Raw genomic sequence first — 43,545 nt, forward strand, 5'->3', positions numbered from 1 at the left:
CCGATCCACCGAAGGGCTGCCCGTTTGTCACCCGTTGCCCCTATGCCATGAAGGTATGTGAAGACCATATGCCGGCCTATACGGAACTGTCCGGTACCCAAAAGACAGCGTGCTGGCTGCTGGATGAGCGTGCGCCAAACGTGGAACCGCCGGAATCCGCAGTGACAGGAGGTTCGAAAGTACATGGCTGAGACGAGAGAAAAATTACTGGAAATCAAAGCGTTGAAAAAACATTTCAAACTGGATCGGACGAGCACGTTAAAAGCGGTGGACGGTATTTCCTTTGATATTTATAAAGGAGAAACATTCGGTTTAGTAGGAGAATCCGGCTGTGGAAAGTCCACAGCAGGACGGACAATCATGCGTTTATATGAAGCAACCGGAGGAGAAGTCGATTTTAACGGTGATAATGTCCATGCGAAAAAGTCGAAAAAAGAATTGAAGAAATTCAACCGGGAGATGCAGATGATCTTCCAGGATCCATATGCATCCTTGAATCCGCGGATGACTGTCAAAGATATCATCGCGGAAGGGATCGATATCCATGGTCTGGTGAACACAAAACAAGAGCGCCTGGACCGTGTGAATGAATTATTAAAAACGGTAGGACTGAATGAGGATCACGGGAATCGGTATCCACATGAATTCAGTGGGGGACAGCGGCAGCGTATCGGAATTGCCCGTGCGCTTGCGGTGGATCCGTCGTTTATCGTTGCCGATGAACCGATTTCAGCATTGGATGTATCGATCCAGGCACAGGTCGTTAACCTATTAAAACGGCTGCAGAAGGAACGCGGGCTGACCTATTTATTTATTGCCCATGATTTGTCCATGGTGAAGCACATCAGTGACCGGGTCGGGGTGATGTATTTGGGGAATATGGCAGAAATCGCGACAAGCGATGATTTATATGCCGAGCCATTACACCCGTACACCCAAGCACTGATCAGTGCGATCCCTATATCTGATCCGGAAGTGGAACGCACGAGAGAGCGAATTATCGTTGAAGGGGATGTGCCAAGTCCGGTGAACCCGCCAAGTGGCTGTCGTTTCCGTACGAGATGTCCATTTGCGATGGATGTATGTGCCAAAGTGGTGCCGGAATTTCTGGAACATAAAAAGGATCATTGGGTTGCCTGTCACCTGTATGATGAGCGATATAATGATGAACATCAGGCAAGACAGCGATAATTGTAAGCAGTAAAGGTCTGTCTTTCTCCACCAACCAGTGGGGAAGGACAGTTCCTTTTTCTATAAGCTATGATGAATAAATGTTGTTGATTTTATTTCAATAAAGAGGGAACCTCGCAATTAGTGAGGGTTCCCTCTATTATTATACTAAAGGTTCCGTTGCCTGAAGATGAATTATAGGTATTTTACTTTGTAAGCACACTTCAATTCAATAATTCATCTATTATCTTTAATTGGCTCTTCCTCTCCCGTTGAGGCATCTAATTTTGATGTCCAATTTCAATGTATTACAATATCTCCCATTCTATGACTCTAAGAATACAAATTACAAAAAGAATAGGGTTTTATATCAAAATGATTACAATTGTAATACTAATTATCGAATAAAGTATTTTTTGTAAACGACTCTTAAACCTCCTGTAACTGCACTGCCCAAACCTATGTGATAGTATAGGCAATGTTAGAAATTTAAGGAGGGACTACTTATGAAAAAAATAGTAGCCGCAATTGCTACAGGTTTTATCATCACAGGAGCAGCTGCAATAAACGTCTCTGCAGAGGATTATGAAGTACAGCAAGGAGACAATTTATGGGATATTGCAGACGAATATAATACTAGCGTTGAAGAATTAGTTGATATAAATGAGTTAAAATCTACAGTCATTCATCCAAAACAAACACTATTTATTAATGAAAAGTATGTAGTGCAACAAGGTGATACGCTTATCAGTATTGCAGATGATTATGATGTGACTGCAGAAGAATTAACCGAATGGAATAACCTTTCATCTTCTGTTATTACTATTGGACAAGAATTAGAGATTAAAGGTGTAAATGTAGCACAAGAAGATAATCCTGCTCCAAAAGCTGCAAAGAAAGCATCTGGTGAGGAAGAGCAAAATACACAGAACACAGCTGCTGCTGACGAATCAAATAAGAAAGAAGCTGAAACGGCTGCAAAAGCTGAGCAAGAACAAACAGCAGAAGGTAAAACAGTTTCTGTAACAGCGACTGCTTATACTGCAGGCTGTGCTGGATGCTCCGGCATTACTTCAACTGGAATTGATCTAAATGCAAATCCAAATGCAAAAGTTATTGCAGTAGATCCAAACGTTATTCCGCTAGGCTCCGAAGTATATGTTGAAGGTTACGGTTATGCTGTTGCTGGTGACATCGGCAGTGCAATTAAAGGTAATAAAATTGATATTCATGTTCCAACTAAAGACGATGCTTATAGCTGGGGCGTTAAAACAGTTGATGTAACTATTGTTGAATAATAAATAACCAGTTTAATAGAAAACTTAATAGCAAAAAAGGAAAGCATCTATATTACAATGCTTTCCTTTTTTTATTTTAATTAAACGTAAACCAAAAAAATAGTTAAATTTCTGTTCTGATAGTGGTAGAGTGATTGTCTTCATCTACAATCTCGTTTGGAACATCATTCATTTGTGAATAACCAATAAAGCCAAAGCCTATTATAAATATCGCAAAAAGAGCGACTAATATTTTCTTCATTATTACTTCCTCCAACATCTGATTCTAGTAATAGTATAATAAAAATAGCAGTAAATCACCATTGTTTTTTATGACATTTCATAAGGAAATTCTTACAAAAATGAAAGGTTGAATTAACTAATAAAACGAAATAGTTCCATTATTAATCGCCAGCCTTATTTGATTAAACATTTATTAAGGTTTATGTTAAACTTGACTTAAATTAAGTGCTCACCGCATAGAGGCATTTATGACCTTTTCAAATGAAATAATATGAAGCGCTTACATAACAAGGAGGATAATTTAAAACATGACTAGTAAAGCATTAGACAATTTTTTAAATGAAAATATTGCTGATTTAAAGGAACGTGGACTATATAATGAAATTGATCCTGTTCAGGGTGCAAATGGGGCAAAGATCACTATTAACGGTAAGAAGTTAATAAACCTTTCATCCAATAATTATTTAGGACTTGCCACAGATGAACGTTTAAAAGAGGTGGCAAAACAAGCAGTAGATTCACACGGTGTTGGGGCAGGTGCTGTTCGTACAATTAATGGTACACTCGATCTTCATATTGAACTTGAGAAGAAGCTTGCTGCATTTAAGGGGACAGAAGCTGCAATTTCTTTCCAATCCGGATTCAATTGCAATATGGCTGCTATTTCAGCTGTAATGGATAAAAATGATGCTATTCTTTCCGATGAATTGAATCACGCATCCATTATAGATGGCTGCCGCTTGTCGAAAGCTAAAATTATTCGTGTCAATCACTCGGATATGGAAGATCTCCGTCAAAAAGCGAAGGAAGCTGTCGAATCCGGACAGTATAATAAAATAATGGTAATTACAGATGGCGTTTTCTCTATGGATGGCGATATTGCAAATCTTCCTGGGATTGTTGAAATTGCTGAAGAGTTTGATTTGATCACATATGTGGATGATGCACATGGCTCTGGTGTTCTCGGTAAAGGCGCAGGAACGGTCAAACATTTTGGTTTGCAGGATAAAGTAGATTTTCAAATGGGGACATTATCAAAAGCTATTGGTGTAATCGGGGGTTACGTTGCAGGGAAAGCGAACCTGATTGACTGGCTGAAAGTTCGTTCTCGTCCGTTTCTATTTTCAACTGCGGTATCTCCGGCAGATGCTGTGGCAAGTACGAAGGCAATTGAGCTGTTAATGGAAAGCACGGAACTGAATGAAAAGCTTTGGGAAAATGGTGATTATCTAAAAGAGGGGTTAAAGAGGTTAGGATTCGATATTGGCAATAGTGAAACCCCTATTACACCATGTATTATCGGGGATGAAAAAGAAGCACAAAAGTTCAGTAAACGTTTGTACGAAGAAGGCGTTTATGCAAAATCCATCGTATTTCCAACTGTGCCAAGAGGAACTGGACGAGTCAGAAATATGCCAACTGCAGCACATACAAAGGAAATGCTTGATGAGGCAATAGCAGTATACGAAAAAGTTGGCAAAGAGATGGGTATTATCTAAATAGATTCGGATAAGAAAGGGCTTATGCAATGAAAAAGATTTTAGTTACTGGAGCTCTCGGCCAAATTGGATCAGAGCTTGTTGATAAATTACGTGAAATATATGGTTCATCAAATGTAATTGGTACAGATATACGAAAAAAGGAAGAGGCAGCAGAGGAAGGTCCTTTTGAAATTGTTGATGTAATGGATGGCAAACATCTGAATTCTGTTGCAAAAGAATACCAGGTAGATACGATTATGCATTTAGCTGCATTGCTATCCGCAAAGGCAGAATCCTTTCCAAGAGTAGCCTGGGATTTGAACATGGGTGGGTTGATTAATGCACTAGAAGTAGCTAAAGAGCTCAACCTGCAATTTTTCACACCAAGTTCCATTGGCGCATTTGGACCGTCAACACCAAAGGATAATACACCGCAGGATACACTGCAGCGTCCAACGACGATGTATGGTGTTAACAAAGTGGCAGGTGAGCTGCTGGCAGATTATTATTTTCAGCGTTTTGATGTGGATACTCGCGGGGTACGCTATCCTGGATTAATTTCTTATGTTGCACCACCTGGTGGCGGAACAACTGATTATGCCGTGGAAATTTATTATGAAGCATTAAAAAATAAAGCATATACCTCTTATATACGTGAAGGTACTTATATGGATATGATGTATATGCCGGATGCACTAAATGCTATAATCCAATTGATGGAGGCTGATCCGGACAAACTGACACACCGAAATGCTTTCAATATCTCAGCAATGTCTGCAGCACCAGAGGATTTTGCTAAAGCAATTCAAAAGTATATTCCGGAGTTTGCTTTATCATACAGCATTGATCCTATCAGGCAAAAGATTGCTGACAGCTGGCCGAACAGCCTCGACTCAACTGCTGCAATAGAAGAATGGGGATTTAAGGCAGAATATGATTTGGATAAGATGACGAAGGACATGCTTGAAAAGATAGAAGCAAAGGAAAAATAAAAATTGCTCTCCCATTTTTTGGGGGAGCTTTTTGTATATAAAGTGAATTTGCTGTGTAAAAACTGCTGAGATCGGATGACAGGCTTTTAAGACCGGACGAAAAGCATCAGACTGGACACTAGGAAATAAGACCGAATAAATCGAGTTTAAGACCGAATGCAACGTGAATTATACCGAATCCATCCTTCAACCTAACAATGAAAGTATTATACATTAAAAAGAAGCGTCCTCCAATAAAGGAGAACGCTTTTACTTCATTAACTGGCATACATTCCAGCAATTTGTTTCTGTAATTTTTGATCCTGTACATACTCGTCATAGCTCATTTCTTTATCGATAATGCCGTTTGGCGTAATTTCGATAAGGCGATTAGCAATACTGTTAATAAATTGATGATCATGTGATGTAAACAGAATGGAACCTTTGAATTTAATCAATCCATTATTTAAAGAAGTAATGGATTCCAAGTCCAGATGGTTTGTCGGCTCATCAAGAAGTAAAACATTGGCATTGCTCAGCATCATTTTGGAGAGCATGCACCGTACTTTTTCTCCACCAGATAAAACATTTGCCTTCTTTAAGGCTTCTTCTCCAGAGAAGAGCATTCTTCCCAGGAAGCCGCGAAGGAAGGTTTCTGTTTCATCCTCTGGTGAATACTGACGCAGCCAGTCGACCAATGGCAAGTCATTATTTTCGAAATAAGCTGCATTATCTTTAGGGAAGTAGGACTGTGATGTTGTTACACCCCAAGTGTACGTTCCCGCATCTGGCTCCATTTCTCCCATTAATATTTTAAACAGGGTTGTTTTGGCAATATCGTTTTTTCCGACAAGGGCAATTTTGTCATCCTTGTTCATAATAAAGCTGACATTGTCTAAAACTTTTTTACCGCCAATTGTCTTGGTCAGACCTTCTACACGCAGCAAATCATTTCCGATTTCGCGCTCTGGTGTGAAAGCAATATATGGATATTTTCTGGATGATGGTTTAATGTCATCCAATGTAATATTATCAAGCAGTTTTTTTCGTGAAGTTGCCTGCTTGGATTTTGAGGCATTTGCACTAAAACGGGCGATAAATGCCTGCAGGTCCTTAATTTTTTCTTCTTTCTTTTTATTAGCTTCCTGTGCCATTTTTGATGCGAGCTGGCTTGATTCATACCAGAAATCATAATTCCCGATATAAATTTGGATTTTTCCATAGTCAACATCTGCAATGTGTGTGCATACTTTATTTAAAAAGTGGCGGTCATGGGAAACGACAATGACTGTATTCTCAAAGTTTATCAGGAATTCTTCCAGCCACTGAATAGCCTGAATATCCAGTCCGTTGGTAGGCTCATCCAGCAGTAAAATATCCGGGTTGCCAAATAACGCCTGGGCAAGCAAAACCTTCACTTTTTGATCTCCAGTAAGGTCTGCCATGTTCAGCAAATGAAGTGATTCATCAATGCCTAAGCCTTTCAGCAGGACAGCTGCATCTGATTCAGCTTCCCACCCGTTCATTTCAGCAAATTCGCCTTCCAGCTCAGCAGCACGCATGCCATCTTCCTCCGAAAAATCGGCTTTCATATAAATGGCATCTTTCTCCTGCTTTACTTCATATAATTTTTCATGTCCCATTAAGACAGTGTCAAGCACCTGATTCTCTTCATAAGCAAAGTGATCCTGCTTTAATACAGCAAGACGCTCCCCGGGGGATAATGAAACCGTTCCGGATTGCGCTTCTACTTCACCGGATAAAACCTTTAGGAACGTTGATTTTCCCGCACCATTTGCTCCAATTAAGCCATAGCAGTTGCCGGCAGTGAATTTTATATTAACATCTTCAAATAGCTTTTTATCACCATATCGTAAACTAACATTAGTAACATTTATCATAACGCGTACATTTCCTCCAATAAAAATAAATAGTAATCATGGTAAGCTTAAGGTATTTAGAGGGTTTCGTCAATGCAAAACGGTCATATATATAAATAAGAAGGGAAAAATCAAAATTTAGCTTGTATAATTGAAGTTTTTTTGTAATAGTAGAAAAAAAGAATTCTTTTCTGATACTGAAAATAAAGATTGGGGGGAGGGGAAACCCAATGAGAGAAAGAACCATTTACTTTCTCTTCACAGATACGGGTACTTATTTATCCAGGGCAATCAATTACTGTACCAAACAGTCATTAAATCATGTTTCAATAGGATTTGACCATGAATTAAGTGAGGTATACAGCTTTGGAAGAAAACGCCCGAATAATCCGTTTATAGGCGGGTTTGTGAAAGAAGACATACAGAGTGAATTTATGCGGCATTCAACAAGTGCAATTTACAGCTATCAGGTTTCAGAAATGGAATATGAAGCAATACTTTGCAGGATAAAAGAGATTGAAGCGGTCAAAGACTCTTATAAATATAATTTTATTGGTTTATTAGGTGTATTGTTTCAAATTGAAATAAATCGCAAAGACGCATTCTTTTGTTCCCAGTTTGTGGCTACTGTTTTAAATGATTTGGAAAATTTCAGTCTGCTGAAGCCGCCATGTTTTATCACGCCAGCGGATATCCGCACACATAAAGGGATGCAGCTGATTTACCAGGGAATACTTGGGGAATATCAACCGAAACAAACAAAGACAGAACGAAAACTGGTAACCGCAGAACAAACTATTGAAAAGCAATCATTTATATTTTTCTTATCTTCAAAAGTAAAACGATTTGTCATCAAATAAAAGAACCATACACAATTTTGTAGATGGTTCTTTTTTTATATAAGTTTGAAAAGCCTTAAATAATAGAGAAAGGGGATGCAGCCTATGGAACGCGGAAGCAATTATCGCTTGCTGAAAATAAGGGAAATCCTATTTGACCAGACAGATGAACAGCATGAATTGGGAATTAATGATATCAGCAAAAAATTGCTGCAGATTATTCCCGGCGGAACCTTTGATAACAGAACAATTAAGCGGGACCTGCAAATTCTGGATGAAATGGATTTTGAAATAATGGAGAATAAAGGTAAATTTGGGAAGATCCTGTACAGTCACCAATCCCGATTATTTGAAACATATCAATTACGTCTCATTAATGATGCCATTCTTTCTGCTCGCTTTATTACTACCAATGAAAAGAAAAAGCTGATCAATAAGGTGAAGCGGCTGACAAGTAAAAATATTGCTAAAACATTGCCAGAACCAGTGCTGTTCAGTCAATCAGCCAATATGGACTATGAGCAGGTTAAATTAAACATTGATTTTGTACACCGGGCAATCTCCCAGCGAAATGTTATTACATATCAGTATGGGAAATTTAATGTGGATAAGCAATTTGAATTCAACCGTAATGGGGATCTTTATTATGTGGAGCCATATGCATTAATTTGGCAAAATGATTATTACTATTTAATTGGACGTTTTCAAAAAACAGATGAAATGAGACACTACCGTCTGGATCGGATTCGAAATATAGAAATTACGGATGGACATTTTACACAAACAGATTATGATTTAAAAAGTTATGTGAATCAAAGTTTTCATATGTTTGCAGGGGAAGAAATATGGATAAAAATTCAGTTTCATGAGGATCTGGTGAATGTTGTTCTCGATCGTTTGGGGCATGATGCTGATATTAAAAATACAGGTGACGGGCATTTTGAGCTGAGAACAAAAGCTAAACTATCGGATGGACTGATTAACTGGATTTTGACTTGGGGGAATAAAGCAAAAGTATTGGAACCTGAGCATCTAGTCAACGAGGTGAAGGGAAAAATTGAGCAAATGATGAAGACTTATCAGTAGGCTGGAAAGCCCCCTTGTACCAGGGGGCTTCGCTGAAGTTATTCATTTAGTCTTACTGACCTCTGAATTCTCCGTAATCAATGCCCAATGATTTATAAGGCACTTTGATTTTAAATGCCAGATTATTTGCTTCAAGGTCAATATGCTCTACGCTGACTTCAAAGTTACTTCGGATTTCCATATCTGTTACAGCTACATAAATTTCTTCGTCCTTCGGGTTAACGGTTACCCATTCCGGCATCGGCAAGTATTTTTTCATATATTCCATGATTTTTTGATTTGGCAATTCCAGTAATCCTACAGAAATCGACTTTTGTTCTAAAATAATATCTCCATTATCCTGTACAAATGGTTCAAAATGTACAGAAAGAGGGACCGTTGCAGAAAACACCGGCAATTCTCCGGTCAGGTGAACATCCTCTTCAAGTGAGATGCTGTAATGATGCCTTGTGGTGCTTAAGAGCTGATCAATATAAGCATTTACTAATTCATTTAAATTCTGCTTGGTTGTGCGAACAACAAATTCGGAGCTTTCCTGTTCTGCACGATCTTGATTCTGCGGTCTTTCCGTTTCCGAAACCGGCCAGAATATAAATGAGACAATCACAAGGAAAAAAATGATATTTAAAATCAGCAGCCCGAAAAACAGCCGCTTCCATTTAATCTTTCCTTTTCGATGCTCTTTTCTTAGAGACATGGCGTTCACCCTTATTCATTAGTCAGGTACTCAAGAACTCTTTTGGCCATTCGCTGATAGCCAAGGTCATTCGGATGAAAGTTATCCTCCGCGAATACATCCTCATCCGGGTCAGCAAATAAATCTGCAGTTGGAATAAATGTTTCGTTGTTTTCCTCTGCAACCATTTTTCCTGTGTTATTCCATTCCTCTACAATAATACTGAGTTCCCTGATATCTTCAAAATATTTATCAAAAGGATTATAAAAGCCTAATAAATTTATATCCACATTCGAATTTATATCTTTTATTTTAGCAAATATCTGTCGTAATCGAACCTCATAATTAACTCTTTCATGCTGGAAATCCTCAAGTTTCAGGTTGGTGAAGTTTGATTTAAACACCTGCATGATGTCATTAGCGCCAATTGTTATCAGAACAATGTCAGAGTCATTTACTGAGTCAACAACTTCCGGATCATCCAAATATTCCAGCAGCTGGTCAGACCGGTAGCCACGGATTCCGAAGTTATCAAATTCAACTAGCTCTGATTCTTTGTTTATAGAGCGATCAAGTATTCCTACATACCCGCCTTGCTCTTTGCTGTCACCGACTCCCTGTGTAAGTGAGTCACCGATTGCAACAACTTTGGTTTCACGATTGGAGAAGAAATCAAGCGTACTTTGAACAGCTTCCAATAGAATTTGTGAAATCTGTTTATTTTCTGTTTGCTCAGAGCTTGATGCTTCTTCTGTCTCCTCCTGGTTTTGTTCCTGTTCTTCCACATTTTCATTTTCTTCTTCGTCAGGTTCTGTTATTTCATCTTCTGGGATAGTAACATTCTCAAAATTTGATTTAGGCTGATTGAAAAATACAATCAGTACGATGCCAATGATTAAAATTAAACCACCAGTGATGAACACTCTCTTCTTCATACTTACCACACCTAGGCTGTTATATAATATATATATGGAAATAATGCTAATTGTCTCATGAATCAATAAAAATAAAAAGGATCTAGTACTGATCATACCCGAAACAACACGTCATAAAAATGTTAATTCAGAAATGGTACGAACATTTAACTTAAACGAAACAAAGGCGCAAGCGCCCGTTTAGCGACGTACGGACTGCGCCCCACAGGACGTGGGGTGGTTCGATGTTGCCACGTGATGTGGCGGTTTTAATCGAACTTCCTTTTCTAAGGAGATAAAGGAAACACGGCGACCGTAGGGAGGCGATGTTGACTTATCGTACGGAGGTGAAGGAAGTCCGCTAGTCGCTGGGCGCTGGAGCTGGACGTGGTTGATTATGTCCAAGAGGTATTTGCTGTCAAATATTATACTTTATTTACTAGTAATAAAAGACCGCCTATAAATCAAGGCGGTCTTGAATAATGGTTATATCTAATTTTCCCATTTTCGGCTAAAAGTAAACTAGAAAACTGATTAAATCCTAGAGCAAACTTCAGGAATTCCGTTTTAAATTTCCACAGGTTCCTTAGGTGATTGATTTTCTCTGATTCGTACTGCTTCCTCGTATGGTTTACTATCTGTGATAACAGTAATCCCCGCTGCTTTTGCGTTATCGAGCAGCTGATCATTGCCGGATGGATCTTCAACCCATAAGATTTTCCCCTGTTTATTGATAAATTGTTCTATTAGAGAAGCCTGCAGTTCTTTATTCACTACAACTGCATCCACTTCGGAAGAAATCTCAGCAAGCTGGGATGCATCACTTACTACTGTCACAGTAAAACCAAGCTCTTTTAATTGCTCAGCAGTTTTGCTCTCTCCAGCCACGGCAATTACTTTTTTGCGAACTCCTCCATTGTTTCGGTCAAATGGGGATGATAGCAGCCAGCTGATTGCATCTTCTTCAGTTGCTTCATAAACACCAGTTTCGCCTGTAGCTTTAGAAATAGCCTGATCCAGATCAACTAAAATATCCTTTGTAGATTCCAGTCCGATTGATAATCGTACCAATTCTTCTGTTACACCACTTTTTACAAGATCTTCAGCACTTAATTGCTGGTGTGTGGTTGAAGCAGGATGAATAATGAGTGATTTAGCATCACCGACATTTGCAACATGTGACCATAGAGTGATATTATCAATCAGTTTTCTGCCAGCTTCACGGCCACCTTTGATTCCAAAAGTTATGATGGAACCAAAGCCATTTTTAAAGTATTTTTTTGCCAGCTGATGGGAAGGGTGCTCTGCTATTCCAGGGAAATTCACCCATTCAACTGCAGGGTGTTTCTGCAAGTAGTCGGCAACTACTTTGGCATTTTCATTATGGCGTTCAATACGTAAGTGTAAAGTCTCAAGGCCTTGTAATAATAGAAAAGCATTATGCGGGCTCAAGCATGCTCCAATGTCACGTAATAGCTGTACACGTAATTTTGTTGCAAAAGCTGCTGGGCCGACATCAATAAATCGCAGTCCATTGTAACTATCATCAGGTTCTGTAAACCCTGGGAATTTCTCATTATCCCAATTAAACCTTCCGCCATCTACAACTACACCACCAATTGCTGTACCATGGCCGCCAATCCACTTTGTTGCCGAGTGAACAACTATATCAGCACCCCAAGCTAATGGCTTGGTGAAATATGGTGCAAAGGTGTTATCAATGATTAAAGGGATGTCATTGGTATGTGCGATTTTTGAAACAGCTTCAACATCAAAGACATTTAGGCTAGGATTTGTAATAGTTTCAGCAAAAATTGCTTTCGTTTTATCGGTAATTGCACCTTCAATTGCCTCAATGTCTGTACCATCCACAAATTTTACATTAATTCCATAACGGGGCAATGTATTTGCGAAAAGGTTATAAGTACCACCATATAAATTACTGTCAGTTATAATTTCGTCACCTGCACTGGCTACGTTTAAAATAGCAAACGTAATTGCTGCCATTCCTGATGACGTTGCTACAGCAGCAACACCATCTTCAAGCTGTGCAACGCGCTGTTCGAATGCGTCCACTGTTGGGTTGCCGATTCGAGTGTAAATATTTCCTGGCTCTGCTAAACCGAATAAATTTTGCGCATGTTCGGTGTCCCGAAATACATAGGAAGTAGTTTGATAGACAGGAACAGCTCTCGAACCTGTCGCAGGATCTGCCTGCTGACCTGCATGAAGTAATACTGTGTCTGGATTTTGAAAATGAAAGTTTGACATAAAAGTAATTCCTCCTTAGATAATTGTATTGCCTGAATCTGGCGGTTTAGAAGAGAAATAAAAAATCCCTCTTCCTAAGAAGAGGGCGTGTATACATCGGACCTCCTCTTATCTTCCAGATCATCCGTTGATCTGTAGGATTTAGCACCGTTAAAAGTAAGTCAAATCTCACTTTAAGGTTGCCGGGCTTCACAGGGCCTATTCCCTCCGCCGCTCATGATAAGAGATGTAATTTGTTAAATTACTGAATATTATAGATGCTTGGCTGTTCGTTTGTCAAGCTCATTTCTGAAAATATTAAAATTAGGCTGTTTTCAGTATGTTTTGTTGCACTTGTTCCTCCACAGTTGATGAAAACTGTTACGTAAAATCAGCGATGATAATTCCATCGTCCGCACAGGAAATATAACCACACTTCCATCATCATATCAGCCATCCGCCGAAAATAACTTCTATGTGCCCGATAGCAACTTATTTCAGGTTGTTTGGGCTCAGAGAGGCGCTTTATGTGCCCGGTAGCTATTGTTTTCTAGCTGCTGGGCTCAGAGAAGTACCCAAATCCTGAATCTATTCAACTCATGAAACCTCCGTCCAAATTTAAAATCAACAGAGCAGTTATGTCACAGTCTATAGAAACTGTTATTTAAACTTTTTTATTAAAACCACAAACCTGTAAAATAGCTTTGAATTATTAACTTACCTGACGACGCACAGGCCGTTTGTATGCTGAGCCCATATAGATAATCAATGCTGACCAGATAAATAAAAATGCAACTAGGTGGGCGAATGTAAATGTTTCATTATATAGAAATACACCGAGAATCAGCATGATGGTTGGTGCGAAGTATTGCAGGAACCCTACCATTGCCAGTGGGATCAACTTTGCCCCTGACGCAAACATCAATAAAGGGATTGCTGTAACTATTCCACTTGCCAGCAGGAAAATATTAATGGTGGAGATTGGCTCACTTATTGAAAATGCACCTTCAGAGAGCGCGAGTAAATAGATTGCAGCCACTGGTGTCACGATCATTGTTTCAATTGTTAAGCCAAACATTGCAGGTATATCAACTATCTTTTTAAGTAATCCATAAAAACCAAAGCTTAATGCCAGAACGATGGAGATCCATGGAAAAACACCGAAGCTGATCGTTAAATAAAGTACACCGATTCCTGCCAAAATAAAAGAGAGTACCTGCCTTCTTGTTAAATTCTCTTTTAGTATGATTATACCTAATAAAATACTGATTAATGGATTAATATAATATCCAAGACTGGCCTGTATGACATGCTCACTGTTTACCGCCCAGATAAAGGTAAGCCAGTTCAAACTGATCAATAAGGAAGCGGCTGTAATACCAATCAGTTTTTGTCTGTCCTGCCAAATAATTTTACATTGCTTAATAAAAGGAGACCATTTTCCTAATAGCGTTACGATAAAGATCATAAACACAAATGACCAGACTATACGGTGTGCTAGTATTTCACCTGCAGAAACATCGTCTCCCAGTTTCCAGAAAATCGGGAGGAATCCCCATAAAATATAGGCACCAGCAGTATAAAAGATTCCCAGTTTTTCTTGATTATTGTCCAATTGCAAGGCTCCTATTCCGAGTAAAGTAAGCCAATTTTAGAGTTAAATTCAGGATAAAGCAATTAACCTGCTTGTAACAGCATCTGGAAAACGCTTTCAAAAATGAGGCTAATAGATTATTATAGTAGTAGATATGTACATTATTTTTAGGGGGTAAAATCATGTCTGAAAACCAAAAACATTTTGAAACAACTGTCATTCATAAAGGCTATGATGCTAAAGAAATGCTGGGAAGTTTAGCAACACCATTATTTCAAACATCTACCTATACATTTGATACGGCGGAGCAGGGTGAAAGAAGATTTGCAGGAGAAGAAGAGGGATATATTTATTCAAGGCTCGGAAATCCAACGGTAAAAGTACTTGAGGAGCGAATTGCTGCACTTGAAAGCGGTGAGCGCGGCCTGGCATTTGCTTCAGGAATGGCTGCAGTTTCTGCGATCTTGATTGCTCTGACAAAAGCAAATGATCATATTATTTGTTCCTCAGGTTTATATGGCTGTACATTCGGTTTATTGATGATGATGAAAGATAAATACAATATTACCCATGATTTTTCTGCAATGGAAACCAAAGAAGAGGTACGCAAACTTATCAAGCCGGAGACCGCCTGTATTTATGTGGAAACACCAATTAATCCAACAATGAAACTAATTGATCTGCAAATGGTTGCAGAGGTAGCACATGAATATGATATTCCGGTTGTTGTCGATAATACATTTTCGTCACCATATATACAGCGGCCGATCGAGCTGGGCTGTGATGTTGTTATTCACAGTGCAACAAAATATATCGGCGGGCATGGGGACTTGGTTGCAGGACTTGCTGTTGGAAAGAAAGACTTCCTGGATTCTGTAGCTATGACTACACAAAAGGACATTGGGGGGATTATATCACCATTTGATGCCTGGCTTTTAATAAGAGGCCTGAAAACATTGCCAATTCGGCTTGACCGACATTCAGATAATGCGGAGAAAATATTTGAGAAATTGCGGAGACACTCAAAAGTAAAAAATATTTATTATCCAAATGATGAAACTCACCCTGATTTTTCTATCCGAAAAAAACAAATGAAACGGGGCGGTGGCATCATTTCATTTGAAATCGATGGAACGAAAGAGGATGCCCAGCAACTGCTGAACAACCTTTCCTTTTTAAAAATAGCAGTCAGTCTCGGAGACGCTGAAACATTGATTGAACACCCTGCTACAATGACACATGCCGTCGTTCCGGAAAAATCACGTGAGGAAATGGGCATCACCGATCAGTTGATACGTCTTTCCGTCGGCCTTGAAGCTTGGGAAGACATTTGGAACGACCTGGAGCAAGCACTTAATAAATTATCATAACAATTGTAAACGTCTGTACTGGCAATCAGCCGGAACAGACGTGTTTTTTGTCTTCATTATTATAAAGCTAGTTCACAAACGGGGGTTTTTATTAAGATTCTTGGAAAATAAAATGCAATTTTCAATGTGAAAAATAACCCTGTTGAAGCTTTACTTTTGGGTGAGAGGAGCTTGTGCAGTCACAGATGTCGTACTTGTAGGCGAAAGTGAAAGCGAAGATAGTGTATTGCAGCTGCTTTGACAGAATGCCAACAATATATGCTAAAACTAAAAACTGTTATTTCAGCATAGAATAACACAGGGTCTACCTGATATATCCGACTTGATAGCAAACCATTCAGGTATTCATTAACGGAAAAAGGAATTTTATGCTATATTAGGGTATATGAAAAATGGGTAATTTAGTTAATGGACTTAAGTTTGGAAGGGGAGATACATACTATGGGGATACTGACATTTTTATTAGGCGCTATTATGATTCTAAATATCACCTTGGGTATTTCTATTATCTTCCTGGAGCGTAAAGATGCGAGTTCCACTTGGGCCTGGCTGATGGTATTGCTCTTTATTCCAATTGCAGGTTTCTTTCTCTATCTGATTTTTGGTAAACCTATAAGCAAACGCCGTATATTCACGTGGGATACTAAAGCAAGACTTGGAGTCAAAACTGCTGTACAGTCTCAATTGCGTGCACTGGAAGAAGAACGGTTTGATTTTAAACATGAGGAAATAGCGGAATATGAAGAATTGGTTTATTTGCATTTGAGAAATGATGATGCGATTTTCACCCAGGATAATAAGGTGGAAATTTTTACAGATGGTGAAAAAAAATTTAATGCGCTGATCCAGGATCTGGAAAAAGCTACTGATCATATTCATCTGCTTTATTATATTATCCGGAGTGATCAGCTGGGCAGGCGCATTGCAGAGGTTTTAATCAAAAAGGCAAATGAAGGGGTAGAGGTTCGTATGCTCTACGATGATATGGGGTCTCGTTCATTAAGCCGCAAATACATAAAACGTCTGCGAAATGCAGGTGTCCAGATGGAAGCATTCTTTCCTTCAAGAATTCCAAAGGTAAATTTTAAAATCAATTACCGGAATCATCGTAAATTAGCTATCATCGATGGGAAAGTTGGCTACATCGGTGGCTTTAATATAGGTGATGAATATCTTGGAGGAAATAAAAAATTCGGCTATTGGCGGGATACTCACTTGCGGGTGTACGGAGATTCTGTAAGTCATATGCAAACAAGATTTATACTGGATTGGAACCAGGCTTCACGCAATGATATTTTATATGAAGAACGATATTATGATGCTGTTCCTGCAGGAGACGTGGGTGTGCAGATTGTTTCAAGCGGCCCCGATTCTGATTGGGAACAGATTAAAAACGGTTATATAAAAATGATTATGTCTGCTTCTGAATATGTTTATATTCAGACTCCTTACTATATTCCTGATGAAAGTCTGAGAGATGCCCTTAGGATAGCGGCGTTGTCAGGGGTAGATGTGAAAATAATGATACCGAATAAACCGGATCATCCTTTTGTATATTGGGCAACATTATCAAGTGTAGGTGATTTACTGGAGGCAGGGGCAGAGGTTTATATTTATCAGAATGGGTTTCTGCATGCGAAGACAATTGTAGTAGATGGAAAAATAGCATCTGTCGGTACTGCAAACATCGATGTCCGCAGTTTCCGCCTTAATTTTGAAGTGAATGCTTTTTTATATGACAAGGGTCTTGCAGGAAGGTTGCTGGATGCGTTTAATGAAGATGTTAAGCTGTCCACACAAATGACGAAGAAGCTGTATGATAAACGGTCACTTGGGGTGCGTTTTAAAGAGGCGATTTCCCGGCTGATCTCGCCGGTGTTGTAATTATAACAAGTTAGGGAATTATAGAAAGAAATAGCAGTTTGGAGGAATTTATATGGAGAAAAAACCTTGTTCCTATTCATTGGCAGTAAAAACATCACATGTTCTGCCACCGGATACAAATAATCATGGTACACTTTTCGGAGGGAAGCTGATGGCACATATTGATGACGTTGCTGCAATTGCCGCTGTCAGGCATTCACGAAAACCTGTAGTTACAGCATCAACCGACTCTGTCGACTTTTTGGCCCCAGTGAAGGAAGGGCATTCTGTTTGTGTTGAAGCATTTGTAACATGGACACATAATACTTCCATGGAGGTATTTGTAAAAGCAGTAACGGAGGATTTGTTAACAGGTAATCGCAAAGTATGCACCACAGCTTTTTTAACCTTTGTTGCAATCGATGAGAATGGCAGACCTTCCTCTGTACCGGGTGTTTATCCGGAAACAGATCATGAAAAGCTGCTTCATGAACATGCTGGAGCCCGGGCACAGCAGCGAAAAGAGAGACGTAAACAATCGAAGCAATTTGCTGAAACTTTTGGAACAGATTTTCCGTGGGATAAAGGACATTGATGAATTTTGGTAAAAGGAAAAAGACTGGTAATGTACTGCACTCTAAAAGTTAGAGTGAAACCTAACTTTGGGGATGCAGTACATTAAACCGGTCTTTTTCATTTTTTGGTATAATAATTTCCTGCGGTATTAAGCTAAGAATTGTCCCCCAAAGAGAATCACGTGTATAACCTAAGAAAATTAGAGAAGGTTAATGCGATATAAAAAAGGGTATTCGTAATTAGCTGGTTCAATTGACATCAAGGAGGAATACAGAAGGTGGATATTTTTGAAAGTATTTTAGGGAGCGTCAATGACGCCTTATGGAGCTATGTATTAATTATCGTATTAATTGGGCTGGGACTGTGGTTTACAATTAAAACCGGCTTTGTTCAATTCCGGTATTTGCCAGAAATGTTTCGGGTTTTATTTGATAAACGGACAATAAGTGCCTCCGGGAAAAAAGGAACCTCCGCATTTCAGGCTTTCGCAATTAGTGCAGCGTCACGAGTAGGGACAGGAAACCTGGCTGGTGTTGCCTCTGCGGTGGCATTGGGAGGGCCAGGAGCTCTGTTTTGGATGTGGCTGATCGCATTGCTTGGTGCAGCTTCAGGCTTTGTTGAAAGTACACTTGCTCAAGTGTATAAGGTTCCTGAGAAAAACCAATATCGAGGTGGACCGGCATATTATATGGAAAAAGGACTGAAAAATCGCTGGCTGGCCATCACTTTTGCCATTACGATTACCTTTACATACGGTCTTGTATTTAATTCCGTACAATCAAATACGATTAGCCTGGCTTTTTCCGGGGAATTTGATATTAGTCCAGGTGTAATAGCAGGGATCTTAGTAATCATGACAGCACTTGTTATCTTTGGCGGATTAAAAAGTATCGCAAATGTTGCACAGATTATTGTTCCGGTCATGGCGATTGTTTATATTTTCCTCGCAATATATATATTAATTGTTAATATCACAACAATACCTGACATGATTTCACTTATCTTTGCAAATGCTTTTGGCATTCAGCAAGTAGCCGGCGGCGGGTTTGGTGCAGCAATTATGTATGGAATCAAACGCGGTTTATTTTCCAATGAAGCAGGTATGGGGAGTGCGCCGAATGCTGCAGCAACATCTGAAGTTTCTCACCCGGTGAAACAGGGTTTAATTCAGGCACTTGGTGTATTCTTTGATACGATATTAATTTGTAGTGCAACCGGGTTTATTATCCTGTCGGCAGGAGGATTTGCTGGAAGTGATGCAGACGGAATCCAATTAACACAAGATGCCTTTTCCATTCTTATTGGAGACTGGGGTGGAATCTTTATTGCTGTTGCAATTTTCCTTTTTGCATTCAGCTCCATTTTAGGAAATTACTATTATGGTGAAAGCAATATTGCTTTCATTAAAAATAGCAAAACTTGGTTACTTATATACCGTCTGGCTGTTCTGGCAATGGTTATTTTTGGTGCTATAGCAACCTTTGACATTGTATGGGCACTTGCAGATTTAACCATGGCAATTATGGCATTAATTAACCTGTATGCCATTACCAGGCTATTCAAAATTGCCAATCTTGTTCTTCAGGATTATATGAAACAGCGGAAAGAAGGAAAAGATCCAGTATTTTATCGTGACACCCTGGAAAACCAGGATGGAATTGAATTTTGGGGACGTGACCAAACAACGGAAAAAGAGGATTAATGTTGATCAATCTGCCTGCCTGCCTCAAGATTATTTTGTAAGAGTTGTTGATTTTGGATGAATAGATTGTTATGTGCTGTTCGCAGTTGATTTTAAGTGTGAACTACTTGGTATGGTGGTTAGTCGACCGCTGGGGAAATATAACCACACTTCCAACATCATATCAGCCATCGACCGAAATATTCTCTATGTGACCGGTAGCTACTTAATTCTGTTTGTTTGGGCACAGAGAAGCGCTCTATGTGACCAGCAGCTACTTAATTCTGTTTGTTTGGGCATTGAGAGGTGCTCTATGTGACCGGTAGCTACTTAATTCTGTTTGTTTGGGCATAGAGAGGTGATCTATGTGACCAGCAGCTACTTAATTCTGGATGTATGGGCTTAGAGAAGCGCTCTATGTCCCCGCTGGCTATTATTTTCTAGCTGTTTGGGCTCAGAGAAGTACCCCAAATCTTGATAATCCGTTCAACCCGCGAAACATCCGTCCGAAGTTGAAATCAACAGAGCGGTTATGTCGCAGTCTACGGAGACTGCGGCCTAATTTTCAATAATACATACGAAAGAGCGATCTCAATAAGCGTATTCAGTTTCCTTTTACTCACTCCAAATAACACTTGATATCTCCAGGAAAAACGCTTACAATAAATGTATGAATAGTTAAATAACTGGAGGGCTATCATGTTTTTATTTATAAAACAGTACAGCCAAATAGAATTGGAATGTCCAGGAGGCATGGTTTAAAACCATAGCCTCCTTTTACTTTGCCTGCTTTACCTTGCTAAAGCAGTACCATGGAGGTGCAAAATGATTCGATTAACAGGCAGGAATCTAACCTTTGATGAAGTGAACCGTGTTGTTTTTAAGCAGGAAAACGTTGGGTTATCTGATCAAACACATGCAAGGCTGCAAGCTAACAGGGATACAGTCGAAGCATTGCTTCATGAAAAGAAAACGATGTATGGAATTAATACAGGGTTCGGGAAATTCAGTGATGTCATTATAGAGGATAAGGATCTGGATGATTTGCAGCTTAATCTTATTCATTCACATGCGTGTGGAGTTGGTCGACCCTTTTCTGAAAAAATAAGCCGGACAATGCTGCTGCTGAGAGCAAATGCATTATCACAAGGTTACTCTGGTGTAAGACCACTGTTGGTAAATCAATTAGTAGATTTTATCAATGCAGGAATTCATCCGGTTATACCAGAGAAAGGCTCACTTGGAGCCAGTGGTGATTTAGCACCTTTATCTCATTTAACGCTTGCTTTATTAGGTGAAGAAGAGGTGTTTTATCAGGGAAAACGTGTTACTGCTTCAAATGCACTTAATGAAGCTGGACTTGAGCCTTTGCAGTTAAAAGCAAAAGAAGGCCTTGCACTGATTAACGGCACACAGGCAATGACCGCAGTTGGTGTGGTGAGCTATTTGGAAATGGAAAAGCTGCTGCATCAAAGCGAGCACATTGCTGCAATGACGCTCGAAGGCTTGCAGGGGATCATGGATGCTTTTGATGAAAATTTACATCAGGTTCGTGGACATGTGGAACAAAGTGAAACTGCTGAAAGAATCCGTCATATTTTACAAGACAGCAAGCTTACAACAAAGCAGGGAGAAATACGAGTGCAGGATGCATACTCCCTCCGTTGTATCCCACAGGTTTTTGGTGCCTGCTGGCAAACGGTAAATTATGCAAAAGAGAAACTGGAAACAGAAATAAATGCCGTAACAGATAACCCGCTTATTTTTTCAGAACAGGAAAAGGTGATTTCAGGAGGCAATTTTCATGGTCAGCCAATAGCCTTTGCAATGGACTTTATCAAGCTAGGTATTGCTGAAACAGCGAATATTTCAGAGCGTAGAATCGAACGCCTTGTTAATCCACAGCTGAATGATCTTCCCCCTTTCCTGAGCCCAAATCCGGGACTCGAGTCTGGTGCAATGATTATGCAGTATAGTGCAGCTTCACTGGTTTCAGAAAATAAAACCCTGGCCCATCCGGCGAGTGTTGATTCCATACCATCTTCGGCAAATCAGGAGGATCATGTGAGTATGGGGACAATTGCTGCGCGCCATGCACTCGAAATGCTTCAAAATACGAGAAGGGTTATAGCGATTGAACTAATTTGTGCAATGCAGGCTGTGGAATATCGGGGGGTGGAGCTAATGGCATCATCCACAAGGGAATTGTATGAAAGAGCCCGCAATATTGTGCCGAGTATTACAAAGGATCGGGTGTTTTCAACAGATATTGAGAAACTGGCAGATTGGCTTAAAAATCATGAGGAAAGTGAAGTCCGGCAAATTATATCAGAAGACAGGAGAGAAGTTTATGAACGGTCTTAATGTGAAAGCAAAAAAAGGGATTGACCTGGAATGTAAGGGATGGGAGCAAGAGGCGGCTTTACGAATGCTTTACAATAATCTGGATCCCGAAGTAGCAGAAAATCCAGAGGAGCTAGTAGTTTATGGTGGCATTGGAAAGGCAGCACGGAACAAGGTTGCTTTTCAGGCGATTGTTAAGACTTTACGAAATTTGGAAAATGACGAAACGATGCTTATTCAATCAGGTAAGCCTGTTGGTGTCTTCAAAACACAAATCCAAGCACCGCGAGTTCTTTTGTCGAATTCTGTGCTTGTTCCAAAATGGGCAACCTGGGAGCATTTTCATGAGCTTGATCAAAAAGGGTTAATGATGTACGGACAGATGACTGCGGGCAGCTGGATTTATATTGGAACACAGGGAATTCTCCAGGGAACCTATGAAACCTTTTCAGCCCTTGCGAAAAAGCACTATAATGGCTCATTAAAACATACGATTACACTGACAGCCGGACTTGGTGGAATGGGTGGCGCACAACCGCTTGCTGTGACGATGAATGATGGAGTTGTGATTGCAGTTGAAGTGGATAAAAACCGAATCGAAAAGCGCCTCAAAACAAACTATTGTGATGTAATGACAGAGAATATCGATGAAGCGATTCGATGGGCAGAGGATGCCAGAAAGAAAGGCAAAGCATTATCCATTGCTTTGCTGGGAAATGCAGCTGAAGTGCATCAGGAATTTCTGAAACGGGAGATCGTAATTGATATCGTAACAGACCAGACTTCTGCACATGATCCTTTAAATGGATATATTCCAAGAGGCTATTCGCTGGAAGAAGCAGTGAAATTACGAAAGGCTAATCCGGAAGAATACACAAGGCTATCCAAAAAAAGTATGGCAGAACATGTGGAAGCAATGCTTGCATTTCAAAAAGGAGGTTCCATTGTTTTTGATTATGGCAACAACATCAGACAGGTGGCAAAGGATGAAGGTGTTGAGAATGCATTCGATTTTCCCGGATTCGTGCCCGCCTATATCCGCCCTTTATTTTGCGAAGGGAAGGGGCCATTCCGCTGGGTGGCGCTTTCAGGTGACCCTGAGGATATTTACAGGACAGATCGGTTAATTAAAGAACTTTTTCCGGAGAATGAAGCACTGATGCGCTGGATTGATCTGGCCCAGGACCAAGTGGCATTCCAAGGGCTGCCTGCCAGAATCTGCTGGCTGGGTTATGGGGAACGTGTGAAAATGGGCCTGGCTATTAATGAATTGGTTCGTAAAGGAGAATTAAAAGCACCGATTGTCATTGGGCGTGATCATTTAGACAGTGGTTCTGTTGCTTCCCCTAACCGAGAAACAGAAGGGTTGAAGGATGGCAGTGATGCGGTAGCTGATTGGGCTGTATTAAATGCACTGATCAATACAGCGGCTGGCGGATCATGGATTTCCTTCCACCACGGCGGAGGTGTTGGCATGGGCTATTCCCTTCATGCAGGGATGGTAATCGTTGCAGATGGTACGGATTTGGCTGAGGAACGCTTAAAACGAGTATTAACTACAGATCCAGGCATGGGAGTTATTCGTCATGTAGATGCAGGTTACGAATCTGCGGCTGATTTTGCAGAAAAAAATGATATTGTGATACCGATGAAGGAATAGAGAGGAGCAATGGGAAAATGTTTGTAGATACACTAATTACCAATATTGGACAGCTTTTGACAATGAATAAACAAGGCCCTGTTAAAGGAGTGGAAATGAATGATTTAACAATACTTGAAAATGCCGCAATCGGAATAAAAGATGGAAAGATTGAATGGATTAAAAAGGCAGATGAAATCAGTGCTGTTAAAACAGATAAGCTAATAGATGCAAAAGGAAAACTTGTGACGCCGGGCCTTGTTGAACCGCATACTCATCTTGTTTTTGGTGGATCCCGTGAACAGGAGATGGCCTTAAAGCAGCAGGGAGTGCCATATTTGGAAATACTTAAGCAGGGTGGTGGGATTTTATCAACTGTAAATGCTACAAAGCAAGCATCCTTTGAGGAATTGCTGGAGAAGGCATTATTCCATTTGGACCGGATGGCAATGCATGGCATTACAACAGTTGAAGCAAAAAGCGGGTATGGACTTGATAAAGAAACCGAATTAAAACAGCTGAGAGTTGCAAAAGAAGCTGGAAGTAAGCATCCATTAGATCTAGTTTCTACATTTTTGGGAGCACATGCTGTTCCTCCGGAGTTTAAAGATAATCCAAAAGCTTTTCTCGACCAGATGAGTGGGCTGTTTGATGAAATCAAAAAGGATGATCTTGCTGAGTTCGTTGATATTTTTACAGAAACAGGTGTTTTTTCCGTTGAACAGTCAAGGGGTTATTTGCAAAAAGCAAAGGAAAAGGGATTTGGTTTAAAAATTCATGCAGATGAAATTGATCCCCTTGGCGGCACGGAGCTTGCGGTAGAAATGGGAGCGGTGAGTGGCGATCATCTTGCGGTCACATCTGATGAAGGAATCAAACAGCTAGCAGCATCTGATACGATTGGAGTTATTTTACCTGGAACAAGCTTTTATCTTGGGAAAGATGTCTATGCCAGGGCGAGGGAAATGATTGATGCAGGTGCTGCAATTGCCATTTCGACAGACTTCAATCCAGGCAGTTCAGTAACTGAGAATCTACAGCTGATTATGGCAATTGCTGCATTGAAGCTAAAGCTCTCGCCAGCAGAAATTTGGCATGCTGTGACGATCAATTCAGCATATGCGATTGGACGCGGACATGAAGCGGGGTCACTTGCTGCAGGCAGAAAAGCGGATATCGTTATATGGGATGCACCAAATTACTTGTACCTTCCCTATCACTACGGGGTCAACCATGCAAATACAGTAATTAAAGATGGTGTAACTTTATATGAAAGGCCGGGGATACGATGAGTGAATTCCGCCATATGATGCCTGCTGGAAAAGCGCTATTTAAAGATAGACATACGACAAAAGCAAACGATCTGCTGCAGTCATATACTTCTGGAATGGAAAATGAATTCGGGATGGCTGGAGTTCCTTTATCCAAACCGTCCATCAGCCATTCCGGAGCCTCCTTTGCTCCCAGTGCAATCCGTGAAGCGTTAAAAAGCTTCACGACTTATTCCGGGGAGGAAGGGATGGACCTCACAGAGCGTATCATTGATTTTGGCGATATTTATATGAGTCCGACAGATATCATAGGAAACCAAGAGCGAATCGTTGAAGGGTTAACAGATGTTTTTGCAACGAAAGCGGCAAAAAACTGGCTGGTCCTTGGTGGGGATCACTCGATCAGCTATTCCTCGATAAAAGCTTTTGCTGGAGGAAAAAAAGTCGGTGTGATTCAGTTTGATGCACACCATGATTTGCGAAATACTGAGGATGGCGGTCCGACAAACGGCACTCCGTTTCGCCGTTTGCTGGAAGATAATATCATAAAGGGAGAACATTTATCACAAATTGGAATACGTGATTTTACCAATGCAGCTGCTTACGACCGTTATGCAAGCGAGCAGGGAGTAACAGTCTATACTATGGCAGATGTAGACAGACTTACAATAACAAAAATTCTGGATGAGGAAATACAGCGGCTGGCCGAAATAACGGATGTAATTTATTTATCTGTCGATATGGATGTACTTGATCAGGCATTTGCCCCAGGATGTCCAGCAATCGGACCAGGAGGTATGGACAGCAAGACGTTGCTGAAGGGAATATTATTTGCTTCACATTACGAAAAAATCCAGGCAATGGACATCGTCGAAATCGATCCTTCTATTGACTTTCGGAATATGACTAGCAGACTGGCTGCATATGTAATACTGCAATTTATGAAAGGGAAAAAGAACAGGTAAGAAATTTTTTAAAAAAATAGGAGGCTTCCCCCATTAGGATAGCCTCCAGACATTAAGCTTTCTGTTCATCTGTCTCTTCAATATGCACATGGTCGTCAGCCCAGCATTGAATTTCTTTTATGACTGGCTCTAATGATTTCCCTTTTTCAGATAATGAATACTCAATACGAACAGGGAATTCCGAATATATATTCCGTTCGACAATACCTTCTTTTTCGAGCATTTTTAATCGATCAGAGAGCAATCGTCCGCTTATAGGTAAATCTGCTTCCATCTCTGAAAAACGTTTGGTGCCTTTCAGCAAATCAAATAAAATCAGTCCAACCCAGCGTGTGCTGATAAGTCCCATAGCTTTTTCAAAACGTGGACATAAGTTCTCCATGATCATCACCTCACTCTACTTAAGATTAGTACAACGAATGTTAGATATTATAATCAATGATTACAAAAAGTAACCTATTGATATCATAACATATTACTTGTTTTCCGTAAATAGCTGTAAACCGGACAGACTTTAGGGGGAGGATTTCAAATAGTATAAATTATTTTGGTAATTTTGATGTTTTTGTGAAATAATAACGGTATACGAAATAACAAATTTTTGGAGGTAAAAGAATGGTAAGCAAACAGACACAGGAAAAATATGCTGAATTAGCATTGCGTACAGGGGTTAACCTGCAGAAAAATCAGGCATTGATGATAAATGCACCTATTGAGGGAGCGGATTTCACAAAAATTGTTGTACGAAAAGCATACGAAATGGGTGCGAAAAATGTACATATTAACTGGGGCGATGATGAATTGACATTGCTGAAATACGAAAATGCCCCGGATGAAGTCATTACGGATACTCCGGAATGGAGAGTAAAGATGCTTGAAAGCTTTGCAGAAGATGGTGCTGCAATATTAAATATCCGTTCAACCAATCCTGATTTGTTAAAAGACATTGACCCATCAAGAGTTGCCGCAGCGAACAAATCCGGAGCGGAGGCAATGAAGAATTTCCGCCAATATACAATGAATGATCGGATTCCATGGTCAATCATTTCTATTCCAACAGGTGACTGGTCACAAAAAATATTCCCGGGTAAATCGCGTGAAGATGCGATTGAGAGTCTATGGGAAGCAATCGTGAAGATCGTTCGTGTTGATCAGGAGAATCCAGTGGCAGCATGGGAAGCTCATAATGCTACATTAAAAACTGCCCGTGAGGTTTTAAATGAGAGAAATTATAAAAAGCTTATATTTAAAGCACCAGGAACAGATTTAGAAATGGAGCTTCCAGATGGACATATATGGAAAGGTGGATCTGCAGAAACAGAAGGTGGAGTTACCTTTAATCCGAATATGCCTACGGAGGAAGTATTCTCATTGCCGCATAAATATGGGGTAAATGGAACTGTTTCGAGTACAAAGCCGCTTAATTATGGTGGCAGTCTGATTGATAATTTCAGCCTGACTTTTAAAGATGGGCAAGTTGTCGATTTTAAAGCAGAACAAGGGGAAAATACCTTAAAGCATCTGCTTGATACAGATGAAGGTGCCCGTCGCTTAGGTGAAGTAGCATTGGTACCGCACGAATCACCTGTGTCCCAGTCAGGTTTGATATTCTATAATACATTATTTGATGAAAATGCTTCCTGTCACATTGCATTAGGAAAAGCCTATCCTACCAATTTGGAAGGTGGATCAGCAATGAATGAGGAACAGCTTGATAAGCATGGAGTGAATGACAGCCTGACACATGTTGACTTCATGATCGGGTCAGAGGAATTGGATATCGACGGTGTGAAGGCAGATGGAACAACAGAAGCTGTTTTCCGTAATGGAACATGGGCATTGAATGTAAAGGGAGAATAATATTTAAAATACCGTCAAGGGGTGCTCAGCCCATGGCGGTATTTTAATTTGTGGCGGAAGCAAGTTATAATGGCACCGGATTAGCTTCTACGGGCCATGGGCAGCAGCACGCGTGCATGAAAAGTCACGTAGCCGGGTTCTATGTGCCCAAAGAAGCTGCGAGTTCACTTAAATAGTCCGATAGAAAACCGGTTAATTACATATATCCATTCTTAACTAGGACTGCCTTAATTTTTGTATAATCGAATCCATCGGGCAAAGCTTCTCGTAACGGTTTCAGCCGGGGCTCATCAATTGTTTCACGTGCAGCGAGAACTTTCCTTTCTTCATCCTCCGAAAAAAATATCCCCCATGCAATCGGTTGTCCATCTTGAAAAGCTTTAAAGATGTGATTTTCAATTGTTTGTTTTGTCATTTCCCGAATGGCAGAGATATCTTTTAAAGATTTGCCTGATTGAAACATATGATAGCTTACCAAATGGCTTGGTCGGTCATCTTCTGTTCTTTTCGGTTTACGTCTGACAGATGCAGAATGTTCAGAAATACGTATCTTTTTCTTCACGTCAGGATGTTCCTGCCGCCATTCCTTAATGATAGACAGAAAGACCTCCCCGTATTGTTCGAATTTCTTCTCGCCAACTCCTTTTATCTCAAGCATTTCTTCTCTGGTAACAGGAAAATAGCGGCTCAATTCTTTCAGGGTAGCATCAGAGAACAATACATAAGGCGGAACGTTTTTCTCGTCAGCAATTTGTTTTCGCAATGCCCTTAATGCAGTAAACAAATCTTCATGATAATCGGCATCATCACTTGTTGGGATTGGTGCTGTATACATTTCCACAACCCGGTTGCCTTTTAACACATCGACCGAATTATGATTCAAGCGCAATGTAGGAAATTTGCCTTCCTCTGTTGCCAGAAGCTGCTCTGCAATTAGAAAGTGGATCCATTCCGTGAGTTCTTTTTCGGTATATGCTGACAAAATTCCATATGTTGAAATCTTGTCCAATCGGAAGTCTTTAATTTTCCGATCCCTAGAGCCTTTCAAAACCTTAGCTGTCATTCCAACACCAAATCGTTCACCCATTCGTTTCACACAAGAAAGAATCATTTGTGCTTCTTCGGTAATATCTGTTTTTTCCTGCCGTTCCACACAGTTACTGCAGCGGCCGCAATTATCATGTGCTGTTATATCATCAAAGTACTGCAAAATAAACGAAGTAAGACAGCCATGTGTATGACAATAATTAATGATTGCCTGTAATTTCCGGTATTCATTTTGTTTGGCAGCGTCTTCCATTAAGGATTGCTCAATTAAGAATTTCTGCAATTGAACATCCTGCGGGGAAAATAATAAAATACAATCACTTGGTTCACCGTCACGACCTGCTCTGCCTGCCTCTTGATAATAGGATTCAATATTCATTGGCATTGCATAATGAATAACATACCGGACATTCGATTTATCGATACCCATGCCAAAAGCATTTGTAGCAATCATTACGGACTTTTCATCATGGATGAATGCTGCCTGTGCTTCTTTACGCTCAATCTCGGATAATCCAGCATGATATTTAGCAACTGTTACTCCACGCTTGGAAAGCTGGTCATATAATGCATCTGCCTGTTTCCGGGTTGCGGTATAAATAATGCCCGATTCTTCCTGATGTTCTTCTAAAAAAGAGCGTATATACGATGGTTTGTCTTTTCCTTTCACAATATGAAACGATAAATTTTCACGTTCAAAACCAGTATTTATTACATGGCCATTCGCAATGTGGAGCAATTCCTGAATATCTGAAATAACCTCATCTGTTGCTGTGGCAGTCAGAGCAACATAGACTGGGATATTCGATAGCTTTTTAAGATTGGATACAATGGAACGGTAGCTCGGTCTGAAATCATGTCCCCATTGAGAAATACAATGTGCTTCATCAAAAGCTACCAAAGAAATGGGGATACGTTTAATCACATTAATGAAACTCATTGATTCAAACCGTTCTGGGGCAACATAAACAAATTTATACCGGCTTGCAGCTATGTCGTGCAATCTGTCCTGCTGTTCCCCGGCAGATAATGAGCTATTTATATATGTAGCAGGGATTCCTAATGAATGAAGTGCGTCTACCTGATCTTTCATAAGGGAAATTAGCGGGGAGATTATAATAGCTGTTCCTTTCAATGATAAGCCCGGAATCTGATAGCATAATGACTTTCCGCCACCGGTTGGCATAACAGCAAGTGTATTATTCATCTGTAATATATGATCAATCGTTTCTTCCTGGCCGGGACGAAACGTCTCATAACCAAAATAGGTTTGCAGGATTTTTTCTTCTTTCACAAGCATTCTTGATCCTCCTTTTCCTAGATTTATCCTAACATATTTTTATCACAGATGGTCAGGTTTGTTGAAAATTGAATTTTGGATGTAGAATGCATTGGAAAATGCTTAAATTATTGACTATTATTTTTGGAAAATACATACTATTATAAAAGGGGAGATCATGATGAATTATGACGTAATTGTAGTTGGTGCAGGTCTTGCTGGACTGGTTGCAGCTGCAGAAGTTGCAGATAGTGGCCGAAGGGTGCTGCTTTTAGATCAGGAACCCAAAAGTTCATTTGGCGGACAGGCATGGTGGTCCTTCGGTGGGTTATTTTTAGTAGATTCACCAGAGCAGAAACGTATGGGAATAAAGGATTCCAAAGAACTGGCCCTCCAGGACTGGATGGGTTCAGCAGGATTTGATAGAGAAGATGATGAGGATTATTGGGGGAAGAAGTGGGCAGAAGCCTATGTGAATTTTGCGGCAGGTGAAAAGCGGGAGTGGCTGCACGAAATGGGTGTCCGTTTTTTTTCGGTAATCGGCTGGGCTGAACGGGGCGGATACCTTGCAGAAGGACATGGAAATTCAGTACCTCGGTTTCATATCGTATGGGGAACCGGCCCTGGAATAGTAGAACCATTCGAGCGGCGTATACGAGAGCATATTAAAAATGAATTTGTAGATTATCTGCCACGTCACCGTGTAGATCAGCTTATCAGCGAAAATGGTTCTATTGCTGGTGTCAGGGGAGCAATTTTGAAAGCAAGCACTGCTGAGAGGGGACAGGAAAGTTCTAGAGAAGAAGTAGGAGATTTCGAATATTATGCTGATGCAGTTATTGTTTCCAGTGGTGGAATTGGTGCGAACTTTGAACTAATACGAAAAAATTGGCCACCCCGACTTGGCGAACCTCCTAAAAATATGATTTCCGGTGTTCCTGCACATGTTGATGGGCGGATGCTTGATATTACTGAAGAAGCAGGTGGCAGGATTGTTAATCGGGATCGTATGTGGCATTACACAGAAGGAATTAAAAATTGGAATCCAGTATGGAGGAATCATGGAATACGTATTCTTCCAGGACCTTCTTCTATTTGGCTGGATGCAGAGGGAAACCGTTTCCCAGCACCGAATTTTCCAGGATTTGATACTCTGGGCACACTGCAAGCCATTCAAAAAACGGGATATGACTATTCATGGTTTATTTTGACGCAAAAAATTATAGAGCGTGAATTTGCACTCTCAGGATCTGAGCAAAACCCTGATTTAACTGGCAAAAGTATTAAAAAAATCCTTTCCCGAGTCCTGCCAGGTTCCCCTGCTCCGGTGAAAGCATTTATGGATAAGGGGGAAGATTTTATTGTAGCAGATAATATAGACAATTTAGTTATAGGTATGAATAAACTAACAGGTGAAAAATTAATTAAAACAGAAGATGTCGAGGAGCAAATACGAGCAAGAGATCGAGAAATAGAAAATAAATTCACAAAAGACCTTCAAATTACGGCACTTCGTGGTGCACGTAATTATATTGGTGACAAATTAATTCGGGTTGCAGAACCGCATAAATTACTTGATCCTAAAAATGGTCCACTTATTGCTGTTCGATTACATATTGTCAGCCGGAAAACGTTGGGCGGTTTACAAACCAATTTGGATGCACAAGTGCTAAATGAATCTGGAGAACCAATACCCGGTCTCTACGCTGCAGGAGAAGTTTCCGGTTTTGGAGGTGGAGGAGTTCATGGTTACCGTTCATTAGAAGGTTCCTTTTTGGGAGGATGTCTGTTCACTGGGAGAGTAGCAGGACAGGCTGTTGCAGCAGAATTAGGAAAATAAATAGAGAGCTGACCAATTGTGTCAGCTCTCAACTAATTTATTCTTTGAAAACAACAGTCCAATCAATCCACCAGCGATTGCAGGAGTAACCCATCCTAAGCCCAGAGAGAAGAATGGAAGCTTTTCCATCCACGGTGTGATAGATGATAAGTCAAACCCAAATGCAGCTAATCCATCATACAGACTAACTAAAGCTGTGAGTAATATGGCTCCACGATAGACTCCCCTTGATCCCTTAAATAGTTTATTCATGAATGTAAGCAGAATCAGCACAATTGCAATTGGGTAAATAAATGTAAGTACTGGAACGGAAACACTGATAATAGTGTCAAGACCTTGATTTGCAATTAGATAGCTGACTATCGTTACAATCAAAATAATCCAATGATAAGGGATGCCAGTTATTTTATTGAAAAATTGGCCTGCAGCCACTACTAATCCAACAGATGTTGTGAAACATGCCAATGTGACAATTACACCAAGAAGCAACGCTCCGTAACTGCCAAATAATTCATTTGCAGCACTGGACAGGATTTCTCCGCCATTTGTAAAGGAGCCAAATGCAGCCATTTTTGCACCAATCCAGCCTATAGAAGCATATACAGCGATTAATCCAATGCCTGTGATAAGCCCGGCTTTCAGGGTGGATTTTACAAGTTCTTGTTTTGTTGTAATACCACGTTCCTTAAATGCATTTACTACTATTATTCCAAAAGCTAAAGCTGCGATGGCATCCATTGTTAAATATCCTTCAACGAACCCCGTGAAAAATGGGGAGGAAGTATATTTCTCTGTGGGTGCAGATAAAGGATTATCCAATAATATAAAGCCACCTACAATTAAACCAGCGATTGCAGCCAATAATATTGGTGTAAGATATTGCCCAATCCGATCCACCATTTTTGATGGGTTTAAGCTGACAATAAATACAAAAAAGAAAAAGACAGTTGTAAAGATCAGCAAAGCAATGGTTGAAGTCCCATCCAAAAATGGCTCGACAGACATTTCATGTGCGACAGTAGCCGCGCGTGGGATCCCAAAAAAAGGTCCGATTGCAAGATAAACAATGGAAGTGAAAATTAGTCCAAACATAGGATGCACTCGATCAGCGAGTTCCCTTGCGTCATTTTTTACAAAAGAAATAGCAGTAACCGCCAGTATTGGCAAGCCAACCCCTGTAATGACAAACCCGCTTATAGCTGCCCAAAAAGAAGTTCCTGAGTCAATCCCCAGTGTAGGAGGATAAATTAAATTTCCAGCTCCAAAAAATAATGCAAAAAGCATAAATCCAATGATAAATGTATCTTTATTCATAACTGTTAGTCCCCTTAGTTCAATAATTTAATATTCTGACATATGGAAGATGTATGCAATAATTAGTATGGCAATAAGAATGAGGAATATAATTTTCGTTATTATCAGATAATATTAGCGACATCTATTTGTTAAATTGCTGTTTTTTCGATTAATTTAAAAGCAGAATAATCTTAACAATAACCAATATAGCTGTCAATCCAATTTTTGAAAGACTTCTGACATTTTCATGACAAAACAATATAATAGGATGGAAATTCTTTTCCAATAATAAGGAACACAATTGTTTACATTCTTATCTATCCTATATAGAATATCCATATAAATATTTTGAGTGGGGGGATGAAATGGATCCGAGTTTATTGTTTGAAATAACGCTTATAGGTCTATTAGGGATCGGATCTCAATGGTTGGCGTGGCGTTATCGGATGCCGGCCATTGTAGTAATGTCAGTCACCGGCCTGCTGGTTGGTCCAATTTTCGGTTTGATTAATCCAGGAGAAGACTTTGGCGATATATATAGTCCAATAATTTCAGTTGCAGTAGGAATTATTCTTTTTGAAGGCAGCTTAAATCTAAGCTTTAAAGAACTTCGTGGGATTGGGAAGCCAATCTTCAGAATTTCCACAGTCGGAGCATTTATTGCATGGATTCTCGGATCACTGACAGCGCATTATATTGCAGGTTTGTCATGGGCAGTAGCATTTGTTATTGGAGGCTTGTTTATTGTTACAGGACCAACAGTTATCCTGCCGCTGCTCCGTCAGTCAAAGCTGAAGCCGAGACCTGCCAAGATATTAAAGTGGGAAGGAATTATTGTAGATCCAATTGGGGCATTATTGGCGGTTTTTGCATTTGAAATTATTGCATTTATAACTTCCAGTGATCCGGATGGAACAAAACTGATGCTGTTCTTTGCCGCATCCTTCTTTGCGATTATTCTGGGATGGGCACTTGGGAGAGGACTTGGCTGGATGTTTGAAACCGGTCATGTTCCCGAATTTCTGAAATCACCTGCAGTAATCGTGACGGTAATTATCTGTTTTACAGGTGCAGATATGGTAATGCATGAAACAGGGTTGTTGTCTGTTACGGCAATGGGGATTACCTTAGCCAACATGGGAATCAGCTCCATTTCAGATATGCGTCATTTTAAGGAGAATATATCAGTTCTCCTAATCTCTGCCATTTTTATTATGTTGACCGCTTCCCTGGAAATGGAAATATTGCTGCAAATTTTCAGTCCAAATATAATAGGCTATGTATTATTGATGATGTTTATTGTGCGACCATTTTCTATATTTATATCAACGATGGGCACAAAGCTGTCGTTCAATGAAAAGGTACTGGTTGGCTGGATAGCACCAAGGGGTATTGTTGCATTGACTGTTTCCGGGTACTTTGCATCAATTTTGCTGGATGCAGGTTATGAAGATGCGCAGATTTTAACTACATTAACCTTTGCACTAGTATTTTTTACAGTTGTTGCACATGGCTTCACGATCAGACCATTGGCAAAAAAACTTGGATTATCGATGGAGGACAAACCGGGTACGTTAATAGCTGGCAGCAACCCATTTACAGTTGAATTAGCGAAGTCACTATCAAAAGCTGATATTCCGGTTATTATTGTGGATTCCTCATGGCGGAATTTAAGAAAGGCCCGTGAGGCAAGTATTCCATTTTATCATGGAAATATGCTTTCAGAGCAAACAGAATATAATCTTGATACAATACCATATGAATATTTACTTGCCTTCACGGATGACCATGCATACAACTCACTTATCTGTACTACGTTTATGCCGGAATACGGGCGAACGAATGTGTTTAAGGTAAGTCCATACAATCAGATGAATGGCGATTTCTCCAGTGGGGTTGTATCAAAGGTTGGCGGCAGAATATTATTCGATAAGAAATTCTCCATGGATGACCTTATGGATAAATTGAACAGCGGTTATGTTTTCCGGACAACTAATCTGACACAACAATTTAATTACCAGCAGTATGTTTCCGAAAAAGATGATTCCACCGTATTTCTCTATTTAATAAAACCATCAGGGCAGCTAAAGTTTTATTCAGAAGAAATGAAAACTGTCCCACAAATTGGTGACAAAATCATTAGCCTGACGCCACCAAATAAAGAAAAGGCAAAGATACAGGCAAGGCTGAAAAATCAGCGCAGTAATAATGGAAATTAAAAATGAGCGCTTATTACCAAAGCTATAATATAAAAGCTGAATCCCCTGTTTTAATTGGGGATTCAGCTTTTAATTTTAAAATTATTTTTGTTTTTTGTTGTTTTTATCTCGGGAACGTCTGGTTGATGATTCCATTTCTGTTTCGGTACCAAACTCAGTTTGGAAGTCTCGATTTTGTATTAATTTTGCTTCATTCTCCACATCTGCTATTTCATCATCCAACACCCGATCAAACATGTACCGGTGGAAGAAAAACTCTCCAATTCCAATAACCGCTGCTGAAACCAGTGAAATGGACTCGAGTGGAATCGGCTGTTCAAGAAGTAAAGCACCCAAGATCCAAATCCCTGCCCATGCTATTATAAAATCAATGACTGACGCTACAAAGTTTTCAAGGTGGGGTAAGATAAACACATCGCCAAGATAGGATACAGCTGTTAATATAAAACTAATTGTCAGCATTTCAATGAAGGTTGTATCAAAGAACCAGTTTAAAGCAATCCATAATACTGCCGAGATCATTAGGAATTTGATAAAAAATGCAATTATATACCTCATTTCCGATGCTCCCTTTTAAATTAATTTCTATTCCACTATAGGTTACCCGTGATACAGCCGGCTATTCCTGCCATATGGGCAACTAGTGGAAAGCTATGGAGACATCAGAAATTAATAAAATGACCCCTATAGCCATAGAAGTCATTCAGATCTTACTCTATTTTTTGTTCACTTATCTAGTTCTTCTAATTTACGGTTTACCTCTGCAATTTCATCTTCCAGCCGGATTAACTGTTGTTCAGCAGAAGATACTCGTCCTTTGACATATTCTAATTTATCCATGTCGCCTTGAATGCGTACATAATCTGATTTCAATTCGGTTAACTGTGCTTCCAGTTCTTTTTTGGTCATTTCTGTTCACCTCATTAGTAAGTGTATCTGAATCTGCCTTTACAAAACAAGCATTTCCTATATTATTTTAGTAAAGGGGAGAAAATCAAATGCTTGTTACGTATACATCTTCAGTTAGAGATTATCTGGATAAAGTAGAGGCATTACTTCTAAGGAAAGAGGCATGCAATAACTTAATGCTGGGAATTTTGGACCGTCTTCTGACACATAAAGCCGATTGTCACCTCGGTTTTGTGGAGAAAGATGGACAAATAGTTTATGCATTTATGCAGACACCTCCAAATAATTGGATTTTAGCGGATGCTGATTTGGTAAATGAAGATATTTTAAAAGCTGTTGCTGTATTCCTCCATGAACAGAATATGGATGTTCCTGGTGTACTTGGTCCTGACGGCAGTGTCGAAATATTTGTCGAAAAATGGAAGGAATTAACTCATGCAAATGTATCCATACATATGAAACAGCTCATCTATCAGTTGGATGAGGTACAGATTAAACCATCGGCTGACGGAAATTTAATTCATGCCGCTGAAAAAGACCTCCCGCTGATCGCAAACTGGCTCTATCAGTTTGGCCAGGAGGCAAACGAAAACATAGACCGATCCCAGGCTGAGCAAATGGCTGCAAATTTTATTAAAAACCAAAGTCTTCACTTGTGGGAGGCAAATTCAGAAATTGTTTCCATGGCAAATACGTCCAGGAAAACGAAACATGGAGCCTCTATCAATGCAGTATTTACTCCAGATCAATTCAAAAAGAAAGGCTATGCAACAAATGCTGTTGCGGCTTTAAGCCAAAAACTGCTGGATCAAGGGTTTCAATTTTGCAGTCTGTATACGGATAGAGAAAATCCAACTTCGAATGGGATTTATAAAAGGATTGGATATTATGAAGTTGGCATATCTATTGTTTATAACTTTTAACAAGAAAAGCGGACCAAAGATGGCCCGCTTTTCTTAATTAGATTGTCTGTGTTTGACGCAAAATATATAGATTGCGAACTAACTGCTCTGTTGATTCCAACTTCGGACGGATGTTTCGCGGGTTGAACGAATTATCAGGATTTGGATTACTTCTCTGATCCCAACAGCCAGAAATAATTAGCCACCGGTCACATAGCGCGCCTCTCTAAGCCCCAACAGCCAGAAACAAGTAGCTACCGGTCACATAGAGCGCCTCTCTAAGCCCCAACAGCCAGAAACAAGTAGCCACCGGTCACATAGAGCACCTCTCTAAGCCCCAACAGCCAGAAACAAGTAGCTACCGGTCACATAGAGCGCCTCTCTAAGCCCCAACAACCAGAAACAAGTAGCTACCGGTCACATAGAGCGCCCCTCTAGGCCCAAACAGCCAGAAATAATTAGCCACCGGTCACATAGAGCGCCTCTCTAAGCCCAAACAGCCAGAAACAAGTAGTTACCGGTCACATAGAGCGCCCCTCTAGGCCCAAACAGCCAGAAATAATTAGCCACCGGTCATATAGGGAATGTTTCGGTGGATAGCTGATATGATGGGTGGAACTGTGGTTATATTTCCTTAGCGACCGATGGAATTATCATCGCTGATTTTACTTCGCAGTTTTCATCAACTCAGAAGTATAGAGCAATGAAATTTACGAAAACAGCTATTAAATTAAAGCATCTTCTTTATTCTTTTTAGATTCTTGGTACGTTTTATAAAAATGGATAATGATTGTTTTTAAAACAGAGTAGAATGGTACTGCAAATAAAATTCCCAGGAAGCCGCCAATACTGCCGGCTGCTAAGATTACCGTAATTACTGTCAGTGGGTGCAGATCAAGGGCACGGCCCATAACATTTGGCGAAATTAAATTACTTTCTATCTGCTGTGCTGCAATCATGACAAGGGAAACCCAAACAATCATCATCGGTTCCTGAAAAGCACCGACAATTAATGCTGGAATTACAGCGATGAATGGTCCTGCGAATGGTATGACGTTCATCAGCATGGCGAACAAGGCCAATGTCAGTGAATAATCAAGACCAATAATAAGATATCCGATAAACAGTAATACACCTACAGCAAAACTCACAATCAGCTGCCCCTGAATAAAAGCAGTCAGAGTTTCATCAATTTTTGAAAACAGGCTGCGAATATTGTTTGCCTTTTTCTTTTTAAAAATTTGTGTAATGAAAGGCAAAAATTTCTCTCCGTCCTTCAACATGAAAAATAGGAAAAAAGGAATCAGTACAATTCCGGCAATTATGCTGATAACCTGGCCAATAAACCCACCAATAAATCCAAAAATATTTTTCGATATATTTTCCAGATGGGATGGTATATCAGCAGCAAAATCATTTATAGCTGAAACCACCTGCTCTGGTATAGCTGTGTAATTGGACTGCCAGTAATTAATGAACTTTTCAACACTGGTTATCATCCCCGGAACACTTTCTATGAAGTTGGTAAACTGCTTCTGTGCAATTGGCCAAATATACATGACGAATAAAAAGATAAGCAAAATCAGAAGCAAAAATACAAGGATAATAGATACAATCCGAGGTATTTTAAACCTTTCAAAAAAGTGCATCACCGGCTTTGTCAGGTAAAAAAGAATTCCTGCGCCAATAAGTGGAAAAGCTACTGCCCCTACGTATTGCAGTAGTGGTACAAAAATAAAATCAGTTGCGGAAATTAGCATAATTAGCAGAAATACCAGGATGAAAAAGACAAGAGCTTGAAACCATCGTTTGTTTACCATTAACATCACTACTTTCTTCCGATAAGTATAGTTTCTATTCTAACGGCAATCGATTATAATAGGAAGTTTTTTAACATTTTGCCCCATTGAGTTATAGATATACAAGACTCATAGAATATTCCATGAAAGTATGGTAAAATTCTACCATATATAATCGCTTGGGGGCATGGGAAATGACTAGTTGGGAAAAGGTTTATCAGAAGTGGAATACTTTTCAAAATCTCGAACCATCACTGAAATCAGATTTGGAAAAAATAAAGGGTAATGATGAAGCATTGGAAGATGCCTTTTACAAAGAGCTTACCTTTGGAACAGGCGGCATGAGAGGTGTTCTTGGGCCTGGTATCAACCGAATGAATATATATACGGTAAGAAAAGCTGTAAACGGACTGGCAAACTATTTGCTGGTTAATACAGTTAATGTAAAAGATCGTGGTGTTGTAGTTGCTTATGATTCCAGATACATGTCACAGGAATTTGCAGTAGAGACCGCAAAAGTTCTCGGGGCCTACGGAATAAGAACACATGTCTTTGATACGCTTCGCCCGACACCGCTTCTTTCATTTGCAGTAAGATATTTGGGAACAGTGGCCGGGGTTATGATTACCGCAAGCCATAATCCTCCTGAATACAATGGATTTAAAGTATATAACGAAGACGGCGGTCAAATTATACCCGAAGAGGCTGAGGAGATTATTTCATCGATTCAGCAGACGGGAGACGAGCTGCTTGTTCCAGTTATGGAAAGAGAAGAGCTTGAGAAAAAAGATTTAATTAATTGGATAGGGAAAGAAATTGATAATGCCTATTTGGAACAATTAAATCTGATTTCCAAACTTGAACCAGAAGCAAAACAGAAGGAAAAGGATTTGCAGATTGTGTTTACGCCATTGCATGGAACCGCGTATAACCTGGTTATGGACGGATTGGAACAACTAAACTTTTCACATGTGGATGTTGTGAAGGAACAAGCGAAACCTGATCCAGAATTTTCTACGGTAGAATCCCCAAACCCGGAAGAGCACCAGGCTTTCGAATTGGCGATTACAAAGGGAAAAGAGAACAATGCAGACATTTTACTTGGTACAGATCCAGATGCAGACCGTTTGGGTGTTGCTGTTAAAGATCCATCAGGTGAATATAAAGTTTTAACCGGAAACCAGCTAGGTTCACTGCTGCTGGATTATATCCTTTCACATAGTGATCCAATTGTATTAAAAAGCGCACGTATGCTGAAAACAGTTGTAACCTCAGAGCTTGGCCGAGCTGTGGCGGATGCTTATGGAGTTAAAACAATTGATACATTAACCGGCTTTAAATACATCGGAGAAAAAATTCGCCAATTTGATTCGACTGGTGAAACATTTATTTTTGGCTATGAAGAAAGCTATGGCTATTTAATAAGCAGTTTTGCCCGGGATAAGGATGCAGTCCAGGCAGCAATGATGGCATGCGAAATGGCTTATTACTGGAAAAATCAGGGAAAAACACTGCTTGAGGCATTAGATGTTTTATATGAAGAACATGGTTATTATTTGGAAGGAATGACTTCATTAACATTAAAAGGAAAAGAAGGGTCCCAGCAAATTGCAAAAATCATGGAAGAAATCCGCAATAATCCTTTAACAGAAATTGCAGCGTTTCAGGTGGAGAAAGTTGAGGATTACTTATCCAGTCAACGAACGGTATTGGGAAATGCACCTAAAATAGAAACAATCGAACTGCCAAAAGAAAATATGATGAAATTTATTCTGGAACAAAACAACTGGGTGTGCTTGCGTCCATCAGGTACAGAGCCGAAAATTAAATGCTATTATGGAGTTTCCGGAGATAGCAAACAGGACAGTGAACAAAAGCTTGCATCTTTAAAAGATAAGATGGAAGTTGTAATCAGCCAAATTACCGGATCAAATTAATTATCCTTCTTATAGTTTGATGATATATGGGAATGATAATTAAAAATATAATATTATCTGGTATGGTCTGATTGACATTTTCCACAAAAAAAGGTTTAATAGACTAACATAATATTTCCTAAAGGGGAGTAGCTGTACAGCTTTAGTCGTCATTACGAGATTTTCTATCTCCGGCTTGGCTGGCAACGAACGTTGTTTGCGAGACCTTTACCACTAACAGGTAAGGGTCTTTTCTATGTCCATGGTCTTGCCTGTTGGTAAGACCATTTTAATTTTAAGGAGAGTTTTCATGGGAGCAGAATTATTAGTTGAGTATTTATGGGTATTGGTTGTATTAATCGGTCTCGAAGGTTTATTGGCAGCAGATAATGCATTAGTGCTGGCTATTATGGTAAAACATCTTCCGCCAAAACAGCGGAAAAGGGCATTATTTTATGGATTAGCCGGGGCATTTATCCTGCGTTTTGGATCATTATTTGTTATTTCGTTCCTTGTTGATGTATGGCAGGTACAAGCATTAGGTGCACTATACTTACTAGGTATTTCTGCAAAGAATCTATATGACAGGTTTAAACCTAAGAAAAAGGAAGAAAACGAAGAAGGGGAACTGAAAGAGCAATCTGGAAGCGGTTTTTGGATGACAGTAGTAAAAGTGGAATTTGCCGATTTAGCCTTTGCAGTCGATTCCATTTTAGCAGCGGTTGCTTTGGCGGTAGCCCTTCCTCCTACAGGCCTTGGCAATATTGGAAGCCTGGATACAGGACAATTCTTCGTTGTATTTGCCGGCGGTATGATCGGATTAATTATTATGCGATTTGCTGCAAACATATTTGTTGAACTGCTTCATAAACGTCCAGGCCTGGAAATAGCAGCGTTTGTTATTGTTGGATGGGTTGGTGTAAAGCTGGCATTGATGGTATTTGCACATGATGCGGTTGCCTGGATTCCACATGAATTCCCGCATTCAACATTATGGAAAGTTATTTTCTATGGTGTGCTGGTAGCTGTAGCAGTTATTGGCTGGTTTGCTTCAGGTCGGACAGCAACAAAGGTGAAAAAACAAGAGAATTAATATTAAGATAGCAATCATCACTTTTTCTAGCGATGATTGCTTATTTTTTTCCGAATCGGGTAGGGATAAATAGGAGGAGTGATTTAATATGCCAGTAAATACAAAAAGAATTTATGAATCAACTAATAAAAATGATGGGGTTCGCGTGCTTGTGGATCGTGTGTGGCCTAGAGGTATGTCAAAAGAGGATGCTAAGCTTGATCACTGGATGAAAGAAATTGGACCGTCAAATGAATTAAGAAAATGGTTTGACCATGATCCTGATAAATATGATGATTTTAAGAAAAAATATAAAGACGAGCTGGAGAGCGGGGATCAAAAGGAGGAATTGGAAAAGTTAAAAGAGATTACAAAAAAGCATAATAAAAATGTCACATTATTATATTCTGCAAAAGATGAAGATAATAACCAGGCGAAGGTTTTAAAGGAAATACTGGATCGGCAATAACAGGGGATACCCCTGTTAACTGCCATTATTTGAATTTGCTGCAACAGTGGTTGCTGTGATAGTGGAAACCAAAACTGCCTGCTGTGCCTGAAGAATCATTTCCAGTGTGGTACGAATACTTGCATCTGTAAGGGAGGAATGATCCACTTTGTCATTTACATAAAAACTGACAGCCATAGTTACATTCATATCCTTTTCCCATTTGAAATGTTTTTCACCCATAAGCTGCTGGTACATAGAAGAAACCCCAGAAATATCAATCTCATTTTGGGGCAGTAATGCCAGCATGCCGATAACCGGGTAATATTTTGCCTTTGGTTTAATACTGATCTTCCTAAAATCATCTGAGACGCGGATAGATCGGCCAACCAAATCCTGAACACTTGCTTTGCTGTCCAATGAAAGAATATGACTCAGAAATTGCAGATCATTTCCTTTTCTGAAACCTTCTTTTGCTAATTCTTCATAAAGCATTTCAATATGCTGGATTATATCAGGTCTATTCTTCAGCGCGAGTAATGCAGCAAGTGGCTGACTACCCCCACCCCTAAAGGAGTGGGGTTCTCATGTACTTGCAGAAGCCTCTCGAAGCTCTCCACAGGTCGCTATAACTACTTAGAAAATAGCTATCGTTTTTTCTTTTTCATTGAAGCGAGCGTCTGTGTACAACATCCTCGATTTATCTTCTGTTCCATGAGACTTTATATTCCATACAACCAACGTTGTATTAGCGAATACTTTTTACGGAGGCAGGTAGCTCTACCTACAAAGGAATCACTTCTTAATTTGCTTTTTTAATGCCCATACTGCTTGGAAAAGCTTCTGTTTGTTGCTTTAAACCATCTATA

At 39.8% G+C, this 43,545-nt stretch carries 34 protein-coding genes, 1 pseudogene and 1 riboswitch; of the genes and pseudogenes, 22 read left to right on the forward strand and 13 right to left on the reverse strand.

Annotated elements, in window-relative coordinates; translation table 11 throughout:
* The first annotated feature begins 68 nt into the window (after positions 1-68).
* From CIL03_RS20315 to CIL03_RS18475, 3 genes are all read left to right on the forward strand, one after another.
* Entirely contained in the window at positions 69-191 is a 123-nt protein-coding gene (locus tag CIL03_RS20315) for a hypothetical protein (RefSeq protein WP_276282973.1), read from the forward strand.
* Positions 184-1,191, forward strand: coding sequence for an ABC transporter ATP-binding protein (locus tag CIL03_RS18470; protein WP_094887360.1), 1,008 nt, complete (start codon positions 184-186; stop codon positions 1,189-1,191). The genes CIL03_RS20315 and CIL03_RS18470 overlap by 8 nt, the downstream gene beginning before the upstream one ends.
* Before the next feature lie 485 nt (positions 1,192-1,676).
* Positions 1,677-2,468 carry a 3D domain-containing protein gene (locus tag CIL03_RS18475; RefSeq protein WP_094887361.1) on the forward strand — a complete coding sequence of 264 codons (792 nt, stop codon included), beginning with the start codon at positions 1,677-1,679 and terminating at the stop codon, positions 2,466-2,468.
* 103 nt (positions 2,469-2,571) lie between these two features.
* Here the strand turns inward: CIL03_RS18475 and CIL03_RS19955 are convergent, their stop codons facing one another.
* A complete protein-coding gene (locus CIL03_RS19955) occupies positions 2,572-2,709 on the reverse strand; it encodes a hypothetical protein (protein WP_165768006.1) in 138 nt (45 codons plus the stop codon).
* 289 nt (positions 2,710-2,998) lie between these two features.
* Between CIL03_RS19955 and CIL03_RS18480 the strand changes: the two genes are divergently transcribed.
* Positions 2,999-4,189, forward strand: coding sequence for a glycine C-acetyltransferase (locus tag CIL03_RS18480; protein ID WP_094887362.1), 1,191 nt, complete (start codon positions 2,999-3,001; stop codon positions 4,187-4,189).
* A gap of 29 nt (positions 4,190-4,218) precedes the next feature.
* Positions 4,219-5,163, forward strand: a complete 945-nt coding sequence (locus CIL03_RS18485; RefSeq protein WP_094887363.1) for an L-threonine 3-dehydrogenase — start codon at positions 4,219-4,221, stop codon at positions 5,161-5,163.
* Between the two features lie 257 nt (positions 5,164-5,420).
* Here CIL03_RS18485 and CIL03_RS18490 read toward each other — a convergent pair whose 3' ends face one another.
* Positions 5,421-7,043, reverse strand: a complete 1,623-nt coding sequence (locus CIL03_RS18490) for an ABC-F family ATP-binding cassette domain-containing protein (protein WP_094887364.1) — start codon at positions 7,041-7,043, stop codon at positions 5,421-5,423.
* Positions 7,044-7,252: 209 nt separating this feature from the next.
* Between CIL03_RS18490 and CIL03_RS18495 the strand changes: the two genes are divergently transcribed.
* Positions 7,253-7,882, forward strand: coding sequence for a hypothetical protein (locus CIL03_RS18495; RefSeq protein ID WP_094887365.1), 630 nt, complete (start codon positions 7,253-7,255; stop codon positions 7,880-7,882).
* An 84-nt stretch (positions 7,883-7,966) separates the two neighbouring features.
* Positions 7,967-8,947, forward strand: a complete 981-nt coding sequence (locus CIL03_RS18500) for a helix-turn-helix transcriptional regulator (RefSeq protein WP_094887366.1) — start codon at positions 7,967-7,969, stop codon at positions 8,945-8,947.
* A gap of 52 nt (positions 8,948-8,999) precedes the next feature.
* On the opposite strand, the gene CIL03_RS18505 is transcribed toward CIL03_RS18500, so the two are convergent.
* From CIL03_RS18505 to rarD, 4 genes are all read right to left on the reverse strand, one after another.
* Entirely contained in the window at positions 9,000-9,644 is a 645-nt protein-coding gene (locus CIL03_RS18505) for a YpmS family protein (RefSeq protein ID WP_094887367.1), read from the reverse strand.
* Positions 9,645-9,655: 11 nt separating this feature from the next.
* On the reverse strand, positions 9,656-10,558 hold the full coding sequence (locus CIL03_RS18510) for a GDSL-type esterase/lipase family protein (protein WP_094887368.1): 903 nt from the start codon (positions 10,556-10,558) through the stop codon (positions 9,656-9,658).
* Between the two features lie 546 nt (positions 10,559-11,104).
* Positions 11,105-12,808: a PLP-dependent aspartate aminotransferase family protein gene (locus tag CIL03_RS18515; protein ID WP_094887369.1), complete on the reverse strand. Its 1,704-nt coding sequence runs from the start codon at positions 12,806-12,808 to the stop codon at positions 11,105-11,107.
* Positions 12,809-12,913: 105 nt separating this feature from the next.
* A riboswitch (SAM riboswitch) is annotated at positions 12,914-13,034 on the reverse strand.
* A 465-nt stretch (positions 13,035-13,499) separates the two neighbouring features.
* Positions 13,500-14,402, reverse strand: a complete 903-nt coding sequence (rarD, locus tag CIL03_RS18520; RefSeq protein WP_094887370.1) for an EamA family transporter RarD — start codon at positions 14,400-14,402, stop codon at positions 13,500-13,502.
* 161 nt (positions 14,403-14,563) lie between these two features.
* Here rarD and megL point away from each other — a divergent pair, with 161 nt between their 5' ends.
* The 8 genes from megL (at position 14,564) to hutG (ending at position 26,089) form a co-directional block, all read left to right on the forward strand.
* Complete coding sequence (megL, locus tag CIL03_RS18525) at positions 14,564-15,751, forward strand: methionine gamma-lyase (protein ID WP_094887371.1); 1,188 nt, start codon at positions 14,564-14,566, stop codon at positions 15,749-15,751.
* 441 nt (positions 15,752-16,192) lie between these two features.
* Entirely contained in the window at positions 16,193-17,635 is a 1,443-nt protein-coding gene (cls, locus tag CIL03_RS18530; RefSeq protein ID WP_094887372.1) for a cardiolipin synthase, read from the forward strand.
* Positions 17,636-17,687: 52 nt separating this feature from the next.
* Positions 17,688-18,209 carry an acyl-CoA thioesterase gene (locus CIL03_RS18535; RefSeq protein WP_094887373.1) on the forward strand — a complete coding sequence of 174 codons (522 nt, stop codon included), beginning with the start codon at positions 17,688-17,690 and terminating at the stop codon, positions 18,207-18,209.
* A gap of 258 nt (positions 18,210-18,467) precedes the next feature.
* Positions 18,468-19,892, forward strand: coding sequence for an alanine/glycine:cation symporter family protein (locus tag CIL03_RS18540; protein WP_094887374.1), 1,425 nt, complete (start codon positions 18,468-18,470; stop codon positions 19,890-19,892).
* 804 nt (positions 19,893-20,696) lie between these two features.
* Positions 20,697-22,235, forward strand: a complete 1,539-nt coding sequence (gene hutH, locus CIL03_RS18545; RefSeq protein ID WP_094887375.1) for a histidine ammonia-lyase — start codon at positions 20,697-20,699, stop codon at positions 22,233-22,235.
* Positions 22,222-23,874 carry a urocanate hydratase gene (gene hutU, locus CIL03_RS18550; protein ID WP_094887376.1) on the forward strand — a complete coding sequence of 551 codons (1,653 nt, stop codon included), beginning with the start codon at positions 22,222-22,224 and terminating at the stop codon, positions 23,872-23,874. The genes hutH and hutU overlap by 14 nt, the downstream gene beginning before the upstream one ends.
* 17 nt (positions 23,875-23,891) lie before the next feature.
* The gene (hutI, locus tag CIL03_RS18555) at positions 23,892-25,145 is read left to right on the forward strand and encodes an imidazolonepropionase (protein WP_094887377.1); all 1,254 of its coding nucleotides are present in this window, start codon (positions 23,892-23,894) and stop codon (positions 25,143-25,145) included.
* The gene (gene hutG, locus CIL03_RS18560) at positions 25,142-26,089 is read left to right on the forward strand and encodes a formimidoylglutamase (protein ID WP_094887378.1); all 948 of its coding nucleotides are present in this window, start codon (positions 25,142-25,144) and stop codon (positions 26,087-26,089) included. Before hutI ends, hutG begins: the two co-directional genes overlap by 4 nt.
* A 52-nt stretch (positions 26,090-26,141) precedes the next feature.
* On the opposite strand, the gene CIL03_RS18565 is transcribed toward hutG, so the two are convergent.
* Positions 26,142-26,471 (reverse strand): winged helix-turn-helix transcriptional regulator, encoded by a 330-nt coding sequence (locus CIL03_RS18565; protein ID WP_094887379.1) that lies wholly within the window; start codon positions 26,469-26,471, stop codon positions 26,142-26,144.
* A 233-nt stretch (positions 26,472-26,704) separates the two neighbouring features.
* Between CIL03_RS18565 and CIL03_RS18570 the strand changes: the two genes are divergently transcribed.
* Positions 26,705-27,949: an aminopeptidase gene (locus CIL03_RS18570; RefSeq protein ID WP_094887380.1), complete on the forward strand. Its 1,245-nt coding sequence runs from the start codon at positions 26,705-26,707 to the stop codon at positions 27,947-27,949.
* Between the two features lie 196 nt (positions 27,950-28,145).
* Here the strand turns inward: CIL03_RS18570 and recQ are convergent, their stop codons facing one another.
* Positions 28,146-30,296 carry a DNA helicase RecQ gene (gene recQ / locus CIL03_RS18575; protein WP_094887381.1) on the reverse strand — a complete coding sequence of 717 codons (2,151 nt, stop codon included), beginning with the start codon at positions 30,294-30,296 and terminating at the stop codon, positions 28,146-28,148.
* A 160-nt stretch (positions 30,297-30,456) separates the two neighbouring features.
* Here recQ and CIL03_RS18580 point away from each other — a divergent pair, with 160 nt between their 5' ends.
* Positions 30,457-32,115: an FAD-binding dehydrogenase gene (locus CIL03_RS18580; protein ID WP_094887382.1), complete on the forward strand. Its 1,659-nt coding sequence runs from the start codon at positions 30,457-30,459 to the stop codon at positions 32,113-32,115.
* A 21-nt stretch (positions 32,116-32,136) separates the two neighbouring features.
* On the opposite strand, the gene brnQ is transcribed toward CIL03_RS18580, so the two are convergent.
* Entirely contained in the window at positions 32,137-33,429 is a 1,293-nt protein-coding gene (gene brnQ, locus CIL03_RS18585) for a branched-chain amino acid transport system II carrier protein (RefSeq protein WP_094887383.1), read from the reverse strand.
* 347 nt (positions 33,430-33,776) lie between these two features.
* Between brnQ and CIL03_RS18590 the strand changes: the two genes are divergently transcribed.
* A complete protein-coding gene (locus CIL03_RS18590; RefSeq protein WP_094887384.1) occupies positions 33,777-35,630 on the forward strand; it encodes a cation:proton antiporter in 1,854 nt (617 codons plus the stop codon).
* 81 nt (positions 35,631-35,711) lie between these two features.
* Here CIL03_RS18590 and CIL03_RS18595 read toward each other — a convergent pair whose 3' ends face one another.
* Together CIL03_RS18595 and CIL03_RS18600 are read right to left on the reverse strand one after the other, a co-directional pair.
* Positions 35,712-36,188 (reverse strand): YndM family protein, encoded by a 477-nt coding sequence (locus tag CIL03_RS18595; RefSeq protein WP_094887385.1) that lies wholly within the window; start codon positions 36,186-36,188, stop codon positions 35,712-35,714.
* Positions 36,189-36,356: 168 nt separating this feature from the next.
* Entirely contained in the window at positions 36,357-36,539 is a 183-nt protein-coding gene (locus CIL03_RS18600) for an SE1832 family protein (protein WP_094887386.1), read from the reverse strand.
* A gap of 89 nt (positions 36,540-36,628) precedes the next feature.
* Here CIL03_RS18600 and CIL03_RS18605 point away from each other — a divergent pair, with 89 nt between their 5' ends.
* Positions 36,629-37,462 (forward strand): GNAT family N-acetyltransferase, encoded by an 834-nt coding sequence (locus CIL03_RS18605; RefSeq protein WP_094887387.1) that lies wholly within the window; start codon positions 36,629-36,631, stop codon positions 37,460-37,462.
* A 704-nt stretch (positions 37,463-38,166) separates the two neighbouring features.
* Here the strand turns inward: CIL03_RS18605 and CIL03_RS18610 are convergent.
* Positions 38,167-39,267, reverse strand: a complete 1,101-nt coding sequence (locus tag CIL03_RS18610; RefSeq protein ID WP_420855432.1) for an AI-2E family transporter — start codon at positions 39,265-39,267, stop codon at positions 38,167-38,169.
* A 167-nt stretch (positions 39,268-39,434) separates the two neighbouring features.
* On the opposite strand from CIL03_RS18610, the gene CIL03_RS18615 reads away from it, so the two are divergent.
* From CIL03_RS18615 to CIL03_RS18625, 3 genes are all read left to right on the forward strand, one after another.
* The gene (locus tag CIL03_RS18615; protein WP_094887388.1) at positions 39,435-41,177 is read left to right on the forward strand and encodes a phospho-sugar mutase; all 1,743 of its coding nucleotides are present in this window, start codon (positions 39,435-39,437) and stop codon (positions 41,175-41,177) included.
* 289 nt (positions 41,178-41,466) lie between these two features.
* On the forward strand, positions 41,467-42,249 hold the full coding sequence (locus CIL03_RS18620) for a TerC family protein (protein ID WP_094887389.1): 783 nt from the start codon (positions 41,467-41,469) through the stop codon (positions 42,247-42,249).
* 88 nt (positions 42,250-42,337) lie between these two features.
* Positions 42,338-42,697: a DUF488 domain-containing protein gene (locus tag CIL03_RS18625; RefSeq protein ID WP_094887390.1), complete on the forward strand. Its 360-nt coding sequence runs from the start codon at positions 42,338-42,340 to the stop codon at positions 42,695-42,697.
* 15 nt (positions 42,698-42,712) lie between these two features.
* Here the strand turns inward: CIL03_RS18625 and CIL03_RS18630 are convergent.
* Positions 42,713-43,216 (reverse strand): annotated as a pseudogene (locus CIL03_RS18630) (DUF4003 family protein); the annotation flags it as partial.
* Positions 43,217-43,545 lie beyond the last annotated feature (329 nt).

Source organism: Virgibacillus indicus, from assembly GCF_002266285.1.
GTDB lineage: Bacteria > Bacillota > Bacilli > Bacillales > Amphibacillaceae > Virgibacillus_K > Virgibacillus_K indicus.

Coding starts and splice junctions, on each gene's coding strand:
- CIL03_RS20315 (WP_276282973.1), top strand. CDS start 69: ATGCCGGCCTATACGGAACTGTCCGGTACCCAAAAGACAGCGTGCTGG.
- CIL03_RS18470 (WP_094887360.1), top strand. CDS start 184: ATGGCTGAGACGAGAGAAAAATTACTGGAAATCAAAGCGTTGAAAAAA.
- CIL03_RS18475 (WP_094887361.1), top strand. CDS start 1,677: ATGAAAAAAATAGTAGCCGCAATTGCTACAGGTTTTATCATCACAGGA.
- CIL03_RS19955 (WP_165768006.1), bottom strand. CDS start 2,709: ATGAAGAAAATATTAGTCGCTCTTTTTGCGATATTTATAATAGGCTTT.
- CIL03_RS18480 (WP_094887362.1), top strand. CDS start 2,999: ATGACTAGTAAAGCATTAGACAATTTTTTAAATGAAAATATTGCTGAT.
- CIL03_RS18485 (WP_094887363.1), top strand. CDS start 4,219: ATGAAAAAGATTTTAGTTACTGGAGCTCTCGGCCAAATTGGATCAGAG.
- CIL03_RS18490 (WP_094887364.1), bottom strand. CDS start 7,043: ATGATAAATGTTACTAATGTTAGTTTACGATATGGTGATAAAAAGCTA.
- CIL03_RS18495 (WP_094887365.1), top strand. CDS start 7,253: ATGAGAGAAAGAACCATTTACTTTCTCTTCACAGATACGGGTACTTAT.
- CIL03_RS18500 (WP_094887366.1), top strand. CDS start 7,967: ATGGAACGCGGAAGCAATTATCGCTTGCTGAAAATAAGGGAAATCCTA.
- CIL03_RS18505 (WP_094887367.1), bottom strand. CDS start 9,644: ATGTCTCTAAGAAAAGAGCATCGAAAAGGAAAGATTAAATGGAAGCGG.
- CIL03_RS18510 (WP_094887368.1), bottom strand. CDS start 10,558: ATGAAGAAGAGAGTGTTCATCACTGGTGGTTTAATTTTAATCATTGGC.
- CIL03_RS18515 (WP_094887369.1), bottom strand. CDS start 12,808: ATGTCAAACTTTCATTTTCAAAATCCAGACACAGTATTACTTCATGCA.
- megL (WP_094887371.1), top strand. CDS start 14,564: ATGTCTGAAAACCAAAAACATTTTGAAACAACTGTCATTCATAAAGGC.
- cls (WP_094887372.1), top strand. CDS start 16,193: ATGGGGATACTGACATTTTTATTAGGCGCTATTATGATTCTAAATATC.
- CIL03_RS18535 (WP_094887373.1), top strand. CDS start 17,688: ATGGAGAAAAAACCTTGTTCCTATTCATTGGCAGTAAAAACATCACAT.
- hutH (WP_094887375.1), top strand. CDS start 20,697: ATGATTCGATTAACAGGCAGGAATCTAACCTTTGATGAAGTGAACCGT.
- hutU (WP_094887376.1), top strand. CDS start 22,222: ATGAACGGTCTTAATGTGAAAGCAAAAAAAGGGATTGACCTGGAATGT.
- hutI (WP_094887377.1), top strand. CDS start 23,892: ATGTTTGTAGATACACTAATTACCAATATTGGACAGCTTTTGACAATG.
- hutG (WP_094887378.1), top strand. CDS start 25,142: ATGAGTGAATTCCGCCATATGATGCCTGCTGGAAAAGCGCTATTTAAA.
- CIL03_RS18565 (WP_094887379.1), bottom strand. CDS start 26,471: ATGGAGAACTTATGTCCACGTTTTGAAAAAGCTATGGGACTTATCAGC.
- CIL03_RS18570 (WP_094887380.1), top strand. CDS start 26,705: ATGGTAAGCAAACAGACACAGGAAAAATATGCTGAATTAGCATTGCGT.
- recQ (WP_094887381.1), bottom strand. CDS start 30,296: ATGCTTGTGAAAGAAGAAAAAATCCTGCAAACCTATTTTGGTTATGAG.
- CIL03_RS18580 (WP_094887382.1), top strand. CDS start 30,457: ATGAATTATGACGTAATTGTAGTTGGTGCAGGTCTTGCTGGACTGGTT.
- brnQ (WP_094887383.1), bottom strand. CDS start 33,429: ATGAATAAAGATACATTTATCATTGGATTTATGCTTTTTGCATTATTT.
- CIL03_RS18590 (WP_094887384.1), top strand. CDS start 33,777: ATGGATCCGAGTTTATTGTTTGAAATAACGCTTATAGGTCTATTAGGG.
- CIL03_RS18595 (WP_094887385.1), bottom strand. CDS start 36,188: ATGAGGTATATAATTGCATTTTTTATCAAATTCCTAATGATCTCGGCA.
- CIL03_RS18600 (WP_094887386.1), bottom strand. CDS start 36,539: ATGACCAAAAAAGAACTGGAAGCACAGTTAACCGAATTGAAATCAGAT.
- CIL03_RS18605 (WP_094887387.1), top strand. CDS start 36,629: ATGCTTGTTACGTATACATCTTCAGTTAGAGATTATCTGGATAAAGTA.
- CIL03_RS18610 (WP_420855432.1), bottom strand. CDS start 39,267: ATGTTAATGGTAAACAAACGATGGTTTCAAGCTCTTGTCTTTTTCATC.
- CIL03_RS18615 (WP_094887388.1), top strand. CDS start 39,435: ATGACTAGTTGGGAAAAGGTTTATCAGAAGTGGAATACTTTTCAAAAT.
- CIL03_RS18620 (WP_094887389.1), top strand. CDS start 41,467: ATGGGAGCAGAATTATTAGTTGAGTATTTATGGGTATTGGTTGTATTA.
- CIL03_RS18625 (WP_094887390.1), top strand. CDS start 42,338: ATGCCAGTAAATACAAAAAGAATTTATGAATCAACTAATAAAAATGAT.